Here is a 57,458-nt window from a genome sequence, read left to right as displayed (position 1 = left end):
TTCGCCCGCTGGAGCAACACCGTGCTCGGCGACAAGACGGCCCGCGTGGGCTCCGACGGCTCGACGAAGCTCGTCCAGCGCGTGCCGATCCCGGCGATGGCGGCCCTGGACCGAGGACGCATGCCCCACCAGCTGGCGCTCACCGTCGCGGGGTGGATCTGCTGCGTCTGCCCGCCCGCCGGTTTCGACCCCGGACCCGTCGCCGCGGCCATGATCGAGCCCAAGGCCGACGCTCTGCGGGCCGTCGCTCAGGGCGCGACGAACGTGGCGTCCCACGCACGCGCCATCGCCGAGGCCTCCCTGCCTGACGACCTGGTCGCCCACGGCGCCTTCGTCGAGCGCGTCGCCGACCTGGCCCAGATCATCGTCACCGGCGGCGTCCGCGCCGCAGCGGCGGACGCGCTGGCGGCCCGCCAGTGACAAACTCCTGGCGCTTCAGGCTCATCGAAGCCGGCACGAGAACCGACGAGCGTGGTCACCGCGGAGCCCGCTGCGACGGTCGACGACGCGGAGCCCGGAGCAGATGTCCTCGCAAGCCGTCGGACAGGTACCAGGCCGGCGTCCGCCCGCTCCGCGCCCCCCTTATCAACAGCTGCCGATTCAGTCTCCTACAGACCGAGCAGCTTGCGCTTGGCTGCGGCGAACTCAGCATCGTCAAGAATGCCTCGCTCATGCAGATCAGCGAGTCTGGCAATCTCATCATTCAGCCCCGTACTTGCTGAGACCGTGGGCTGCGCGGCTGCCGGTGCGGGCCCAGCAGACGCCGGCGGCGTACTGCCGTTGTAGTTGAGGTGTTGGGTGTTCTGTCGCGTCAGCATCCGCTGACGGGCCGCGTCTGCGACTTGGTTGATCACGCTGACGCCTTCGCGGAAATTGTCAATGTCCTCCAAGACGACGCGCTCCCAACCGCCGGGCCGTTGAGCCCAGAGCGCGACGGATCCCACTCCCCGGGCCTTTTGCGTCATCGTCTGCGTCGCGTCTACATCAAAGATCTCGTGAACCCGGATTTGCTGGCTCCGCGTGGAGAGCACACCCTTCTCGAAGATCAGGTAGTCCTGCGTGAGGCGGTACCGCCCGCCCCCGATCCCGCTGACGGGTTTCCCAACAGCCCACCACAGATTGTCGGGCTCCTGGGCGGGATCGCGCTTCTCGGTCAGGTTGCCCATCATCGTCCGGGCGGCGCCGCTCGCACCGGCCACACCACCTTCTTGATCTGCATAGCGATCCGTCCACTGCTCGCCATCCCACCACCGCGGACGCCCCGAGCCGTCGTCGTACCATCCCGCCACAGCACCCATAATTCCTCCTTTGCGACCCTGCTCCATGGTCGTCCTGAGATCGGCCAGCGCGATCGCCCAGCGCCCACGCCTGCCCAGCCTAGGGGTAAGCCACTGCGAGCTCTGGTGAACGCGCCATGTCACGAATGCTGAATTCCGGCTTGGGTCAACGTCGGCGTTTGCGACCCGGCACCACACGGCCGAGCGGGAACCCGAGGGGAGCGGAAGGCTGCCCTGCTCACCAGGCCCGCAGTGCGGCATCCAGCACCCCGGGTAGGAGTCGAACCTACTGCGCTGATCCTGATTCAAAGTCAGGCGGGCCCTGCCGAAAGACCAACCGGGGTTCGCCCGCGATCCCGCGGACCCGTCGAGTCTAGCGGCCCCGGGTCGGTCCATTGGCGCTGGCTTGCCTCGACGCGAGAGAATGGGGGGGTGACGAACGCTCCCCACCCCGGCAGGACGCGACGCGGCCGCGTCCGCATGACGCGGGCCGAGCGGCGTGAGCAGTTGGTGGAGGTGGCGCGCGGGCTGTTCGCGGAGAAGGGGCTCGAAGGCACCAGCGTGGAGGAGATCGCGGCGCACGCCGGGGTCAGCAAGCCGGTCGTCTACGAGCACTTCGGCGGCAAGGAAGGGTTGTACGCCGTGGTCGTCGACCGCGAGGTTCGGACGCTGCACGACTCGATCCATGACGCCATTTCACGACCGGATGTGAGCCCGCGGGGGCTGATCGAGCTGGGCACGCTCGCGTTGCTCGACTATCTGGAGGAGAACCCGGACGGGTTCCGCATCATCAGCCGCGACTCTTCGCCCTACTCGGCGGGGGGCACGTTCACGACGATCCTGTCGGGCATCGCGAGCCGGGTGGAGGGGCTGCTGGCGGCGCAGTTCGCCCGCCGCGGGTTCGACCCGAACACGGCGCCCCTGTACAGCCAGATGCTGGTGGGTCTGGTGGCGTTGGCCGGCCAGTGGTGGGTGGACGCCCGCGAGACGACGTCGCTGACGAAGCCGGAGGTCGCCGCGCACCTGGTGAACCTCACCTGGAACGGCCTGCGGGGCCTCGACTCCCGTCCGTCCCTCAAGCTCCCCGCGGACGCGTCCGAGGCCGATGTGGACGACGCGCCGCTCAGCTCAACCGCGTGACGGTGACCTCGACGGAGAGCTCGCCCTCCTCGTCGCCGAGGTAGACCCCGGTGAACGGTGCGACGTCGTCGTAGTCGCGGCCGCGCGCCACGACGATGTGGTCGACGCCGACGGCGCGCAGGTTGGTGGGGTCGATCCCGAGCCAAGCCCCGCCGAACCACTCGACCCACGCGTGGCTCTCCCCCACGATCGCCTCGCCGACGGGGGCGTCCGAGTCGGGCGTGAGGTACCCCGAGACGTAACGGGCCGGGACGCCGAGGTGGCGCAACACGCCGAGCGTGATGTGGACGAAGTCCTGGCAGACGCCCTTGTGCGCCTCCCACGCCTCGGCGGCGTTCGTGGTGGCGACGGTGACGCCGGCCTCGTAGGCGAGATGCTCGTGGATCAGGTCGACCGCGCGGGCGACGGCCGCGACGGGGTCGAGGCCCTCCACCTGCTCGGAGAACCAGGCGAGCAGGTCGTCCGGAAGCGCCGTGCGGGTGCGGACGGAGAGCCACTCCCAGCAGCGGTCGCGCGTCTCCTCGGAGCGCAGCTCCTCCCACGACGTGTCGGGCTGCGGCCGGTCGGCGTCCGAGCACTCCACGGTCGAGATGGCCTCGAGCTCGAGCGACTCGTGCAGCCCGGCCGTCTCGAGGGCCGTGACGCTGGTGCCCCAGTAGTCCTTGTAGGTATGACTCCAGGTCAGGGGCCGGATGCGCAACCGGCTCTCGAGGGTCACCTGGTGTTCCTCGGTCAGCGGCGTCATGCGAATCTCGTTGTGCGAGGCGCTGATCGGGCCGGTGTAGGCGTACGTCGAGGTGTGGACGACGCGGTAGCGCCGGGTGCTCATCGGATCTCCTCCATCCACGTCTGCTCGGCCTCGCTCGGGAAGTAGCGGTGGGCGACGGAGTCCGCGACGGCGGAGACCATCTGCTGGACGCGCACCATCTGCTGGGGCAGCTCGTTGATGACGTTCTCGGGCAGGCGGTACTCCAGCGAGGTGCGGATCCGGCCGAGCAGCCGCCGGGCATCGTTGCCGAAGCCCACGTTCAGGTGCTCGGGTTCCAGGCGGGTGAGGGCGTCCTCGGCCTGCACGAGCGCGTGGAGGACGGAGCGCGGGAACTCGCGGTTGAGGACGAGGAACGTCGCCACGGCACGGTCGGTGAACAGCCCGGACGCGCTGCGCATGAAGGCCTGGTTGCCGCCGCAGGAGCTGAGCACCGACTGCCACGACAGCGCGCCGGTCGGCAACGTTCCGGTGCTGATGATGCGCGCGGTCATGTCGGCGCGTTCGAGGTAGCGGCCCAGCACCAGGAAGTCCCAGGCGTCGTCGTGGCTCATCGTGGAGTCGGCGATGCCGGCGACCAGGATGGCACGCTCGCGCGCCCACGCGAGGTGACGGGCGGTGCCGTCGGGCGGGCCCAACCTCCCCCACCGCAGCCAGGCGGTGTTGATGGCCTCCCACAGGTCGGTCGAGACGGTCTCGCGGGCGCGGCGGGCGTTGTCGCGCGCGGCGTTCCACGAGCCGGTGATCGAGCTGAGGTTGGCGGCGTCGAACACGAGGTTCTCACGCAGGGCGTCGTAGCTGACGAAGTCGTCGCCCACCTCGCCGCCGAGCACGCCGAGGACGCTGCCGACCGACTGGCCGTGGGCACCGTAGCCGCCCTCCAGCTGGTCGAGCCGGACGACGTCGACGAGGCGGGCCGTGCCGTCGACGCGCTCGACGTAGCGGCCGATCCAGAACAGGGATTCGGCGATCCGGCTCAGCACGGCGCCACCCCCGACGCTGCGGCCCCGCTCCGCGGGTACTGCTCGGCCTGCTGTTGCTGCTTCGTCTGTTCCTTCACCGACCGGACGGGGCCCTCGGTGTAGACGGCGGGCGGCGTCATCACGATGACCTCCTTGGTCTCGAGGGAGTCCTCCTCCACCGGCTCGGCGGCGGACGCGTCCGGCTCGAGCACCCAGGTGTCCTTCGACCCGCCGCCCTGGGAGCTGTTCACGACGAGCTGGCCCTCGGGCAGCGCCACGCGGGTGAGGCCGCCGGGCAGCACAGTGATGGTCTCGCCGTCGTTGACGGCGAACGGGCGCAGATCGACGTGGCGGGGGCGCAGGTCGCCGTCGATGAGGGTCGGCACGGTCGAGAGCTGCACGATGGGCTGGGCGATCCAGCCCCGCGGATCGTGCCGCAGCCGGTCACAGAGGGCGTCCAGGGTGGCTCGGTCGGCCGTCTCGCCGATCACCAGCCCCTTGCCACCGGAGCCGTCCACGGGTTTCACGACCATCTTGTCCACGTTCGCAAGGACGTGGCTCAGCGCGGCGGGCTCGTTGCACCGGAACGTGTCGACGTTGGGGAGGATCGGATCCTCATCCAGGTAGTAGGAGATGAAATCGGGCACGTAGCTGTAGACGAGCTTGTCGTCGGCCACGCCGTTGCCGACCGCGTTGGCGATCGTGACGCGTCCGGCACGGACGGCGTTGAGCAGGCCCGGGCAGCCGAGGAGCGAGTCGGAGCGGAAGTGCACCGGGTCGAGGAAGTCGTCGTCGACGCGGCGGTAGATGACGTCGACCTGCTGGTCGCCCCGGGTCGTCCGCATGCGGACGGTGCCACCGGTGCAGATGAGGTCGCGCCCCTCGACGAGTTCGACGCCCATCATGCGGGCCAGCAGGGAGTGCTCGAAGTAGGCCGAGTTGTAGACGCCCGGGGTCATCACGACCACGGTGGGGTTGGGGTTGCCGTCGGGCGCCGCGGCGCGCAGGGCGCGCAGCAGCGTCCGCGGGTAGTCGTGCACCTGGCGGATCCGCAGGGTGCTGAACGCCTCGGGGAACGTGTTGGTCAGGGCGCGGCGGTTGCTGATGACGTAGCTGACGCCGGAGGGCACACGCACGTTGTCCTCCAACACGCGGAACGTGCCCTGCTCGTCGCGGATGAGATCGATGCCCGACACGTGGACCCGAACCCCGTTGTGGGGGCGGATGCCGGCGACCGCGCGGTGGAAGTGGTGGGAGGACACGATGATCTCGTGGGGCAGGATGCCGTCGCTGACCACACGCGGCAGGCCGCCCTCGCGGAGGTACACATCGTCGAGGAAGGACTCCAGGGCCCGGACGCGCTGCTGCACGCCGCGGTCGATGACGTCCCAGTCCTCGGCCGGGATGATCCGGGGGACGAGATCCAGCGGGAACGCCCGCTCCTCGCCCGCGTAGTCGAAGGTCACACCCTGGTCGACATAGCTGCGCGCGAGCTGGTCGGCGCGGGACGCCAGGTGCTCGGGGCCGAGCCTGCTGAGCGTGTCGAACATGACCTCGTACTGCGGGCGCGGGCCGCCTTCGCGGTCGATCATCTCGTCCCAGGCCCGCCCCTGCGGGTAGGTGTCGAACAGCGCCATGGGATCACAATAGGGATCGGCGGGTTACAAGGGCGTTACTTCCACCCGGATCGTGCCGCGGCTCGGCTCAGCCGGCCTGCAATCGGGCACCCGGAGCGGGGCCGGACGCCCGCCGCACCTCGCGGCACAGCCCCAGCCCGCCGAGGGCGACCGACAACCGAACCGCGGCGTCCTCGTGCGGGGCGAGGAAGGCGCACGTCGGCCCCGAACCGGAGACGATGCCGGCGAGGGCGCCCCGCTCCAGCCCGGCGTCCAGCAGATCCCCCAGGGCCGGCTGCAGGTCGAGCGCCGCGGGCTGCAGGTCGTTGACGAGATGCTCGGCCACGCGGGCCGGGTCACCACAGGCCAACCCCTCGAGCAACGCCTCCGGCACCGGGGGCGGGGCCGCGGGCGCGCCGGGGAAGAGGGCGTCGAAGCGGCGAAACACCGCGGGCGTCGAGAGCTCGAACTCGGGCAGGGCGAGCACCCAGTGGTAGCTGCCGCGGCTGAGGACGGGGACGAGCTCGTCGCCGCGTCCGGTGCCCAGGGCGGTGGAGCCGCGCAGGGAGAACGGCACGTCCGCCCCGAGCTGGGCGCCCAGGCCGGCCAACTCGTCGGGCGACACGTCGATGCCCCAGAGCTCGGCGCACGCGACGAGCGCCGCCGCGGCGTTCGCGGACCCACCCGCCATGCCCCCGGTGACCGGGATGGTCTTGCGGATCACGATCTCGACGCCGCGCTCCTGCGCCCCGCCGTGGTGCTCGGCCAGCAGGCGGGCGGCGCGCACGGCGAGGTTGCTGGCGTCCGTCGGCACCCGATCGGCCTGCGCGCCCGCGACGCGCACCGAGTAGTGACCGGGTGCCGCGGCCCGGACGCCCAGGTCGTCGAACAGGCTCAGCGCCTGGAAGACCGTGGCGAGCGGGTGGTAGCCGTCCTCCCGGGGAGCCCCGACGCGCAGGGCCAGGTTCACCTTGCCCGAGGCGCGCACCTTCACCCAGCCACTGCCCGGGGCGAGGGTGCTCAGCGGAGTCATGGGCCTTTCCTACCAGTCGCGCACCCCGGGTGGGAACAGGGAGGCCGAATCGGGCCCCGTCAGCGGCCGGGGGGCAGCTGCTCGGCGATGCGGGCGAAGTCGGCGACCCCCAGCACCTCGCCGCGGGCCTGGGGGTCGACGCCGGCCCGCTCCAGCGCGGCGGCGGCGTCCGCCGACGAACCGAACAGCCCGGCCAGGGCGCCGCGCAGCATCTTGCGCCGCTGGGCGAAGGCCGCGTCGATCACGGTGAACACGTCCCGGCGCGCGGCCGTGGTGTCCGGCGGCTCGCGGCGGGTCAGCGCGACGAGACCGGAGTCGACGTTCGGCACCGGCCAGAACACGGTGGGCGGCACGGTGCCGACGCGGCGGGCCTCGGCATACCAGGCGAGCTTGGCGCTGGGGACGCCGTAGGTGCGGCTGCCCGGCGGGGCGGCCAGGCGGTCGGCGACCTCGAGCTGCACCATCACCAGGCCCCGGGTCACGGAGTCGAACCGCTCCATCACGTGCAGGATGACCGGCACGCTGACGTTGTAGGGCAGGTTGGCCACCACCGCGGTGGGCTGCGGATCGGGCAGGGTGTCGACGCGCAGCGCGTCCGCCGCGACGACGGTGAGCCGCTCGGCCGCCTCGGGCATCCGCTCCGCGACCGTGCGGGGCAGGCGTTGGGCGAGGGCGTCCTCGATCTCGACGACGCTCACGTGGCGGGCCACCTCGAGCAGCCCGAGCGTGAGCGAGCCCAGGCCGGGGCCGATCTCGAGCACGACGTCGTCGGCGCCGATGCCCGAGGCGGCGACGATGCGGCGCACGGTGTTGGGGTCGTGGACGAAGTTCTGGCCACGCTGCTTGGTGGGCCGCAGGTCGAGCGAGGCAGCGAGCTCGCGGATGGTGCGCGGATCCAACAGCATCAGCCCCGCCCTCCCCCGGTTGCGCCGTCAGCAGTGCGCCCGACAGCAGTGTTCTCGACAGCAGTGTTCTCGACAGCAGTGTTCTCGGCAGCAGTGCCCCAGTCCCCGAACAGGGCGGTGGCGTTGGCGTCCAGCTGGGCGCAGAGCTCGGCGAGGTCGACGCCGCGCACATCCGCGATGAACCGCACGGTGTGCGGAAGCAGGTAGCTGGCGTTGGGACGCCCGCGCAGCGGCGCGGGCGTGAGGTAGGGGGCGTCGGTCTCGACGAGGAGGCGGTCGAGCGGGGTGAGGCGCAGCGCCTCGCGGAGGTGTTCGTTGGCCTTGAAGGTCACGGTGCCGGGGAAGGAGAGGTGGGCGCCGCCGTCCAGGCAGCGGCGGGCGAAGGCGGCGTCGCCGGAGAAGCAGTGCATCTGGACGCGGGCGGGCCAGCCCTGGGCGTCCAGCACGTCGACGAGGTCGGCATGGGCGTCGCGGTCGTGGATGACGAGCGCCAGGTCGTGGGCGTGCGCCCAACCGATCTGGGTGGCGAAGGCGTCGCGCTGGCGCGCCCGCTCGGCGGGGTCCTTCACCCAGTAATGGTCGAGGCCGGTCTCCCCCACGCCACGGATCCGGCCGCGGGCCCCGGTGGCGGTGGCATCCACGGCACCGGGGGCGCCCAGCAGCGCTTCGACCTCCCGCAGCGCCTCATCGAGCCCCTCCCCCAGCTCGACGGCGTCGTGGGGGTGGATCGCGACGGTCGCCACCACCTCGGGGTGCTCGGTGGCCAGCGCCAGGGCCGCGGCGGATGACGCCGGGTCGTACCCCACGTCGACGACCCGGTGGACGCCGACGGCCCGGGCGTGCGCCAACGCGTCGGCAGGGGCCAGGCCGGTCGCCCGCGCGGTGGTGGTGAGGTGGGTGTGCGCATCGGTGGTGGGCACCGGGAGCGCCTCGGGGGCCTGGGGAAGCGGCTTGTCGGTCACGCGTTCTCCTTCCGGGCGGCGACGGCGGCCGCGTAGAGATCGCCCTTGGCCAGGCCGGCGGCCCCCGCGACGTGGGCCACCGCGTCCTTAATCCGCTCGCCGTCGCGGACGCGGGCGAGGACGGCCTCGACGGCGTCCGCCTCGGTCATCGCGGGGCCGGACGCCCCGGCGACGACCACGGTGACCTCGCCGCGCACCGTGCCGGTGGCCCAGGCGGCCAGCTCGCCCAGCGGCAGGCGAACGACCTCCTCGTAGGTCTTGGTGAGCTCGCGGCACACGGCGGCGGGGCGTTCGTCACCGAAGGCGTCGCGGGCGGCGGCGAGGAAGTCGGCCAGCCGGTGCGGGGCCTCGAAGAACACCATCGTCCGCTCCTCGGACGCCAACCCCGCCAGCCGGCGCGCCCGCTCCCCCGCCTTGCGCGGGGCGAAGCCCTCGAAACAGAAGCGATCGGTGGGCAACCCCGACAGGGCGAGCGCGGTCAGCACGGCCGAGGGGCCAGGAACGGCCGTGACGCGCACCCCGGCTTCGATGGCGGCGGCCGTGATGCGGAACCCGGGGTCGGACACGCTGGGCATGCCGGCGTCGGTGGCCACCACCACCGTGGCACCGTCGGACAACGCGTCCAGCAGCCCACCGACGCGGGAGGCCTCGTTGCCGTCGAAGTAGGACACGACGCGGGCCGAGAACTCGACCCCCAGCCGGCGGCACAGGTCCCGGAGCCGTCGGGTATCCTCCGCCGCGATGACATCGGCCCCGGTGAGCGCGCGCACCAGCGCCGGGCTGGCGTCCGCGGCGTCCCCGATGGGGGTGGCTGCCAGCACGAGCAGCCCGTCGGGGGTCTGGGAGGAGGTCACCGGCCCAGTATGGCCCACCCCACCGACAGCGCCCGGGCCGCGGGCGTCCGCCACCCGCGGCTGGTGCCCCGTGGTTAGCATGGCCCGGTGAGCAGCACCTCGGCACCGGTCGTCCCACCGGCCGACGCACTGGCCGGCGCGACCCTGCCGGAGCGTCGGCGTCCGGCCGCGATCGAGCGACTGCGCGCCTGGCAGCCCACCGACGAGCTCGCGTCCTGGGGGGTGACGATCGGCATCGCGGCGCTGGCGTTCTTCCTCCGGCTGGTCAACGTGGCGCGGCCGGAGAACAAGCTGGTGTTCGACGAGAGCTACTACGCCAAGGAGGCGTGGTCGCTGCTGCAGTACGGGTATGAGGGCACGTGGGCGGAGGGCGCCAACGCCCAGATCCTCACCGGCGACCTCTCGGGGCTGAGCGATCGGGCCTCCTTCGTCGTCCACCCACCACTCGGCAAGTGGTTGATCGCGTTCGGTGAGTATCTGTTCGGCATGAACAGCTTCGGCTGGCGCATCATGGCGGTGGTGTTCGGTGCGCTGCTGGTCGCCGCGACCATCCGGCTGGCGCGCCGCGTCTCCCGCTCGACGTTGGTGGGCGCGACCGCGGGCGTTCTGCTCACCTTCGACGGCCTGGCGTTCACCATGAGCCGCATCGCGCTGCTCGACATCTTCCAGGCCACGTTCCTCGTCATGGCGGTGGCCGCGGTGGTGGCGGACCGGGACCACGCCCGCCACCGCCTCGCCGACGCGATGGAGCGCCGGGGGCTCACGTCGCTCGCCGGCACGTTCGGCCCGATGGTGTGGTGGCGGCCGTGGCGGTGGACGGCCGGCGTCCTGTTCGGCTGCGCCGCCGCGTGCAAGTGGAACTCGATCTTCGTGCTGGCGGTGTTCGGGATCGTCTCGGTGCTGTGGGACGTCGGGGCCCGGCGGCTCGCGGGCGCGGGGTTCCGGTCGTGGCTGGCGCTGGTGCTCGACGGCCTCCCCGCCTTCGTCGCGATGGTGGTCACGGCCGCCCTCACCTACCTGGCCACCTGGACGCGCTGGCTCCAGACCACAGGCGGCTGGGGCCGCGGCTGGGGAGCCGACCACCCCGACGACCCGTGGGTCTCGGCGTTCGGCCAGGGGCTGGCGTCCCTGCTGAACTACCACCGCGACATCTTCAACTTCCACACCGGCTCCTACATTCGCGAACAGACGCACCCCTACGACGCCCACCCCGCGGGCTGGCTGCTCATGCTGCGCCCGACGGGGATCGACGCCGTGAACGACATCGTGCCCGGCACGGACGGGTGCCTGGGCCCGGACAACTGCCTGCGCGTCATCAGCGGCATGGGCACCCCAGTGCTGTGGTGGATGGCGGCGATCGCCCTCGTCGTGGCGATCGTCTGGTGGGTCGCCGGGCGTGACTGGCGCTTCGGCGTCCCCGTGCTGGGCGCCCTGGCCACCTATCTGCCGTGGTTCGCCTCCACCGACCGGCCGACGTTCTTCTTCTACGCGATCACCATCATTCCGTTCACCTGCATCGCCCTCGCGATGGTGCTGGGGCTGGTCGTCGGCCCGGTCGACGGGCCCGGACGCCGGCGCGGTGGCATCATCGCCGGGGTCGCCGTCGGGCTGGTGGTGGCCAACTTCGCCTACCTCTACCCCGTCCTGACCGACCAGCTGCTGCCCCACCCCAGCTGGCTGGCGCGGATGTGGCTGCGCAGCTGGATCTGAGCACGCGGGCGTCCGAGCAGAGCGCGGGGGCGTCGTGCCCAAACCGCGATGAAACCGTGATCTGGCCGCGTCCGATGGCCGGGTCCCGGCCGGTAGCGTGGGGCGCCCACCCACCGTGTGATTGATCTGTTGGAGGTCCGGCCATGCCCCCGTGGCGCGTCGCAGTGGCCGGTGCCCTCCTGGCCGCCGTGTTCGCCGGCTGCTCCGGCGAACCGGACGCCCCGCCCACCCCGGAACCGACCGTCACCGCGGAGGCGCCCGCCGACATCAACGCGACGGCCCGCGAGACGCTGAGCGACGGCGGCACCCTGCGGCTGCGGCTGCGGGACATCCCGGCTCAGTGGAACCCCGACCACCCGGACGGCGCCACCGCCGATCTGCGCGCCCTCACCGAGCCGCTCACCAGCCCCACGTTCGTGCTCGACGCGGCGGGCCGGGCGACCCCCAACCCCGACGTGCTCGCCTCGGCCGAGGTGAGCCACGAGGGTCACACGCGCGTGACGCTGCACCTCAACCCGGCCGCCCGCTGGGGTGACGGCGCCCCGGTGACCGCCGAGGACTGGATCGCGACGTGGCACGCCCTGTCCGGGCGGACGCCGGGCGTCACCCCGTCCGCCACTCGACGCTGGGCGGACGTCACCGCGGTGGCCGAGGGCGGCGACTCCCACACCGTCGTCGTGGATTTCGACGGCCACGTGCCCGACTGGGCCGAGCCGCTGGCCCCGGGGGTGCTGCGGGCAGCCACGGTGACGGACGCCGAGGCGTTCGCCTGGTCATCGTTCGACCCGGCGCGCCACGCCGGGCCGTTCACGATCACCCACGTGGACGCACACCAGGGGGTCGTGACCCTGGAGCGCAACCCGCAGTGGTGGGGTGATGCGCCGCGGCTGACGCGCATCGTGTTCCGCACCCTCGGCGATGCGGTCGCCCCCGCCGCGTTCCGCAACAACGAGCTCGACCTGCTGGACGTGGGCGCCGACGAGGCGGTCGGTGAGAAGGTGCGGGGGGCGACCGATGCCACGGTGCGCCAGGCACCCGCCCCGACCGGCCGCCTGTTGCGTCTCGACCGCGACGGGCCGCTCGGGGAGGCGGCGGTGCGGCGGGCGCTGCTGCTGGGCACGGACCGTGACGCTCTGGCCCGCACCGAGGTGTCGGGGCTGGCCGCACCCGTGCGGGTGTGGTCCGACCCGCTGTTGCTGCCCAACCAGCCCGGTTACGCCGACCAGGCCCTCGCGACGGGGCTCGGGTGGGACGCCGAGCGCGCCCGCGCCGAACTGGCCGCGGCGGGCTGGACGCTGACCGGTGCGGGCGGGCTGGCGAGGGACGGTCACGTGCTGGCGCTGGCGATGGCCGTGCCGGCCGACGATCCGGGGGCGGCGACGGAATTCGAGCTGCTGGCCGAGCAGTGGGGCGCGTTGGGCGTCCGGCTGGAGGCCGTCGAGACCGCGGACGCGGCGGCGGCCGCCGCTGCCGACGTCGACATCGTGCCGGTGCAGCACACGGTGGGTGCGTTCCCGCTGGCCCACCTCCCCGCCGCGGCCGATCCGGCGCTGGCCGAGCACGTGGTGAAGGTGGCGTCCGAGACCGACGTGGTGCGTCGCGTCGACCAGGCGAACCAGCTCTCGCGGCTGCTGTGGGAGGACGTCGCGACGATCCCGCTGTACCAGGAACCCCAGGTCGTGGCGGTGCGGAACCGGTTGGCGAACGTCGGGGCGGGCGGGTTCGCCACGACGGCGTGGGAGGACGTCGGCTGGCAGTCCTGACCGGCTGACGTGGACAGGCCCTCTGGACGGGGCGGCGTCCGGCTAGATTGCCCTCGGCTCCTGGTGGGTCGACCCACACTGGGTTCGAGGTGAAGGCGAGCGCATGGCGTTGTGGAAGCTGCACGGTGACGGAAACCTCCGGCCGGGGGCGGTGGTGGCCCCGGACGAGCGCCTCGGGTGGGGCAGGACGATCGGGCTCGGCGCCCAGCACGTGGTGGCGATGTTCGGTGCCACCTTCGTGTTCCCGCTGCTCATGGGGCTCAACCCGCAGCTGGCGGTGATGATGTCGGGCATCGCGACGCTGCTGTTCCTGGCCCTGGTGCGCGGCCGCGTGCCGAGTTACCTGGGGAGCTCGGCGTCCTTCGTGGGCGTCGCGACGGCGATCTACGCGGCCGGCGGCAACCCCAGCCACGTGACGGGCGCGATGCTCTGGGTGGGCGTGACGCTGGCCGTCGTCGGCGTCGTGATCCACGTCGCCGGTTCCGGGGTCATCCACCGCTGGCTGCCGCCGGTGGTCACCGGAGCGGTCGTGATGCTGATCGGATTCAACCTCGCGCCGGTCGTGGCCAGCGCCTACTGGCCGCGCGACCAGTGGGTCGCGTTGATCACGATGCTCGTCGTGGTGGTGCTGAGCGTGGGGCTGCGCGGGTTCGCGGGCCGCATCGCGATCTTCCTGGCACTCATCACCGGCTACGTGCTGAGCTGGCTGTTCGATCTCATGTTCGGGCCGGTGACCGCCCCCAACGACGCCGGTGAGCTCGTGACGCAGCCGCGGGTCGACTGGTCGGGCGTCGCGGCGGCCGACTGGTTCGGGCTGCCGCCGGTCACCGACCTGGCCACGTGGCAGCTGGGGGCGACCACGAACGTGGTGGGCTTCCACCTGCCCACGTTCGACCTGGCGTTCGCGCTGATCGCGTTGCCCGTGACGATCGCGCTCATCGCGGAGAACACCGGCCACGTGAAGGCGGTGGCCGAGATGACGGGTGCGGATCTCGACCCGGTCATGGGCCGGGCCATCGGGGCCGACGGCGCCGCGTCCGTGCTCGCGACGGCCGTGGGCGCGGGCCCGACGACGACCTACGCCGAGAACATCGGCGTCATGGCGGCCACCCGGGTGTACTCCTCGGCGGCCTACGTCGTGGCGGCCCTGGTGGCCATCGGCTTCGGGTTCAGCCCCAAGTTCGGGGCGATCGTGTCGGCGACGCCGCCCGGGGTGCTCGGCGGCATCACCGTGGTGCTCTACGGCATGATCGGCCTGCTCGGCGCCAAGATCTGGAAGGAGAACGGCGTCGACTTCGGCAACCCGCTCAACCTGGTGCCCGTCAGTGCCGGCATCATCATCGGTGTGGGCAACGTCTCCCTCGATCTCGGCGGCGGCTTCACCCTCGGCGGCATCGCGCTGGGCACGATCGTGACCGTCGCCGTCTACCACCTGGCGCGCGCGCTGGCGCCCGCGGAGCTGAAGAACCGCCACGAGGGCGCGGTGCTCATCGTCGACCGACCCGGGGCCTACGCCGAGGACGCCGGCCCCGATTCCCCGTCACCCGGCGCTGACCAGGGGTGACAGGCGCGGCCTAATGTCTGGGCATGAAGCGACCTGCGTGGGCCGAGGCCACTGACCTCCTGCGCCACTACTACGACACCGAGTGGGGTCTCCCCGTCACCGACGCGGCGGGCGTCTACGAGCGCATCGTGCTGGAGGGGTTCCAGTCCGGCCTGAGCTGGGCGACGATCCTGCGCAAGCGGCCCGCGTTCCGGGATGCGTTCGCCGGGTTCGATCCCGACGTCGTCGCCCGGTTCGACGAGACCGACGTCGCACGGCTCCTGGGCGACGCGGGCATCGTCCGCAACCGCCGCAAGATCGAGGCGGCGATCACGAACGCCCGCGCCGCGGTGGCGCTCCGAGAGACCGGGGTCGACCTCGCCGAGCTCGTCTGGTCGTTCCGGCCCGACGACCCGACGGAGGAGTCCGACGCGGGCCCGGACCGCCCCAGCCAGTCAGCGGCGTCCCGGGCGCTGGCGTCCGCGTTGAAGAAGGCCGGCTTCGTGTTCGTGGGCCCCGTCACGGCCTACGCGCTCATGGAGGCCATCGGCATCCTCGAGCACCGGGCGTGAGCTCAGTTCGGGTTGGCGACCTCCGCCGTCGTGGCGGCGCCGGCGTCCTGCGGGGAGGCGTCGCCCACGGGCACGCTGACGTCGCTGGGCTCCTCGGCCCGGACGGCGTGGCCGCCGAACTGGTTGCGCATGGCCGCCACCATCTTCATGGTGGGGCTGTCCTCCTGCTGGCTGACGAAGCGCGCGAAGAGCGCCGCGGAGATGGTGGGCACCGGGACGCCGAGGTCGACGGCGGCGTTGACGGTCCACCGGCCCTCGCCGGAATCCGCGGCGTAGCCCTCGATGGCGGCCAGGTGCGGGTCGGCGTCCATGGCGCGCACCATGAGATCGAGCAACCACGAGCGGATGACGGTTCCCTCGCGCCAGCTCTCGAACACCTCCGGCACGTGGGTGACGATGCCGGCCTTCTCGAGCAGCTCCCAGCCCTCGGCGTAGGCCTGCATGAGGCCGTACTCGATGCCGTTGTGCACCATCTTGGCGAAGTGGCCGGCGCCAGCGTCGCCCGCGTGGACGAAGCCGAAGTCGCCCTCGGGCTTGAGCGCCTCGAAGATCGGCATGACCGTCTCGACGGCCTCCTCGGGGCCACCGCACATCAGGGCGTAGCCGTTCTCGAGGCCCCACACGCCGCCGGAGACGCCGCAATCGATGAAGTGGATGCCCTTGCTGCCCAGGTGCTCGGCGTGGCGGGCGTCGTCGGTGTAGGGGCTGTTGCCACCGTCGATGACGATGTCGCCCTCGCCGAGGTGGGTGGCGAGCTCCTCGAGCACCTTGTCGGTGATCTTCCCCGCCGGCACCATCACCCACACGACGCGGGGGCTGTCGGTGAGCTGGGCCACCATGTCGGCCTGGTCGGTGGCGTCGGAGATCTCCTGATTGGTGTCGAACCCGACGACGGTGTGGCCCGCCCGGCGGAGACGCTCCCGCATGTTGCCGCCCATCTTGCCCAACCCAATGAGTCCCAGTTGCACGATGCCCTCCTCGCTTGGTGGCCGCGGCCGCGGCGCGAACCCAGCCTAGCGACGCCGGGTGCCCGGGCGGGAGTAGACTCGGGGCTCCCCCGCCCGCGTCCGAACCCGACCGAGGAGTCGCAGGTGCCCCACACCGCAGCGCATCCCAGCCGCCGCACCCCCGCGCTGCCGAGCCCGGCGATGCTGGGCAGCGTCGCCGGTGCCGCCGTGGTGGCCTACGTCTTCGTGTGGGGGCTGGGCCTGGTGCTGGGCGACCGGCCGCCGTTGCCGGCGCGCATCCAGGCCGACCACGTCACGGGCATGGCCTCGCTGCTCGCCGATCTCACCGGACGCCTCGCGGCGCTCGTGACGCTGGGGTCGGTGCTGGCCCGGCTGGTCCACCGCCGCGACGAGCGCCTGGTGCGGGTGGCGGGCCGCGCCGCGCAGGTCTGGTTCGCCGCGGCGCTGCTCAACACGGTGACCAACCCCGCCTACGTCAACGGTGTGCCGATGGGGACGGTGCTCACGCCCGCCAGTTGGTGGACGTTCCTCGGCGCCACCCCCTCCGCCCTCGCGTGGCTCGCGAACGCGTTCGTGGCGCTGGGCATCGTGCTCGTCAGCTACACCCGGCGCGGCACCGGTGCGCTCGCGCTCGGTTTTGCCGCCGGGGTGCTGGCCCAGCTGTTCGTGGCCGTCACCGGCAACGTGACGGTGGGGCTGAACCACGACTGGGCGACGGACGCCACGGTCGTGCTGACCCTGGCGTTCGTGCCGCTGGCCACCGGCGCCTTCGCCGCGCTGGTCGCCGGCACCCCGGAGGCGGTCGCCCGCCACCACCGGTCCGTGCCCGCCCTGGTGGCCCTGACCGGCGCCGGCCTGCTCGTCGTCGCGTGGCAGCAGCTGGCCGGGCAACGCCTCACCGACCATCTCTACGGGCTCGGCATCGGCGGCCTGTTCGTGGTGCTCGGCGCCCTGCTCGTGAGCTGGCTGGTGCGCCAGCTCACCGGCGAGCTGGACGCCACGCGTCCCGCCCGGGCCCTGTGGTCGGTGACGCGTGACGTGGTGCTGGTCGTGCTCGCGCTCGGTTTCGCGGCCGCGGAGAACCACATTCCGACCCCCCGGTTCCTGGAGCCGCAGAACATCCAGATCAACTACCTCGGCTACGAGGTGGCGGTGGCCCCCACCCTCGAGCGTCTGCTGGGGCTGGGGCGTCCGAACCTCCTGTGGGTGGTGCTGGGGCTGGCGGCGGTGGGCTGGTACCTGTGGGGCATGCGCCGGGCCCGGCTGCGCGGCGTCCGCTGGCCCCTCGGACGCCTCGTGGCCTGGTGCGCGGCGTGGCTGTTGTTCGCCTATCTGGCGCTCAGCGGGCTGTGGGAGTACTCCACGGTCATGTACAGCTGGCACATGGTGGTGCACATGACCGTCAACATGCTCGTGCCGGTGCTCGCCGTGCTCGGGGCGCCGCTCAGCCTGGCGCACGCCGCCGCCGGGCCCGACCCGGCGCCGACGAGCCCCGGCGGTCTGCTGGTCGCGATCGAGCAGAACCGGGCCTGGCAGCTGGCCACCAGCCCGCCGGTTGCCTGGCTGGCGTACGTCGGCAGCCTGTTCCTGGTGTACTTCACACCGCTGTTCCCGTGGCTGATGCGCTACCACTGGGCCCACCAGCTGATGCTGCTGTTCTTCGCGACCACCGGCTATCTGTTCTTCAACCTGATCATCGGCCATGACAAGACGGCCTGGGAGGTCCCCCACCTCATCAAGCTGGCGCTCGTGATCTCGATCATGCCGTTCCACGCGATGTTCGCGGTCGGCATCCTCAGCTCCGGCGCCCTCATCGGCGCCGACTTCTACCAGACGCTGGCCATGCCCTGGCTGCCCGACCTGATGGCCGACCAGAGCACCGCCGGCCAGGCCACCTGGATCCTCGGCGAGGTGCCGCTGTTCATCGTGCTGGTGTCCTTGGCAGCGCAGTGGTTCCGCTCCGACACCGCGGACGCCGAGCGGATCGACACGGCGGCCGACGCGGGTGAGGACGACTCCTTCGACGCCTACAACGACATGCTGGCCGAACTGGCCCGTCGGGACGCCGGCGAGCGTCGCGCGGCCGCGCTGCGGCCCCCCGAGCGATGACCGGCACTCCCCCGGCCGCCCCCGCCTCCACGCACGCGGACCCGGCCGCCCCGGCCGCGCCGACGAGCGGCCTCGACCAACGCGTGGAGCTGGACGTGGCCGGCATGACGTGCGCGGCGTGTGCCGCCCGGATCGAGAAGAGGCTCGGCAAGATGCCGGGCGTGACCGCCACGGTCAACTACGCCACCGAACGCGCGGTCGTGCTGGGCCTGGCACCCGAGCGGGCCGCAGAGGCGGTCGCGGTCGTCGAGGCCGCCGGTTACGGCGCGAGCCCGGTGGGCGAGGGTGAGTCGACCGGTTACACCGACCGCGTCCGGCTGCTGCGCAACCGGCTCATCGTGGCCGCCTTCCTCACCGTCCCCCTGGGCGACGTGGCGATCGTGCTCGCGCTCGCCCCCCAGATGCGGTTCCCCGGGTGGGAGTGGGTGCTCCTGGTCGCGTCCCTGCCGGTCGTGTTCTGGTGCGCATGGCCGTTCCACAAGGCGGCCTGGCGCAACCTGCGCCACGGTGCGACGAGCATGGACACGCTGGTGTCGCTCGGGATCCTGGCCGCGTTCACCTGGTCGCTGGTGGCCGTGGTGACCGGCTCAGCGGACGCCTCGGGCTACTGGCTGGGCTACGGCATCGCCCCCGCCGGGGCGGACTCCCTGTACCTCGAGGTGGCGGCCGCGGTCACGACGTTCCTCCTGGGCGGCCGCTACATGGAGGCCCGTTCGAAACGCTCCGCGCGCAGCGTGCTCTCCGCGCTGGGGCGCCTGGCCCCGACCACGGTGCGCGTGGTGCGCGACGGTGTGGAGTCGGTGATCGGCATCGGCGAGCTGGTGGTGGGCGACCGGTTCGCGGTGCTGCCGGGCGAGCGGATCGCCACCGACGGCACGGTCGTGCTGGGTTCGAGCGCGCTGGACACCTCGATGATGACGGGCGAGCCCGTGCCCCGGGAGGTCACCGAGGGTGACGTCGTGCTGGGTGGCACCATCAACACCACCGGCGCGCTCATCGTGCGGGCCGACCGGGTGGGCGCGCACACCCAGCTCGCGCAGATGGCGGCGACGGCCGAGCAGGCCCAGGCGCGCAAGTCGCGCGTCCAGACGCACGTGGACCGGATCGTCGCGTGGTTCGTGCCCGCCGTGCTGGTGATCGCACTCGTGACGCTCGTCGCCTGGTTCGCGGTCGGTGGCGGGCCGCGCGCGGCGTTCAGCGCAGCGTTGAGCGTGCTCATCATCGCCTGCCCGTGCGCGTTGGGCCTGGCCACGCCGACGGCGCTCATGGCGGGCGTGGGGCGCGGCGGCCAGCTCGGCATCCTGATCAAGGGCCCCGACGCGCTCGAGGCGTCCGGGGTCATCGACACCGTGGTGCTCGACAAGACGGGCACGCTCACCTCCGGGGAGATGGGGGTGCGCGAGGTGGTTCCGGCCGCCGGGGGTGACGCCGCCGCCGTCCTGGCGGCCGCCGCGGCGGTGGAGGCCCGCTCCGAGCACCCGATCGCGCGCGCGATCGGCCGCCACGCCGAGCAGGTGGGGGTGGACGCGGCACCGGCCGACGGGGTGCGCGCAGTGTCAGGCCGGGGGGCGTCCGGCACGGTGGCCGGTCAGCGGGTGCTGGTGGGCAATGCCTCGCTGCTCGCCGAGCACGACGTCGCGGTTCCGGAGGCGGTGACCGCCGTGGTGGCCGCGGCCGAGGAGGAGGGGTGCACGCCGGTGTTGGTGGCCGTGGACGCGGTGGTGCTCGGCACCGTCGTGCTGACCGACCGGCTCCGGGAGTCCGCGGCCGAGGCCATCGCGCGGCTCAAGGCACTCGGCCTGCGCACCGTGCTGCTGACGGGCGACAACGCGTCCGCCGGGGAGGCAGTCGCCCACGCCGTCGGGGTCGATGAGGTCATCGCCGGCGTGCTCCCCACCGAGAAGACCGCCGTGATCGAACGGCTCCAGGCGGAGGGCCGCGTCGTCGCGATGGTCGGTGACGGCATCAACGACGCCGCGGCGCTGGCCTCGGCGAACCTGGGCCTGGCCGTCGTCTCGGGCACCGATGTGGCGATGAAGTCGGCCGACATCATCCTCGTCCGCCGCCACCTCGGCGTGATCGGGGACGCGATCGTGTTGGCCCGCCGCACGCTGCGCACCATCCGCGGCAATCTCGTCTGGGCGTTCGCCTACAACGTCGCGGCGATCCCGTTGGCCGCGCTCGGCCTGCTCAACCCCCTGATCGCCGGGTTCGCCATGAGCCTGTCGAGCGTGTTCGTGGTCTCCAACTCCACGCGCCTACGTCGCGCCGACCCCAGCCGCTGAACGTCACCGCGCCGCTGGCGTCCCCGCCGCAGGCCCCACTAGGGTGGGAGCTCGACCCGCCCGACCCCCGTCCCACCACAGGAGCGCGCGTGAGCAATGCAACGGTGATCCAGACGGTGGCCTTCGCCACCCGCGAGTTCAACCGCCTCTACGACGCCCTGGTGCGCAGCGACGAGCCGGTTCCCGACGACGCCGATCTCGCCGAGGACGGCGACCAAGTCACCGACACAGCGGGCGAGGCCGCCGATGACGCGACGACGAACGGCGACGACGCGGCGAAGAAGGGCGGCCTGCTGCGCGGAGCGGTGGGAGCGGCCGTCGGCACCGTCGTGGGCGCGGCACGGCTCGGGCTGGGCGCGGCGCGGTTCGGAGCCCGGCTGGTGACCGGACGGACGCACCCGGCGGCCCGCGGCTGGAGCAAGCTCTCGGCCGACAAGCGCATCGCCTGGTGGCGCACGCGGCTCTCGATCGCGGCGGCCAGTGCCGCGGCGGTGCCGAGCGCGACGGGTCGCATCGGTTCGGCGCTGGGGGTCGTGGACGCCATCGGTGCCGCCGGCCAGATCATCATGGCCTGCGCGGTGGGCAAGGAGCTGGGCGCCTCGGAGCGCGAACAGATCCGGGTGGCCGCGCAGGTGGCCCTCGGTGCCGAGGCGACGCCGGAGGAGATCGACGCCGTCCTGGCGGGAGACATCGACGCCGACGCGGCGGACGGTGGGGAGGGCGCGGAGCGCGAGGAGGCGGCGCGGCGCGGCGTCGTGGGCCGAATCGGCGCGACGGCCGGGCTCGTCCGCGACGTCGCCGGCCGGTTGTACCGGCTGCGTTCCTCCCTCGGCGAGCGGCAGCGCGGCGGACTGTTCGCCCGCGCCCTCAGCAACCTGCCCGTCGTGGGTGCGGCCGGGGGCTTTCTCGCCGAGCGCTCCGGCGTGCACCGGGCGGCCCGAGCCGCACGCGAGGCCTACGAGCGGGCCTGACCCGCGCGGCGTCCTGCACGCCACGGCCCCCGCGGGCGGTTCACCCGGGCGGGAGGGTCACAGGGTGGCGTCGCGGGTATCGGGCATGCGCCAGAAGACAACGGCCGAGATCAGGCACAGCGCGATCACGACGGCCTGGAACACCCAGAACGTGCCGGCGATCACCATGGCCGTCGCCAGCACCGGCGCGAGCCCGCCGAACACCGCGACCGCCACGCCGTAGGGCAGGGAGATGCCCGCGGTGCGCACCTGCGGCGGGAACTGCTCGGCCATCACCGCGGCGAGCGAACCCGCGTAGGCGGCGAGGAACACCGCGCTGAGGGACGCGGCGAGCGCCACGCTCGCCGCGGACGTGCCGATGAGGCCCGTCAGCGGCACGAACGTCGCCGCCGAGCCGAGCGCGAAGAACAGCAGCATCGGTCGGCGTCCGATGCGGTCGGACAGGGCACCGGAGAACGGCTGCAGCACCGTGAACAGCGCCAGGCCGAGGGCCGCGGCGAGCTGGGCGGCGGCGACCGGAACGCCGGTGTGCAGCGTCATGATCGAGGGCAGCGAGACGAACCAGAACTGCACCAACGCCGTGCCGGCCGCCACGAGCCCAACGACACGCAGGGCGGCGCGGGGGTGCTCGCGGAGCACCGCGGTCAGCGGGCGCCGCTCCACCTGCCCGCTCGCGCGCACTTGGGCGAACGCCTCGGTGTCCGGCACGCTGACGCGCAGCCAGAGCCCCAGCAGACCGAGCACCGCGCCGACGCCGAACGCGATGCGCCATCCCCAGGCCATCAGGAAGTTCTCCGGCAGCGTGGCGAACATCGCCGCGGCGAGGGCGGAGGCGAGCAGCGTGCCGGCCCCGACCGACACCTGCTGCCACGAGCCGGCCCAGGCGCGGCGTCCGGCCGGCGCGTTCTCGACGAGGAAGGCCGAGGACGTGCCGAACTCCCCGCCCGCGGAGAAGCCCTGGGCGCACCGGGCCAGCGTGAGCAGCACGGGCGCGGCGACGCCGAGCGTCGCCGGCGTGGGCAGCACCGCGATGAGCCCGCTCGCACCGGCCATGATGGCGATGGCCAGGGTCATCCCCGCCCGGCGGCCGTGGCGGTCGGCGTACGAGCCCAGCACGGCCGCCCCGAGCGGACGGAAGAAGAAGCCAACCGCGAACACGGCGAAGGCGGCGAGCAGGCGGGTCGCCCGATCCTCCCCCGCGAAGAACGAGTCGGCGACATAGGGTGCGAAGAAGGCGTAGACCGACCAGTCGAACCACTCCACGAGGTTGCCGACCGTTCCGGCGACCAGGGCGCGGCGCCGCGTCCGATCGGTGCGCTGCGTCGCGATGGCGTCCTCCCTCGTCACGGGCCGTCCGGCGCCCTCCGCGCCGCGGGGGCGGGGCCGCGTCTCAGGCTACGCCCGAGCACGCTCGGCCTGCTGCGCCCACGCCCGCACGGCGCGGGTGTCGACCTTGCCGGAGGGGCGCAGCGGCCAGGCGTCGGTGCGCAGCACCGCCTTGGGCCGCTCAGCCGGGGCCAGGTGTGCGGTGGCGGCCCGCGCCCGAGCGAGGTCGGCGTCGCCCGTGGTGACGGCCACCACCCGCTGACCCCACTCCGCGTCCGGGACGCCGACGACGACCCAGGCTCCCCCCGCGCGGGCCAGGGCCGTCTCGACGACGTGGGGATCCACGTTCACGCCGCCGGAGATGATGACATCGTCGGCCCGGCCCCGCACCACCAGGCGTTCGCCGTCCCAGCTCCCCCGGTCTCCCGTGACGAGCCAGCGGACGCCCTCGGCGTCCGTGCGGAACGGTGCTGCCGAGGAGGTCGATCGATCGCCCGCGTCGAGGTAACCGGTCGCGAGCACCGGACCGGCGATGTGGACGCGGCCCCCCTCGGTGCGCACCTGCACGCCCGGCAGCGGCACGCCGTCATAGACGCAGCCGCCGGAGGTCTCCGTCATGCCGTAGGTGGTGACCACGCGCACGCCGGCGCGGCGGGCGCGGTCGGCCAGGTCGGGGGCCAGCGCGGCGCCGCCGACGAGCACGGCGTCGAAACCCGCCACGAGGTCGGGCGCCTCGGCGAGCAGCCGGTGCAGCTGGGTCGGCACCAGGGAGAGGTGGTGGGGCACCCCGGGAGTCAGGCGCGCGACCGCCGCGGCCAGCGGGGCGGCCCGCAGCTCGGGGCACACGACCGGCTCATGACCGGCCAGTACGCTGCGCAGCACCACCTGGAACCCGGCGACCGCGTGCACCGGCAGCGACGTCACCCACTGCCCGCCCACCCCCCGGCCAACGCCTCCCAGCCGGTCGATCGTGGCCCGGGCGGACGCGGTGAGCGCGGCCCGCGAGAGCCCCACGAGCCGCCCGGTGCCGTCGGTGGAGCCCGAGGTGCGCAGCACGACATCCACACCGGCCAGCTCCCCGTCGATCCGGGCGGCGGACGCCTCGAACTCGGCGCGGGTCGGCGCCATGAGCAGCACGTCGCCCCGCCAGTCCTCGAGCTGACGGTACAAGCCGCGCACGGCGTCGGCGTCGACGCCGCCGCGTCCCCAGCGCAGACCCCTCATCGCGGCGTCAGAAGTGGTGCGGGAAGGCGGACCAGTCGGGCTGGCGCCGTTCCAGGAAGGCGTCGCGGCCCTCGACGGCCTCGTCGGTCATGTAGGCCAGCCGCGTCGCCTCCCCGGCGAACACCTGCTGCCCGGCCAGGCCGTCGTCGGCCAGGTTGAAGGAGAACTTCAGCATGCGCAGGGCTTGGGGCGACTTGGTGGCGATGATCCGCGCGTACTCCAGGGCGAGCTCCTCGATCTCGGCGTGGTCAGCGACCTCGTTGACGATGCCCCAGCGCTCGGCGTCCGCCGCGGAGTACTCCCGGGCCAGGAAGAAGATCTCGCGGGCGCGCTTGTCGCCGGCCTGCCGGGCCAGCAGCGTCGAGCCGTAGCCGGCGTCGAAGGAGCCGACGTTGGCGTCGGTCTGCATGAAGCGCGCGTGCTGGCGCGACGCGATCGAGAGGTCGCACACCACGTTGAGCGAGTGCCCCCCACCCGCGGCCCAGCCCGACACCACCGCGATGACGACCTTCGGCATGGTGCGGATCAGCCGCTGCACCTCCAGGATGTGGAGCCGGCCGGCGCGGGCGGGGTCGATCTGCTCGCGGCGCTGCTCGGCCGCCGCCCGGGCGTCCGCCCCGTCGGCCTCGTAGCGGTAGCCGTCGCGGCCCCGGATCCGCTGGTCCCCGCCGGAGCAGAACGCCCAGCCGCCGTCCTTGGGTGAGGGCCCGTTGCCGGTCAGCAACACCGTGCCCACGCCGTTGGTCATGCGGGCGTGGTCGAGGGCGCGGTAGAGCTCGTCGACGGTGTGCGGGCGGAACGCGTTGCGCACCTCGGGCCGGTCGAACGCAACCCGGACGCAGCCCAGATCCTCCCCCGCGGCGTCGACGGCGCGGTGGTAGGTGATGTCGGTGAAGTCGAAGCCCTCGACGGCACGCCAACGGGACGGATCGAACGGGTTCTCCATGGTGGACCACCCTAGCCGCGCCCCTGCACGGCGCCGGGTAACCTTCACCCTCGTGACCACGGGGCGAACGGGATCGACGCGGCCGGCGCGCGCCCGCCGCCGCGAGCCGTTCGCCACGTCCGTGCGGCGCGGCGTCCCGCTGGTCTGGGCCACCGGCGCGGGAGACGATCTCACGGCGCTGCTCGGCTGGGGCGAACGGTTCCGCGCCACCGCCGCCGGGCCTGATCGGTTCGCCACCCTCGCCCGGGAGTTCCGACGCTTCGCCGCTACGGCGGACGCCGACCCGCGCGAGCTCGTCGCCTTCGTCACCCTCACCTTCGCCGCCGAGTCCGCCGAGGCGTCCACCCTGGTCGTTCCGGAGGTGGTCGGCCGGTGGGCCGACGGCGTGCTGACCACCGCCGAGAACGTCCTCCCCGAACCCTCGGCGCCCGCTGAGTTCGAGGAGCTCGACGTGCGGCCGGGCCAGCTCTCGCGCGAGGGCTACCGACGGGCCGTCGCCGAGGCGGTGCGCCGCATCAGCGGCGGCGAGGTGGCCAAGGTCGTGCTCGCCCGCGACCTCGAGGCGGTCGCCCCCGACCCCGTGGACGTGCCCGCCGTCGTGGCCCGGCTGCAGGAGGCGAACCCCGAGGCCTGGACGTTTCACGTCGACGGCCTGGTCGGCGCGAGCCCGGAGCTGCTCGTCGCGCTGCACGAGGGACGCGTCCGCTCGCGGGTGCTGGCCGGGTCGGCCCCCGTCACGGGCGATCCAAACGCCGACGCCGCGGCCGCCGCGGCGCTGGCGGCCTCACCCAAGGACCTCGCCGAGCACGCCTTCGCCGCCCGCTCCGTGGTGGACCCGCTGGCGCAGGTGGCCGACGTGACCGCCGCCGGGCCGGCCGTCTTGCGCCAACCGCGCATCTGGCACCTGGCCACCGACGTGTCCGGAACCCTGCACCCGGGCAGCACGCTGGGCGTGCTCGAGCTGGCCGGGCTGGTGCATCCGACCGCGGCGGTCTGCGGGGCACCGACCGACGTGGCGGCCGCCCTGCTCGCCGAGCTGGAGGGCTTTGACCGTGGCCGCTACGCCGGCCCGGTCGGCTGGGTGGACGCCGCGGGCGACGGCGAGTTCGCGCTCGCCCTGCGCTGCGGGCAGGTCGCCCCGGACGGCCGCTCGGTGCGCCTCTTCGCCGGGGGTGGCGTGGTGGCGGCGTCCTCGCCCAGCGCCGAGCTCGCCGAAACCGCGCAGAAGTTCCTGCCGATGTACGAGGCCCTCTCCCCGGTGGCGCGGCCATGATCGCCGTCTACTCCACCGCGCTGACCCTGCCGTTCCGCGGGCTGACATCGCGCGACGGCGTCCTGCTGCGCGGCCCGGCGGGCTGGGGTGAGTTCTCGCCGTTCTGGGAGTACGACGACGCCCCCTGCGTGCCCTGGCTGCGCGCGGCGGTCGAGGCGGCGACGCAGGCCTTCCCCGACCCGCTGCGCGACCGGGTGGCCGTCAACGTCACCGTGCCGGCGGTGGACGCCGCGACGGCCCGGGGCATCGTCGCCCGCTCCGGCTGCGGCACCGCGAAGGTGAAGGTGGCCCAGGCCGGCCAGAGCCTGGCCGACGACCTCGATCGGGTGGCGGCCGTCCGAGACGCTTTGGGCCCCGCCGGCCACCTGCGGGTGGACGCCAACGCCGCCTGGTCGCTGGACGACGCCCGGCGTGCGCTCCCCGCCCTCGACCGCGCCGCGCGCGGCCTGCAGTACGCGGAGCAACCGGTCGCGGCCGTGGCCGACCTCGCGCGGCTGCGGCGCGCCGTGGGCGTCCCGTTGGCCGCCGACGAGTCCATCCGACGCGCGGCGGACCCGTACGAGGTCAAACGGCTGGACGCCGCGGACGTGGTGGTGCTCAAGGTGCAGCCGCTCGGCGGCGTCCGCGCGTGCCTGCGGCTGGCCCACGACATCGGGATTCCCGTCGTGGTCTCCTCGGCGCTGGAGAGCTCGGTCGGCATCGCTGCGGGTGTCGCGCTGGCCGCCGCGCTGCCGGGCATTGGGCTGGCCTCCGGCCTGGCCACCGTGCAGCTGTTCGCCACGCCCGTCACGTCGGAGCCGCTGCTGCCCACCGACGGGTACCTGCCCATCGTGCGCGTGACGCCCGACCGCATTCCCCCGGCCGACCCGGCCCTCACCGCCCGGTGGCACGAGCGGTTGGGGCGCGTCGCGCGGCTGGCCGGCATCGACCTCGCGGCGGTGCTGCAGTGAGCGCGACCGACCTGGCCCGGGCCCTGGTCGCCGGGCTCGTGGCCGCCGGGCTGCGCGACGTCGTGGTCTGCCCCGGCTCGCGCTCGGCCCCCCTCGCCTATGCCGTGGCGGACGCCGAGGCCGCCGGCTGGCTGCGCGCCCACGTGCGGGCCGACGAGCGGACGGCCGGGTTCTACGCCCTGGGTCTGGCGAAGGCGGCCGCCCTGCGGGGGACGCCGCGTCCGGTCGCCGTCGTGGTGACCTCCGGCACCGCGGTCGCCAACCTGCACCCGGCCGTCCTGGAGGCCGCGCACGGCGGCGTCGCTCTGCTCGTGCTCTCGGCCGACCGGCCCCACGCCTGGCGCGGCACCGGGGCCAACCAGACCACCACCCAGACCGGCCTGTTCGGTGCGGCCGCCCGGGCGGCCGTCGAGCTGCCCGCCGGCACCGATCCGGCGGCCGTTCGCGGCCTGGCCGCCCGCGCGGTGACCGCGGCGCTGGGCACGCTGACGCGCGACCCCGGCCCGGTGCACGTCAACGTGGGCTTCGCCGAGCCCCTCGTGCCGCCGGGGCCGTGGCTGCCGGGCGACCCGCCACCACCCCTGCCCGTCGTCGCGCCGGTCGCGTCCGCCCCCGAGCTGGCGCTGCCCGCCGGGCGCCGCACGCTCGCCGTGGCCGGTGACGGTGCCGGCCCGGACGCCGCCCGGCTGGCCGCCGCGGCCGGCTGGCCGCTGCTCGCCGAACCGTCGTCGGGCGCGCGGCTGCCCGGTGCGCTTACCCACCCGGTCTCGGTGCTTGCGGACGCCACCGCCGACGGCCGGGCCGCCCGCGCCGAGCGCATCGTGGTGTTCGGCCACCCCACGCTGAGCCGGCCGGTGTCGGCCCTGCTGGCGCGCCGCGACGTCGAGATCGTCGTCGTCTCCCCCACCGCCCGCTGGACCGACGTGGCCGGCACCGCCGCCGTGGTGACCCCCGCCCTCGAGGTGAGCCCGCCGACCCCGTCCGACACGGCCTGGCTGCGGGAATGGCAGGAGGCGGACGCCGCCACCGCCCGCGCCTTCGTACCCGGCCCGAGAGAGCGCGCCGCCCGCGCGCTGTGGGACGCGCCGGGTTGGCTCGTGCTGGGCTCGTCGACCACGGTGCGCGCGTTCGACCGATGCGTCCCGGGTGCGCAGCGAGCCACCCGGGTCGTTGCCAACCGCGGTTTGGCCGGCATCGACGGGCTGGTCTCCACGGCGCACGGCCTGGCGGCCGGGCTGGGCGAGCCCGTGCGGCTCGTGCTGGGTGACCTGTCGTTCCAGCACGACGTGGGCGGGCTGGTGCGGGGTGACACCGAGCCCGAGGCCGACCTGCAGGTCGTCGTGCTCAACGACCACGGCGGCAGCATCTTCGCCGGCCTGGAGCACGGGGCGGCCGAGCCTGAGCTGTTCCGGCGGTTCTTCACGACCCCGCAGGCCTTCGACGTGGTCGCCGCCGCGCGGGCGTGCGGGGCGGCGGCGTCCCGGATCACCGTGGCCGCCATGGCCGATCGGCTGGCTGAGCCCGTCCGCGGTCGCACCGTGCTCGACGTGGGTCTGGCCTGAGCGTCGCCCGGCTCATCCCTGCGTCGCAGCAGGTCGCTGCCGATGGCGGACGCGGCCGCCCCGGGGGCGGGCCTAGATTCACCGGTGTCGTGTCCGATCCACCCCCAGCGCCCAGGAGGCCACCGTGACCACCACCTCGCTCCGCCGCCCGACCGACCGGCCGATGGGGCGTCCGCAGCCCCACCCGCGGGGAATCCGCCCGGCGCAGGCGCGGGTGAGTTGGGGGTGGGTCCTGCTCGCGCTGGCCGCCCTCGCCGCCCCGGTCACCGTGGCCGTCCTGAACAGCGGCACCTGCTACCACGGCGACTGCCGGGTGGCGGTCGCGGGCGGTCCGATCGGCTGGTTCGCCGTCGGGATGCTGCTCGTGCAGGCGGTGTGGGCGCTCGTCATCGCGGTGCGGCCCGCGCCGCAGGACTGACCGCCGCCACCCCCGGGCCGGGCGGCTCAGCGGTGCCCGGCGTCGTGCTTGATGTCGTCCCAATGGGCATCGATCGCGCCCGGGCGGCCGGCCATGAACGTGTCGACCTGCTCCCGGTCGGCCCGCAGGTGCGGGTCGTTGTCGAGGTAGTACTTCGTCTCGCGGGCGATGAGCCCGGAGAGGAGCAGCAGGCCGATGAGGTTCGGGGTGGCCATCAAGCCGTTGGCGATGTCGGAGAACGTCCACACCAGGTCCAGCGACAGCGTGGCGCCGAGGAACACCGCCAGCGAGAACACGATCCGGTAGGGCATGACGAACGCCCGCCCGATGAGCTTCTCGACGTTCCGCTCGCCGTAGTAGCACCAGCCGAGGATGGTCGAGTAGGCGAACATCACCAGGGAGATCGTGACGATGTAGTGGCCCCAGCCGACGCCGAGCCCCGCGTCGAAGGCCTGGGACGTCAGGGTCGAGGCGTTGGCGCTGCCGCCCGTCCACGTGCCCGTGATGATGAGGACGAGACCGGTCATCGTGACGACGATGAGGGTGTCGATGAACGTCTGCGTCATCGAGACCAGGCCTTGGCGCGTCGGGTGGGTGGTCTGCGCGGCGGCCGCAGCGATGGCCGCCGATCCCATGCCGGACTCGTTGGAGAAGATGCCGCGCGCCACACCCATCTGGACGGCCAGCATGATCGCCGAGCCGACGAAGCCGCCGGTCGCGGCGCTGCCCGTGAACGCGTCGCCGAACACCCGCGCGAAGGCCGCCGGAATGGCCGCGACGTTCATGCCGAGAATCACCAGGGCCGCACCGACGTAGATCACGATCATGAACGGCACGAACGCGGCGGTCACCTTGCCGATGGACTTGATGCCGCCGACGAGCACGGCGAGGGTGATGACGACGAGCACGACGCCGGTGATCCACGTCGGGACGCCGAAGCTGTTCTCGACGTTCCCGGCGATCGAGTTCGCCTGGGTGCCGTTGCCGATGCCGAACGTGGCGATGATGGCGGCGATGGAGAAGAAGGTGGCCAGGAACGTCCCGAACTTTCCACCCACGGCGTCCTTGAGGTAGTACTGCGGGCCACCGGAGATCTCACCGGAGACGTCGCGGTGGCGGAACCGCACGGCGAGGAACGCCTCGGCGTACTTGCTGGCCATACCCAGCAGACCGGTCACCCACATCCAGAACAGGGCCCCCGGGCCGCCCAGGGACAGGGCGGTGGCGACGCCGACGATGTTGCCGGTGCCCACGGTGGCGGCCAGTGCGGTCGTGAGGGCCTGGTACTGGGAGATGTCGCCGTCGCGGGCATCGGTGCCCGCGTCCCGCCGGTCGATCAGGGCGAGCCGCAGGGCCGAGAACAGCTTGCGGAACTGCAGGCCGCCCAGGCGGATCGTCAGCCACAGCCCGGTGCCCAACAGCAGCGGGATCAGGAAGAACGGCCCCCAGATGAACCCGCTGACCTCGTTCAGGAACGACTGCAACGCCTCCATGGGCGATTCCTTTCACACAGGGTTCCGCACGGGGGTGGCGGAGCCGACGGAGGAACGCTGCCACAGTCGTGTTACGGCCGCGCGAAGGCGCCCGCTGCGTGGGACCGCGCTGCTCAGCGGCGCGGGGCGTGCAGTTCCTCGGGCGTCGGGTACGAGGCCTGGGCACCCTTCCGCTGCACGGCCAGCCCGGCGAAGCGCGCCCCCACCCGCGCGGCGTCCGCCAGGGAGTCACCGGCCGCGAGCCGGGCGGCCATCGCCCCAACGAAGCCGTCCCCCGCCCCCGTCGTGTCGACGGCCGTGCACGCCAGGGCGGGTACGTGCTGGGGGCGGCCGTCCCGTTCGGCCACCCACGCCCCGGCGGCACCCAGCGTCACCACGACGCTGCGCGGGCCGCGGGCCAGGAGGTCGGCGATGGCGGCGTCGAGATCCGTGGCGAGGGCGCCCGGGGTCGTGCCGAGCAGGAAGGCGGCCTCCGACTCGTTGACCACCAGCGGGTCGGCCGCCGCCAGCACCTCGGGGGCGACGTCCGCCGCCGGGGCGAGGTTCACGACCACCCGGGCGCCGGCCGCCGACGCCGCCGACGCGACGTGGGCGACGGTCTCGAGCGGAATCTCCAGTTGGAGGACGACCACCGTGGCGCCGCGCCACACGTCCGCGAGATCGGCGACCAGCGCCGGCGTGACCTGCCGGTTCGCGCCGGGCGCGACGATGATCGCGTTCTCCCCGTCGGGGGTCACCACGATGACGGCGGTGCCGGTGGGAGCGTCCACCCGGCGCAGCGCGTCGGTGCGGACGCCGGCGCCCTCCAGCGAGCCGACCAGCAGGTCGCCGGAGGCGTCCGTGCCGACACACCCCACCAGGGTCGCGTCCGCCCCGGCGCGACCCGCCGCGGCCGCCTGGTTCGCGCCCTTGCCGCCCGGGGTCGTGACGACGTCCGAGCCCAGCACGGTCTCCCCCGCGGCCGGCCGGCGCCCGACCTCGAGGACGAGGTCCGCGTTCGCCGAGCCCACGACCACCACGCTGCGTGGCATCGCACCCTCCCCTGTCAGTCCAGCAGGCCTGGTCAGTGCAGCAGACCCCGCCGCTGCAGCAGCGTGACCGTCGCGGTCACACCGTCCTCAGCACGCAGCCTGCCACCGACCTCGGCGGCCCGGGCGTCGTACGCGCCAAAGGTGAGGGCGTCCAGGAGGCGCGCCAGACGTGCGGCGGTCAGGCGGTGGATGGGGACGGGCGCGGGGCCGACGCCGAGCCGGTGCAACCGCCACGCGTGGTAGGGCTGGTCGACGCCGAAGGGGACGGCCACGCTGGGCCGCCCGGACGCAAGGCCGGCGTGGGTGGTGCCCGCCCCACCGTGGTGGACGACGCCAGCCATGCGGTTCAGGAGCCGGTCGTGGGGGACGGGGCCGGTGGCGAACACCTGGGGGGAGATGCTGCCGGCGGACACCCCCGGGATCGCCGGCGTCACCACGCGCACACCGCTGGCCTCCGCCGCGGCGACCACGAGGCCGAGGTCGCGTTCGCCGGCGAAGTCGCTGAACGACCCGTAGCCGACGAACACGGGTCGACCGGCGTCCAGGAACGCGGTGAGGTCGGCGTCCAACTCGGTGGCGGACGGCCCCGGGGCGAGCCACCCGGTCTGGTGGACGCCGCCTGGCCAGTCAGGGGCGGGTGGCACCAGCACCGGGCTGGCCGCGACGAGGGTGGGGTGGGCGTCCGCGGCCCGCGTCTCGCGGAGCACGTCGCGCCCCGGCAGGCCCAGACGCCGACGCACCGTTCGGGTGACGGCCTGACCCACGTTGGTCGAGAGCAGCCAGCTCAGCCGGACGCCCGCACGGTCATACGGCGTCCACCCGGTGAACCAGCGGTGGAAGAAGTGACTCTCCCGCTGCAGGGTCGGCGGTTGGGCCGTGAACACCACCGTGGCCATGCGGACGCCGTGGGCCTCGGTGAGCGCCTGGGCCAGGCCTCGGGTGAGCACGCCGGTCAGCACGAGATCGTCGCGTCGCACCGTGGCGAGCGTCGCCGAGGTCAGGCCCTCGGCCAGCCGCGCGACCCACTGCTGCAGCAGGCGGGCCTGCCCGGCCGGCGTCCGGGCCAGCCACTCGGCGGCGGGGGTGCGCGTGAGGGCGTCCGCGAGCCGGCCCGGCACGGGCACGAAGCCGGCCCCGTGGTCGGCGACCAGATCGGCGTACTCCGCGAGGGCCACCACGCGGGCGTCGATTCCGCGGCGTTGGAGGGCCCCGGCGAGCACCGCCATGGGCTGCACGTCGCCACGCGACCCCAGCGCCAGCAGAACGACTCCCATGCAGACAGCTCCCGGCTCAGCCGGGGATCTTGGTCGACTCGGTCCAGTCGACCAGCCAGGCTGGGAGGTCGAGGGCCGGCCGGTCCCCGACCAGCGCGAACAGTTCGTCGTGCTCGACCGACCCGCCCGACTCCTTCAGGAACCGGGCCCGCACCACGGCGTGGGCATGCACGACGTCCCCGCGGCGGAATGTCTGCTCGACGAAGATCCACCGGTCGTCGAAGCCGAGCACCCTGGTGTGCAGCTCGAACCGCTGCCCCAGCCGCAGCGAACGCCGGTAGGTGATCGTCTGCCCCGCGACCACCGGGTACCACCCCTGGGCGCGCACCGTGCCCCAGAACCCGGAGCGGAGCATGAGGTCCATGCGGCCCAGATCCATGAGCGTCAGGTACTTGCCGTTGTTCATGTGGGCCATGAGGTCCAGATCGGTCGGGACCACGCGGAACCGCGTCACCACCGCGTCCCACAACCCCACGGGCGCGCGGCGCCGCCACCGGAGGAGGAGCATCAGCAGGCGCCCGTACAGGTTCACCCGGTCAGCCTAGTTCCGGACGCCCCACGGAAGCGGAGCGGCCTCCCCCACCAGGCATGCTCGCGCGCAGTCAATCACCGTATTGCTGAAATAAAAAGTGAACGATAACGAATTCGCATCATTGCCAACCGAAGCCACTCCGCCTTCGGCCACACCCTCGCCGCCAGCCGTATTCTGCGGCTGCCGAAGCATGACGGCCAGCCCGAACCACAGAGAGAACCCCATGACCAACCAGACGCCACCGCCCCCCGACCAGCCGTACAACCAGCCGCCAGCGCAGAATTATCAGCACCCCCAGGGCGGATTCCAGCCCGGCACTTATCCCCCCGGGCCTGGCGGGGCTGCCGCAGCACCGGGGCCGGCCCGCAAGGGCACGCTCGGGCTCATCGCCTTGGTCATTGCCATCGCAGGGTTCATCTTCGCCCTCGTCCCCGGTGCCATGGTGATCGGGTGGATCCTGCTGCCCATCGCGTTCATCCTCGCGATCGTGACCTTCTTCCTGCGCGACCAGAAGAAGGTGCTCGCCATCATCGCGCTCATCGTGTCCATCGTGGGCACGATCGCCGGCGCGCTGGCGACACTCGTCGCCATCAGCAACGCGTTCACCGAGGCGAGCGGGGGCGCCGTCACTGCTGCGCCTCCGGCCGCCACCTCCGAGGCGGGCACGACCACCACGGAGGCGGCCGCCCAGTCCAGCGACGAAGGCACGCGCGAGAACCCCTACCCGCTGGGTACCGCCATCGCGAACGACGAGTGGAGCGTCGTGGTGAACTCGTTCGACGCCGCGGCGACCGACCAGGTCCTGGCCGAGAACGAGTTCAACGAGGAGCCGCCGGCGGGAGAAACGTACGCGCTGGCGAACGTGACCATCACGCGCGTCGCCGCGGAGGCACAGACCCCGATGATGGTCACGGTCGAGTACGTGACCGCCAGCGGCAACGTCATCGGTTCCTGGGACAACCCGGCTGTCGCGCCGGACGCGGTGGACAGCAATGAGCTCTACGAAGGAGCGACCGTGACCGGAAACCTGGTCTTCCTGATCCCAGAAGGCGATGCCGGTAGCTTGCGCGTGACCCCGGGCCTGTTCACCGACGAGGTGTTCGTCGCGCTGTCATGACCCGAAGCGCTCCCCCACCGGCCCCGAGATCTACCGATTTCGGGGCCGGTCGCTGTTCCCTCGACCGCGCCTCACAGACAGTGAGGCCCGGGGCAACGTCAGTGGGCCCACCGACCCAGTTCGAAGCGCTCCAGGACGCGGCAGGCGCCGGCCTCCCACCAGGTCAGCACCAGGCTGTCGGCGCGGCAGGATGCGGGCAGAGCGGCGCCCAGCAGTGCCCGCGTCGAGGCGGCGGAGACCCCCTCGCCCACGCGGTCGAGCGTCACGTGCGGGGTGGGGTCCGGGACGCGGCCCCAGTACGGCGCCACGTCGGGGAGAGCCGCGCGGCAGGCGTCCGTCAGGGCACGGAAGCCGTCCGCCGGCTCAGGTACGGCGTGGATCACGCCGTCGGGGAAGACGCCGATCCGAGCCAGGCGGTAGGAGAACGGGGGGACGCCCCGGGCTACGCGGGCCGCCACGTCCGTCCGGTCGACGGGGAAGGGAGCCAACACCGTCACGTGCGCGTGGGCGAAGGCCGGATCGTCGGACACCCAGGCGGCGTCGTACTGGGCCGTGCGCCACGCCACCCACGGCTCCAACGCGGGAACCGGCACCAACAACACCCCGTGGCCGCGCACCGCGCGCGCCCGAACCGCTCAGAGCACCCCGGCCTGGCCCGGGCGTAGGGCGTCCGGCACGAGGCGGGCGTGCAGCTCCTTGAGCCGGGAGAACTGGTCCTCGGCGTTGTGGACGCGGCGCCGGTACTCGGCGGGATCGAGCCCCAGCTCATCGGCATAGTGCTCCAGCGTCTCCCACAGCCCCTGCTTGGCGTTCACCGCGCCGCGGAGCAGTTCCAACTCCAGGAGCGGCGTCATCGGCGAGGCGAAGGGGCCGCGTCCGTTGGGCTTGAGGCGTCCGACCACCTCGGCCGCGCCGGCGAGCGCACGCATGATCCGCGGCTGGTTCAGCCCCAGCCGCCCGATGAGCTGCTGCGCGTGGTCGTGATCCTCCTGGATTTCCTCGGCGAGCTGGGTGATCTCCGCGCCGATCTCGCTGTCGCCATACGCCTTGGCCATCCGCTGGAAGCGTCCCAGGCCGGCCGTGGCGCCGGTGAGGTGATCGGAGAGGTAGCGCTGCAGGACGAAGCGGTCGATGCTGTCGGGAACGGGCACGGGTCCTCCTGGGTCGATGTCACTCCAACCTAACATCGACCCTTGTCACCCGCGGCGCGACGGTCGAGATGGGGGCCTCCCGGGCCTGCCGGCCGGCGGGGGCACGCGTACGCTGGGCCCCATGAAGCTGCCCTCCGCCGTGCACGCGCTGCTCTCCCGTTTGCCCCTGGCCGACCAGATTCCGGGCGGCCCCGGGGAACAGGTGATCCTGGAGCTCGATCTCGGCCGCGGCGTCGCGGAGGCCGCCCCGAACAACCCGATCGACGCGATCCGCGGGCTGCGGACGCCGCAGCTCCGCACGCTGGTCGAACACCTCCGCAAGGCCGAGACCGACGCCACGGTGGTCGGACTGGTCGGCGTCCTTCCCGGCGGTGGGCTCACGTTCGCGCAGTCCGACGAGTTGCGCGCGGCCGTGACGTCCTTCGCGCGCAGCGGCAAGCCGACGCTCGCGTTCAGCCCCACGTTCGGCGAGCTGGGCGAGGGCAACGTCGGCTACCACCTCGCCGCAGCGTTCGACGAGATCTGGCTGCAGCCGTCCTCCGGGCTGGGGCTGGTGGGGTTCACCGTGAGCCAGGTGTTTCTGCGCGGCGCGTTCGACAAGCTGGGCGTGCAGCCGGAGTTCGGGCAGCGGTATGAGTACAAGACCGCGGCCGACCGCTTCACCCGCACCGGCTTGACCGAGCCGAACGCCGAGATGCTCGGCCGCCTGGTCGACTCACTCACCGAGCGGCTGGTCGCCGACGTGGCGGCCGACCGGGACGTGCCCGCCGAGGAGGTGCGCCGCGCCCTGGCCGACGCGCCGCTCACCCCCGAGGACGCGGTCGCCCGCGGCCTCATCGACCACGTGGGCTACCGCGACGAGGCCTATGCGGCGCTGCGGACGCGCGTCTCGGCCGCCGAGCCGACGCTGCGTTACGTGGAGCGCCACGGCGTGAGCCGGTTCCACGCGCTGGCGGCGCAGCTGCCCACACCGTCGGTCAAGCCGGGCATCGCCGTGATCGAGGCCATCGGCGCCATCGAGATCGGCCACGCGTCCACCTCGCCCAACCAGCGGAGCATCGGCTCGGACACCCTCGGTGCCGTCCTGCGGGCGGCGGCGCAGGACGACCACGTCGCCGGTGTGGTGCTGCGCATCGACAGCCCCGGCGGCTCGGCCGTGGCGTCGGACGCGCTGCGTCGCGACATCCTGCAGCTCCGGGCCTCGGGCAAGCCGGTCGTGGCGTCCATGGCGTCGGTCGCGGCGTCCGGCGGCTACTACTTGGCCATGGGCTGCGAGCGCATCGTCGCGGCGCCGGGCACGCTCACGGGCTCGATCGGCGTGCTGGCGGGCAAGTTCGTGGTGCGCGACGCGCTCGCCAAGGTGGGTGTCAACCATGCGTTGATCGCCGGCTCGCCCCGCGCGGCGATCCTCTCCTCCGACCGGCCGTTCGACGACGACGAGTGGGCGATCCTGGACGCCTGGCTCGACCGCGTCTACGACGACTTCACCGCCAAGGCGGCCCACGACCGCGGCATGGCCGTCGAGGACCTGCGCGCCGTCGCCCGGGGCCGCGTCTGGTCGGGGGCGGACGCCGCCGAGCGCGGCCTGGTCGACCGGCTCGGCGGCCTCGGGGACGCCATCGACGAGGTGTGCAGCCTGCTCGGCCGCTCCGGCACGACCGTGCCGGTGATGACCTACCCCCGCCCGCACCCGCTGGCGGCGTTCCAGCCGCCCGAGAGCTCAGAATCCGTGGCCGCGGCCATGGCGCTCGCACCGGCCGCCGAGGGCCCCCGGCTGTGGCGCCTGTTCCTGGGCCAGCTCACCGGCACGCCGCTGGGCCGCGGTCTCGCCGTGCCGGGCGTGCTCAGCCTGCCGCCGATGAGCCTGCCCGGCGTGCTCCCCTGACCCTGCCCCGCACCCCTCGGCCCCCTCGGTACCCCTTGAGCGGCATTTGGACCCGAGGAAATGGCGCCATGGCGCCATTTCCTCGGGTCCAAACGCGACTTGGCCCGCGTCAGCTCTGCTGCTGCACGAACACGGCCACGGTGTGGGCCGGGACGTGGGCGGTGGCGGACGCCGCGTCCCACGTCGCGGTCTGCACCACCGGGTCCGCGCCGTTGGCCTGCACGTCGGAGAGCCGCAGCGACGCGCCCGCCAGCCCGGGCACAGGCTGCTCGATCGCCGCGCCGCTCGCGTTGAACACCACGACCACGTTCCGCAGCCGCGGATCGACGTCGACGCCAACCGTGTCGTCGATGCGCATCACGATCACCTGCGGGTCGCCGGCATCGGTGCCCGAGACGGGGAACGACACCTTCTGCTCGACCAGGTCCGCATCACCGAGCCGGAACAGGTCCGTCGAGAACCGCAGCCGCAGCAGGTCCTCCGCCATCGCCGCGCTGGTCTGGATGTCGGCCGGGGTCGGCTTCAGCGACGGATCGGCGAGCAGCGGACGCATGATCGCCCACTTCCCCCCATTGGCACCCTCCGGGGGCAACCCACGCCCGAACCCGTTGTCGGTCATCGTGAAGTCGAGCCGGTTGAACCAGTCGCCGCTGTTGTAGGAGTCGCGGTCGAGGCCCTTGGAGCGCAGCAGATCCGTGCCCGCGTGCCAGAAACTCACCGACTGCGAGAGCGACGTCGTCGCCAGCGCCACGTTGTTCAGCCGGACGCGCTCGGCCATCGGGGTGTCGGCCGGCAGCTTGTAGGTGAGCATGTCGAACAGCGTCTCGTTGTCGTGGGCGTCGACGTAGTTGACGATCTCGTCCGGGTCGCTCGCGTACCCGGCGGGGTCACCGTTGTACGAGATGCCCGCCCCGGTGGTCAGCTCGCCGGTCTCCTGGCTGCGCAGGCCGAACTCGCGCAGGTTGCCCGCGAGCCCGATCTGCACCAGATCGGTGTCGTTGGCGCTCGACCCACCCGAGGCGAACCCCAGGTCGGTGCGCGGGTCGTCGTCGAACGGCCCGCCGCCCCGGACGCCGTCGCGCAGCCGGTCGTTGAACGTGGCGATCGACGTGCCATCGAGCGCCCCCTGCCGGGCCTGCGGGAAGCGGGCATCATCGGCGACCTCGCCGAAGTTCCACCCCTCCCCGTAGAGCGTGACGGCGCGGCCGTCCACCCCGTCGCGGGCCGGGGTGAGGGCGTCCAGCGCCGCGCGCACCGCCGCCATGTTGGCCTGCGAGTGATGCCCCATGAGGTCGAACCGGAACCCGTCGACCTTGTAGTCGCGCGCCCACAGCACCACGGCGTCCACCATCAGCTTCTGCGCCATGGCGTGCTCGGTCGCCACGTTCTGGCAGCACGTCGAGGTCTCGACCTGCCCCATCGCGTTGAGTCGGTGGTAGTAGCCCGGCACGATGCGGTCGAAGACGCTCTTGGCCCCCTGACCCGACTCGGCGGTGTGATTGAACACCTGGTCGAGCACCACCCGGAGCCCGGAGTCGTGCAGCGCACCCACCATCGTCCGGAACTCCGCGACGCGGTTGCCGCCGTCCGCCGCGGCGGCCGTGGAGGCGTACGACCCCTCCGGCGTCATGAAGTGCCAGGGGTCGTAGCCCCAGTTGAAGGCGTCCGTGTCCGCCTGCGCGGTCACGCACCGCTGCTGCTCCGAGCTGTCGGGCGCGAACGACGCCAGGTCGCAGTCTGGCGTCGTCTGCCGCGCCGGATCCTCCTCGATGGACGCGATGTCGAACGTCGGCAGCAGGTGCACGGTGTTCAGGCCGGCGTCCGCCAACGCCTCCAGGTGACGCCGCCCATAGCCGTTCTCGGCAAACGCCAGGTAGGAGCCCCGGAGCTCGTCCGGCACGTCCGGGTCGGCCATCGAGAAGTCGCGCACGTGCAGCTCGTAGATCGTCTGGTCCACCTCGTCGCGCAGCGCCGGGGCAGACGCCGTGCGCCACTGCTCGGGCTGCCACCGCTGGTCGCGCAGATCAACGACGACCGACCGCTGGCTGTTCAGCGTGAGGCCCACGGCGTAGGGGTCGGTGACGAGGTTGGTCTCGACCGCACCGGTCGCCGGCACGAACACCGACACCTCGTAGACGTACTCCCGGCCCACCCAGTCGGCCGCGCCGCGGACGCTCCACGTGCCGTCACCCGAGCGCCACATGCGGACGCGCACCGGGTCGCCGTCACCCCCGGCCGGCCACGTCAGCAGGGTGACCTGCTGCGCGGTGGGCGCCCACACGGTCAGCCGCGGGGTGCGCCCGGTGAACGCGACACCCAGCCGGGTTCGCTGCGCGGGCGCCGCGTAGAGGGCGTCGAGCACGCCGGGGATCTGGACGCCCGAGGCGTCGCGCAGGCGTCCGAGGTCGTCGTACATGCCGACGGCGACCTGCCCGCGCAGCAGCTCCGCGGCCTGCCGAGCCGCACGCGGGTCGAGGCGCAGCGCGAGGTAACCCGCCAGGTGCGGGTGGCTCTCGAGCACCGACGCCGGCAGGCCGGCCGGGTCGAGGGTGAGGAGGGCGGAGCGTCCGCCCGTGATGTCCTCGGCGTCGATGGCGAGCCCGCCGGTGCGCGACCAGTGCATCCGCCAGCTCATGCGCGCCGGGTCGGCGATCCCGTCGGCCGGCCACGCGATGAGATCCCGCGTGAGCCAGTGCGCCTTGGCTGACGTGAGGTCGGGCGCGACGCCCGCCTCCGCGCTGGTCACGGTGAGGACGTGGGACGCGAGGTCGTAGCTGAACGTCACCAGCAGCCCGGCCGAGGGCACGGAGAAGCCGATGTTGGCCCCGCCCGGCTCGCCGCCGGCCCCGTAGTCCTCATCCCACGACAGGCCGTGCGCGACCTTCACCTCGTAGTTCCCCGCGGGCAGCGCGGTGGTGGCGAAGGTGTACGTGCCGTCGGCGTCGGGGTCGATCAGCCAGGGCAGCATGCAGCTCGGGTCCCAGTCACCCGGGCAGCCCAGCTCGCTCTGCAGGGAGCCGGGCGCGGTGATGATCGGGCCCTCGGCGTCCGAGGTGGCGTAGTGGCGGGCGTGTTCGTAATAGAAGGTCACCGGCCCGCCGTCGGCGGTGTAGGTGATGTTCGCGCCGCTGGGGACGCCGCCGGCGCCGTAGTTCTCATCCCAGCTGTTGTCGATGGCCGCCTTGTACTCGTGGTCGCCGGCCGGGAGGGTGCCGGCGTCGTAGGTGCGCTTCCACACCGAGTCCTTCGCGTCGAGGGCGAGCTGGGCCTCGGCGCACGCCGGCTCCCAGTCGCCGGCGCAGCCCATCGCGGCGTTGTGGCTGCCGGGCACCGAGACGGCGCCGGGCTGCTCGACGGGGCCGACCGGGCCGGGGCCCCCGTCGCCGCCGGGCGTGCTGGCTTCACCGACGATGCCGTAGGTCGAGGACGCCGACACGTTGCCCGCGTGGTCGCGCAGCACGGCGCGGTACTCCACGAGCGTGCCCTGCGGGAGGGTGCTCACGTCGTGGAAGACGCGGTAGGGCGCGTTGTCGTCGGTGCCCAGCACCGTCCAGTCGGTGGTGCCGACGGGCCGCTGGGCGAAGGTGACCTGGACGAACGCGTTCTCGGGCACGGACGCCGCGACCTCGGCCCGGCCGCCCACGACAGCCCCGGCGGACGGGGTGGTGAGGGCCACGGCCGGTGCCTCCTGGCGCGGGGCCAGGGCGCGTGCGGCGCGATAGACCACGGCGGACAGTGGGGGGACGGTGACGTGGACGCGGGCGTCCGCGTCGCTGAAGAGCCGACCGTTGGTGCCGTAGATGCCGCGGAACATCATGCGCGGGGAGTAGGTGGCCAGGGTCACGTCCTGCGCCGTGGGGGCGTTGTTGGCGACGACCAGGTACTCGACGTTCTCGGTCGCATCGATGCGGCTGACCGCGAACACGCCGGCGTCGTTGGAGGCGTACCGGTGGATCTGCGCGCCGTCGGCCAGCGCCGGGTGGCGCTCGGTGAGGTCACCGAGCGCGGCGATCTGGCGGTAGAGCGGGTGGGTGGTGTCGTAGCGGTCGCGCGCCCCGGACGGCCCGCCGACGACCGGCTCGGCGGCGTACTGGGCGACCTGGGTGGCGAACATGTCCTGGCGGGCGTCCTTGTCGCCGCCGGAGCCGATGAAGCCCTGCTCGTCGCCGTAGTAGACCACCGGCTGACCGCGGGTGAGGAACATCAGCTCGTTGGAGAGCTCGACGCGCTGCAGGAGGTCGTCGCCGGTGTGGCCAGCGCCGGCGAGCATCATCGCGGCGCGTCCCATGTCGTGGTTCCCGGTGAACGTGGGCAGTTGGTAGGCGTTGCTGTCGGGGTCGGTGTAGTAGTCGTCGGCGGCGTAGAACGAACGCAGCTCGGTGGTGGCGTTGCCGCGCGCGAACCCGATCGAGCGGGCCTGGAAGCCGAAGTCGATGACTGCCTGCAGCTGGCCGGCGGTGGTGAACTCCGAGAGGTAGGACGGCGTCGAGTCGTACACCTCGCCGAACATGAAGAAGTCCTCGTTGTTCTCGCGGGCGGCCGCCAGGACGCGCGGGCTGAACTCCTGCCAGAACTCGAGGTTCACGTGCTTGACGGTGTCGATGCGGAACCCGTCGATGCCGAAGTCGGCCCATGTGGAGTAGATGTCGATCATGCCGTCGACCACCTCGGGCCGCTCGGTGAACAGGTCGTCCAGGCCCACGAAGTCGCCGTAGGTGTTGGACTCCCCCGACCACGTGCTGTCGCCGCGGTTGTGGTACAGGGTGCGGTCGTTCAGCCAGGCGGGAACCTTGACGCCGGCGTCCGCCTCGGTGCGGAAGACCGGGGTGTACGGGAACGAGGTGGCCGGATCCAGGGCGGGGAACGGCTGGTTGATGTAGTCGCGGTCGTCGAAGACGGTGCCGGCGGCGTCGGTGTACGGCGCGGCCTCCTTGGTGAGGTAGCTGTACTGGCCCTCGGCGTAGTCGATGACGTCGGCGGTGTGGTTGGTGATGATGTCGAAGTAGACCTTCATGCCGCGCGCGTGGGCGGCGTCGATGAGCTGCTTCATCTCCTCGTTGGTGCCGAGGTGGGGGTCGATCTGGGTGAAGTCGGTGATCCAGTAGCCGTGGTAGCCGGCGCTCGCGTCCGCGCCGCTGCCCTGCACCGGGCGGTTCTTGAAGCTCGGCGTGAGCCAGATGGCCGTGGTGCCGAGACCCTCGATGTAGTCGAGCCGCTCGCTGATGCCGGCGAGGTCGCCGCCATGGTAGAAACCCTTGTCGGTGGGGTCGAACCCGGTGGCGAGCCGGTCGCCGGTCAGGCCGCCGGTGTCGTTGCTGGGGTCGCCGTTGGCGAACCGGTCGGCCATCACGAAGTAGAACTGCTCGCGCGTCACGGGCTCGCGCAGCGAGGTGAGCGCGAGCGCCGCGTCGGCGTCCGTGGCCGGGCCCGAGAGCTCGGCGGGCCGGACGCCCACGGCGTGGGTCTCGTCGTCGTAGCTGAACGTCAGGGACGCCGGCCCCTGCAGCACGAGCGGCAGGTTGGTGCTCGGGTGGGACTCATCCCACGCCCCGTCGAGCGCCACCTTGTACTCCCACGTGCCGGCCGGGACGGCGAAGTCCGCGGCGTAGGTGGTGGTGGTGTCGGGCTTCAGGGTGAGCGCGGTGGCCGCGCAGGTGGGCTGCCAGTCCTCACTGCAGCCGAGTTCGTCCTGCAGGTTGCCTACCAGCGTGACGGTTCGGGGGGCTGCGGGCGCCGGGCTGGCGGGCGCCGCGGAGGCGAACGTCGGGAGGGCCGCGGACGCGGTGGCGACGGCCAGCGCGACGGCCAACGACGTAGCGAGCACACGGTGGGGACGTGACATTGCGAACTCCTGGGAGAGGGATCCGGTGAAACCTGCGGAGGCCCAACCTAGGCCCGTGCCGCCCCGGAGCACAACACCCGCAGGACGATCCCCCACGGCGACCCCGGACCGGCATTTGGACCCGAGGAAATGGCGCCATGGCGCCATGTGCTCGGGTCCAAAGGCGGGTGCGCACGGGTGCGCACCGGTGCGCACCGGCACGGAGAGGCTGGGCGCCGGGACGGTACGCCGTGGGGGAAGGCGCCGTGGGAGGATGCGCGCATGCCGATCCACGACGACGTCCTGGCCACGCTGCGCACCTGGGAGCCGCCCACGTGGGAGCAGGCGGCGTTGCGCGAGGCCTACGTCGGGTTGCTCCTGGCCCGCCCGGACGCCTGCGCCCGCACCTGCACGCCGGGTCACATCACGGCGTCCACCCTCGTGCTGGACGCGACCGGTGGCCGCATGCTGTTGACGCTGCACCCCCGCATCGGTCTGTGGGTGCAGCTTGGCGGTCACCTCGAGCCGGAGGACGGTTCGCTGCTCGCGGCGGCGCTGCGCGAGGCGACCGAGGAATCCGGCATCGAGGGGTTGGTGATCGACCCCGAGCCGGTGCAGTTGTCGGTGCATCCCATCACCTGCAAGAACTCCCCGCCGACCCGCCACTTCGACGTGCGCTTCGTCGCCTGGGCGCCGGCGGACGCCGTGGCCGTCCGCAGCGAAGAATCCCGAGATCTGCGCTGGTTCTACCTCGACGCCCCGCCCGAGGATTTCCGGCCCGACACAAGGGAGCTCGCCCACTGGGCGGCCCGGCGACCGCGGCCGTGACCAGGTAGCTGGGGTCTGGCCGGTTGAGGGGCCGAATGAGCGCGGCGGGCTGAGGGCGGCAGCGCGTAGGGAGCCGGGGTGCGGCGTGGGCTGCGGCGGCGGGCGCGGCGTCGGCTGAGGGGCCCTGCCGGTAAGGCCGCCTCCCCTGGCGGACGCCTCGCCACCCTGCCCGTAAGTCCGCCTCCCTGCCCCTAACGCCGCTTCCCTGGCAGACGCCTCGCCACCCTGCCCGTGAGTCCGTCTCCCTGCCCCCAACGTCGCCGCCCTGCCGTCCGTCCACCACCCCAGCGCTGCAACGCTAGGGTCGTGCGTTCTCGTCAGGGTCGCGGTGCCAGCGGCAGGGTCGCGGCGCCAACAGCAGGGACGCAGCGCCAGCGGCAGGGTCGCGGCCGGCAAGTCAGGCCTCACCTCCGGCCGGCGGGTCGACGCCGACGTCCTTGAGGGCCCCGTCGCCGAGCTCCAGGTGACGTGCCACCCCCAGCCGGGTGAGGAAATCGTCGTCGTGGCTCACCACCAACAGCCCCCCGCGATAGGACGCCAGCGCCTCGACCAGCACGTCGACGGTACGGCGGTCGAGATTGTTGGTCGGCTCGTCGAGCACCAGCAGCTGCGCCGGGGGCTCGGCGAGCAGCAGGGCGGCCAGCTCGACGCGGAACCGCTCGCCACCAGACAGGGTGTTCAGCGGCCGGAACACGTCATCGCGCCGCAGCCGAAACCGCGCCAGCCGGTTGCGCAGCTCCCCCGCGGGGACGGTGGGCGCCAAGGCCGCCACCCGCTCCAGGGCGGTCGTGCCGGCGTCCGCGGCCAGACGCTGGGGCAGGTAGCCGACGCGGTCGGTCAGCAGCCGGGGCACCACCGGCCCGGACGGCGCCTTTCGACCGAGCAGGCTCTCGAGCAGCAGCGTCTTTCCGGCCCCGTTGCGGCCCACGAGCGCGACCCGTTCGGGGCCTACCAGCGCGTGCACCACATCACCCACGATGAATTCGGCCAGCCGCCGCCCCGCCCCGACCCCCGGGTCGGGCAGGTCGATGCGGACGCCCTCGTCGTCGCGCAACCGGTCCTCCGCGGCGTCCACGGCGGCCCGGGCGGCCTCCACCTTGTCGGACGCCTCGGCGCGTAGGCGTCCGGACTTCTTCTCCGCGCGGTTGCGGTAGAAGTCGGCCGCGGCCTTGCCCTGACCCTCGGCCCGGCGGGATCGACCGATGCGCTCGTTGCGGGCGATGCGCTGCTCGGCCAGCGCCACCTGACGCCGCTCGACACGCAGCGCGCCCTGCGCGGTCTGGACGGCGCGCTGCGCCGCAGCCTGCTCGGTGGCCACCTGCTCGGTGTACTCGTCGAACGTGCCGCCGTACACGGTGACGGCCCCGTCGCGGACCTCCGCGATGGCGTCCATGTGGTTGAGCAGCTCGGCGTCGTGGGAGATGACGAGCAGGGTGCCCGACCAGCGTCCCACCAGGGAGTACAGGGCGCGCCTGGTGGGGCGGTCGAGGTTGTTAGTGGGTTCGTCGAGCACCACGACGGGCGTCCGCGCGAGCCGCAGGCCGACGAGGGCGGCGAGGACTACTTCCCCTCCCGACATCGCTGCCACGGGTCGGTCGAGCTCGATGGCGAGGCCCACCGCGTCCAGCTCGGCGCGGGTGCGTTCGGGCAGATCCCAGTCGGAGCCGACCGTGTCGTAGTGCGCCTCGTGGACCGATCCGCCCTCGATCGCGGCCAACGCGTCGAGCGTGGCGCGGACGCCGAGCAGGTCCGCCAGCGTCGCACCCGGGGTGGTGGTGACGGTCTGCGGCAGGTGGGCGACGTCGCCCACGACGTCGACGTCCCCCGACGTCGGGGTGAGGTCACGCGTCACCAGGCGCGCGAGCGTGGTCTTCCCCGAGCCGTTGTCTCCGACGATGCCGGTGCGGCCGTCGGAGAAGCTCGTGGTGAGATCGTCGAATTGAACGGTGCCGTCCGGCCAAGCCAGCCGGACGTGATGAAAGGTGATGGGGTGAGGCATGCGGGTCTCCGATCGTCAGCGGGGCGCTGACGCGGGCCCGCGGGCAGCAGGCGACGCTCAGGGTCAGCGCGGTGTCAGCGGCTGCTGCGATCGGTCACAGGAGATCCTCACCTCGGGGATGCGACCCCGCCAGTCTGGCAGCGTCGTCGGTGCCAGAGCAATCCCGGGCGGTCGGGACGCCGCCTCGGGCGGCACGGTCGGGGTGCGCCCGCGCTCAGCACCGATCGGCCACGGGGACGCCGACCGGGTCGCGCCGCCGCGCGAGCATGCGCCGCTGGGCGTCCGCCAGGCGAAGGTCGCGCGTGTCAGCGTCGCCCGGGTCGTCGTTGCCATCACGACCGATCAGCCAGACCAGACCTCGGCCATGCTCCGGGTCGTGCCGGGCGAGCTCGGCGTCGTCCACGACCAACGCGATGGCATACGTGAGCCGCCCGGCCGCCTCGCGCTGCGCCCAGTCGAGGGCCTGCAGCAGGTCGCAGTCGGTGAGGTCGTGGGTGGAGGTCTAGCCGTGGGTGGCGTCCGGACCGCTGCCATGCAGGTAGACCCGGAAGCGCGGGCAGTCGTTCTCCCACGAGCTGTCCCGCTCGTCGACCTCGATGATCTCCACACGCCCAGTGAATCACCAGGGTGCCCACCGTGGTGCCTCCAGGTGCGGCCGGACGTGGTCGTCGTTCCCGGCGCTCAGGCGGGCCGGGCACCTCGACGCCGCCCCGGAGGGCTCAGCCCGGTGGCAGCAACCCGATGGCCAAGGCCATCGCCATGATCGTCACGAACTCGTTGAGCAGCGTGTAGGGCGTCACTCGGAGGCCACGGGGCTCGAACACGTCGTGCACGAAGAAGCGCGAGGCGGTGAGCCCCACCCACAGAATCAGAGCCGTGACGAGGGCGTTCACGAGAAACGAGCCACCGTAGAACTCCTGGGCCAGCCAGGCCGCGCCGGCCAGCACCCACGCGGTGACGAAACTGGCCACCATGATCGAGGGGTACACCCACGGCTTGGGTCCGGCGCTCACCGATGCGTCGGTGTGGCCCACCGCCGCCATCCAACGGGTGCCCATGACCTTGGGGTGGTAGAAGACGAAGCCCACCACCATCGACGCGATCACGGCGGCGAGGACGGCCCAGTAGTTGATCTCGGGAATGCTCACCGGCGCATCATAGGGCCGAGGAGCACCACGAGGCCGTTGAGCCCGGCCACGAGACCTTCGGCCTCGACAGACCCCGGACGACCCCGACCGGCAGCACCCTTGACGCGCCCCACGCCTGCCCTCCACACTCAGCACTGACACGTGCCACCCACGGTGGCGGTCATTCATCACCGAGCCCGCGCAAAGGAGCGTCGTGAAGTTCAAGCCTGTTGCCTCCCTGGTCACCCTCAGTGCGCTCCTCGGCACCGTGCTGGGCTGCGTCCACCCCGTTCCGGACGCCGACGCCAGCACCGCCGCGGGCGGCAGGGTCGCGGTCACCTACACCTCGTACAACGAGGACGAGGGCCTGTACCGGCTCAGCCCGCAGCCCGACAAGACGCTCGGCCCGATGACGGACGCCGCCACGACCACGCTCATCGTCGACCCGTCGATCACCCACCAGTCGTGGGAGGGCTTCGGCTCCACCCTGGAGGACACGACGATCTACCACCTGATGCGGCTGAGCCCGGCCAACCGGGAGGCGGCGCTCCAGGCCCTGTTCTCGGAGGCGAACGGCAACAACTTCAATCTGATGCGCACCACCATCGGATGCGCCGACTTCTGCCGCACGGCCAAGACCACGGGGTTTTGGACGTACGCCGACAACGGCGGCGTCCCGGACCCCACCCTCGCCAGCTTCTCGATATAACGCGACATCGACGACGGCAAGATCGCGGTGATCCAGGACATCCTGCGCATCAACCCGGAGGTGCGCCTGTTCGCCTCGATGTGGTCACCGCCGGCCTGGATGAAGACCAGCAACAGCATCGTGGCCCCCGACAACGCCCACTGCCACGCGATGCCGGCCAACTGGCACACCGTGCACCACGGCGCCGCCACGGGTTCCGGCGTCGACTACTACCCCGTGCTCGCCCAGTACTACGTCAAGTACATCGAGGCCTACCGCGCCCTCGGCATCCCCATCTCGGTCGTGTCCCTGCAGAACGAGCCGGACATCGCGCGCACCTATCCCACGAACTGCTGGACGCCCGAGCAGGGGTCCGAATTCGCCGCCGTCCTCAAGGACGCCTTCCGGGCGGCAGGCATCACGACGCAGATCTGGGGCATCGACGACAACCAACACACCGCCTTCGGCGTGGTCGACGAGCTGCTCACGACCCCGGGGGGGCGTGACGACGTGGACGGCGTCGGCTACCACAACTACGACGGCCAGCCCTTGTGGACGGCCGAGGCGGTCCACGCGCAGTGGCCCACCGAATCGGGCCACCTGACCGAGATCACCCAGGGCGCGAACAAGCTGATCGAGTACCTCCGGGCCGGGCTGAGCTCCTACAACGGCTGGGGCATGATGTTCGAGTTCTCGACCCGTGACGGCGTGTTGTACAACGCCGGGCCCGGCTGGTGGCAGGACATGCCCGTCAACCGGTCCGACCCGGACGCCGACACGCCCCCGGTCATCTGGCCCAAACCGGGCGACCCGAGCAACTTCGAGCTGAACACGTACTACTACATCCACGGCGCGTTCTCGCGGCACCTGCAGCTCGGGGCCCAGCGGATCGACAGCCCGGGTCGCATCGGGAATCTCACCAACGTGGCCTTCCGCAACCCCGATGGCACGGTGGTGGTGATCGTCGTGAACCGCCCCGACACCCGCTACATCACCACCGTGGAGAACACGCCCCCGGCCACCGTGCGGGTCGCCACGCCTGATGGCGCCTTCACCGACACCCTCCCCGGCGACACGATCGCCACCTATGTCCTCTCCCCCACGGTGGGTGACGCAGTGCCCCGGACGGGGTGGGCCGCCACGGCGTCCCACACCCATGACGCCTACACCGCGCGGCAGGCGATCGACGGCCAGTCGGCCACCCGCTGGATGTCCGGGGTCGACCAGGCGCCCGGCCAGTCGTTCGTCGTCGACCTCGGCGCGGTCCGGACCTTCGACCAGGTGACGCTGAACCAGATGGAGTACCCCTCCGACTTCCCTGCTGGGTACGCGGTGCAGACGTCGGTGGACGGGACGACCTGGGGGCCCGTCGTCGCCCGGGGCGCCGGCACGCCGGCGCTGACCACCATCACCCTTCCACCGCAGTCGGCGCGCCACGTGCGCATCAGCCTCACGGCGAGTGCCCCCCGGTGGTGGTCCATCGGCGAGGTGTCGGTGTTCAACGCCGGACGCGGCGTCCTCCCGCTCGCCGGTGGCCTCACCACCACCGCGTCGGCCTCGCACACGGCGGCCGGCCACGCGCCGGGCCAGGCCCTCGACGGCTCGGCGTCCACCGCGTGGACGACCGGTGTCGCGCAAGCACCCGGGCAGTGGTTCCAGGTCGACCTGGGCAGGCCGCGCACCTTCAACGCGATCCACCTGAACTCCCACGTGAACAGCGGAGACTTCGCACGGGCCTACATCGTCCAGACCTCCGACGACGGCACCACGTGGAGCGATGTCGTCGCGCGCGGCAACGGGCAGACGGGCGATTCCCACGTCTGGCTCGGGACGCGGACGGCGCGTCACCTCCGCATCACCCTGCAGGTGGCGTGGGAGGTCAACCCATGGACCATCCACGAGTTCCGGCTGCTCCGGCTCGCCGAACCACCGCTGACGCGTCAGGGGTGGACGGCCGCGGCGTCCCACAGCGGCGACGCCACGAGCCCGAACGCGGCGCTCGACGGCGATCCGGCCACCCGCTGGACGAGTGGCGCCGCCCAGGCCGACGGCCACTGGTTCCAGGTGGATCTGGGGGCGAACCGATGGGTGAACGGGCTGCGGCTCGACAGCGGCCCGTACGCCGGCGACCGGGGACGGGCCACCAAGGTGCAGTTGTCGCACGACGGCGTCCGGTGGCGCACGGTCGCCGACGTCGAGGGCCTGGCCGCCGCCAACCTCGTGCTGTTCCCTGTGTCCGAAGCACGCTTCATCCGGGCCGTCCAGACGCTGCCGGCCGCGTCCAACTTCTGGTCGATCGCCGAGGTGGACGTCTTCGGACCGCGGGAGACGACATCCCGCCTGACGCGGTTGCCGCAGCACGGGTGGACGGCCACCACCCAACCGGTCGGCGACGGCGACCCGGCAAACGGGATCGACGACCGGCTCACGACCCGCTGGGCGTCCGGGACTGCCACTGCGGGTGGCGAGTGGTTCCAGATCGACCTGGGCGCCACCCGCACGGCCCGCGCCGTGCAGGTCATCACCTCCGGCCCGATGGAAGCCGGACGGGACCACGCGCGCGGTTACGACATCTATGTGTCGAACGGCGACGGGTGGGCCAAGGTGGCGACCGGCCAGGGGTACGGGCCGGTGCTGCTGGCCGAGTTCGACCCCCAGCAGGTGCGCTACGTCCAGGTGCGGCAGACCGGTTCGAGCGACACCGCGTGGTGGAGCGTCGGCGAGGTGCACGTCCTCGCCTGAACGGGAGCGGCCCGGGCCTGGCACATTTTCTTTCGACACGGGCCGCCTTTTCCAGGCTCACCTCTGGCCTGTTGGTGACACGTGCCAGTATACTGATCGGCAGCTGCGTCCAGCGAATCAGAGGAGAGGACGGGATGGTGCAGGAACAAAGGCAATCAATCACTCCGGGGCAGGTGTGGTTGGACACCAAGGGAGAACGCATTCACACCCATGGTGGATCCATCATCACCGTCGACGGGGTGTACTACTGGTACGGGGAGAACAAGGAGAAGACGACACCGGGGGGCAGCATCTGGCACTGGGGCGTCCGGTGCTACCGTTCCACCGATTTGTACAACTGGGAGGATCTCGGCACGATCATTCCCCCGGACGAGGACGACCCCACCTCCCCGCTGCATCCGGAGCAGTACCTCGACCGCCCCCACATCCTCTACAACGCCACCACCCGGAAGTTCGTGTGCTGGGTGAAGGTGATGACACCCGGGGAGCCCACGCAGCGCTCGACGGTGCTGGTGGCAGACGCCATCACGGGGCCCTACACGATGGTGCGCAGTTGGCTGAAGCCGCTCGGCATGAACGCCGGCGACTTCGACCTCGTGACGCACCCCGCCGACGGCAAGGGCTACTACTACTTCGGGCGCGTGCACTCGGAGCTGATCTGCGCCGACCTGACCGACGACTACACCGATGTGACGGGGTACTACTCGACCCACTTCCCGCGCCTGCAGCCCCCGTTCGTGCGGGAGGCGCCGTCCTACTTCACCCGCAACGGCCTGCACTACCTGCTCACCTCGGGCACGACCGGCTACTACCCCAACCCGTCGGAGGTGGCCGTCGCGCCCACCTACCACGGGCCCTTCACCGTGCTCGGCGACCCCCACCGGGGCGACGCGTCGCGCACGTCCTACCACGCCCAGATCTCATCGGTCTTCAAGCATCCGGGCAAGAAGGACCTGTACATCGCGTTGGGCGACCGCTGGCTGCCGCACTACCTCGACGACAGCAGCGCGGCGCTGGCCGCCTTCGAGGAGCACTTCGGACGCCCCGAGGGCGGCGACGCGACGCCCATGGCCGAGCTCGCGGCCATCGACACCGCCCAGGCCGACTACGTGTGGCTGCCCCTCACCTTCGAGGGTGACCAGGTGTTCATCGACTGGCGCGACGAATGGCGCATCGAGGATTACGACTGAGCTGTCGGTCTGCACGCAGAAACAACGCGGCGCCCCCGATTCCGGATCGGGGGCGCCGCGTCCTTTCTCAGCCCTTGAGCGCCCCGTCGGTGAGGCCCTTCATCACCTGCTGGTTGAGCAGCAGGAAGATGAGCAACGTGGGGACCACCGAGATGCAGATGGACGCGAACGTCGGCCCCCATTCGGTCTGCCCATAGGTACCCACAAAGTTGAGCAGGCCGGCCTGGATCGTGCGGGAGTCGTTGGTGGTCGTGAAGGTGATCGCGAACAGCAGGTCATTCCAGAAGAACAGGAACTGCACGACCGCGATGGTCAAGATGGCATTGCGCAACATGGGCAGGGAGATGCTCCAGAACACCCGGTAGATGCTCGCCCCGTCGATCACGGCGGCCTCGATGATCTCCCTCGGCAGCGACCGGTAGTAGCCGGCCATGATGAAGACCGTCATGGGCAGGCCCGTGGCGGTGTAGGTCACGATGAGGGCGAGCGGGGTGTTCAGGATGCCGCTGCGCACGTAGATCGCGAACAGCGGGAGCAGGATCATCTGCAGCGGCACCATGAGGCCGGCGAGGAAGAGCAGCAACACCCCGTCGCGTCCGCGCCAGCGCATGACCTCCAGGCCGAAGCCGGCCATCACGCCGAGCAGGAGCAACAAGACGATCGACGGGAACGTGGCCACGGCGCTGTTGGTGATGTAGCGCGCCATGTTGCCCCGCGTCCAGGCGTCGGCGTAGTTCTGCCAGTACAGACCCTCCGGCAGCGCCCACATGGGGTTCCCGGAGAACTCCGTGGGCGCCTTGACCGAGGAGAGGAACAGCCAGACGAGGGGGACGACCTCGATGGCGATGAGCAGCGCGAGCCCGGCCAGGCCGAGCAGGCGCCCCACCGTCACGCGGGGGCGTCCGTGCGCCGAGGTCAGCGCGGTCATGAGGTCAGGTCCCGTCGTGCGCCGCGGAAGATCGCCACGGTGATCGCCAGGCAGAACAGCGTGAGTGCCATCGCGATCGTGCTGCCCTCGCCGTACTCGCCGTAGGCGAAGGACGTGCGGAACATCAGCAGGGTGAGCGGGGTGGTCGCCCCGTTGGGGCCGCCGCCGGTGAGGGCGTACACGGAGTCGAACACCTTGATCGTGCCGTTGATGCTGAAGATCAGGCTGGAGATGACGACCGGCAGGACGGCCGGGAGCACGATGTACCGGACGAGCGACAGGCGGTGGGCGCCGTCGAGCCGCGCCGCCTCGATCACGTCGTCGGGGATGGCGACGAGGCCGGCGTACAACAGCACCGCGTAGAAACCCATGGAGCGCCAGACGTCCATGATGACGATGATCCAGAAGGCGGGGCCGGGTTGGCCCAGCCAGTGCACCATGTCGAAGCCGAAGGCGTCCATCGCGAGGTTGACCGGCCCGGGTTGCGGCACGATCTCAAACAGCTTGACGAACAACTGCCCGACGGCTGCGGTGGGCAGCACCATCGGGAAGAACACCAGCGTGCGGATCAGCGCCGAGGACCGGCGCAGCACGAAGACGTACAGCAGGGCCAGCGCGAAGCCGGCACCGACCTGGAGCACCGTAGCGACGAGCGCGTACTGCACGCTGAACCAGGTGGCCTGCCAGAACAGCGGGTCGGACGCCACGGTCGTGTAGTTCTCGAACCCCACCCACGAGAACCCGCGGATCGGGTTGCCGCCGAAGAAGGTGTAGCCGATCGACCAGAGGATCGGCACCACCATGATCACCGTGTAGAGCGCGAGCGCCGGCGCGACGAAGAACCAGATGGCGCGCCGATCGCCGAGAACCTTCTCCATGCCACCTCCTTGGCTGCGGTGTGTGCCCGGTGCGAACGGCGGGCCGTCGTGGGCCCGGGGTGCTCCCCCGGCCCCACGACGAGCCCGCCGTCTGGCCCTACTGGGCCGCCTGCACCTGCTCCATGAACTGCTCGGCGGTCAGACCGCCCGACACCAGCGCGGTACCACCCTCCTGCGAGGCGGCCGTGCCCTCGGGCGACTGCAGCGCCTCGAACCACGGCACGAACTCGGTGAGCCCCGAGATGGTCTCCGCCGACTCGGCCACGAGGGGCGAATCGGAGACCGCGTCGGTCTGGAACCCGGTGATGATGTCCAGATCCTCCATCGCGACCGTGCCGTAATTCTCCACGAGGTACTTCAGGAACTCCTTCACCTCGGGGGTGAGCGTCTTGGCGTTGACCGCCATCGGCAGGCCCACGTTGGCCGGGGTCTGGGTGACCTCACCGGCGCCGCCCTCGACCGCCGGGATCGGGAACCAGCCGATGTTCTCCTCGCCGATCTGGTTGACCTCGGGGTTCGTGAAGTCCGACAGCACCCACGTGCCGTTGTAGTAGATCGCCGCCTCACCCTGCAGGAACATGTCCTGCGCCGGGCCGTACTCCAGGGCGCCCGGCGCCGGGCCGAAGTAGCCGGCGTCGGCCCAGTTGCGGACGACCTGGGCGGCCGCCACGTACTCCGGGTCGGTGAACGAGGCCTCGCCGTCGGCGACCGCACGCAGGGCGTCCGGGCCGAGGTCGCGGTGCAGGTAGCCCGCGATGAGGCGGGTCACCGGCCACCCGGCGTTGCCGGCCGTCGCGAAGGGCTGGACGCCCGCGGCCTGCAGCGTGGCGGCCGCCGCCTCGAGGTCGGCGAACGTCTCGGGGGGCTCGATGCCGTGCTCGGCGAACAGCTCCGTGTTGTACCAGAACCCCTCGGCGCCGACCTCCAGCGGTAGGCCGAGCAGCTTGCCGCCGTACAGCCCCTTGATCACCGAGACCGAGAACGGCGTCAGGTTGTCGAGCACGCCCAGCTCCTCCAGCACCGGCTCCAGGTCGGCGACGAAGCCGGCCTCGTGGAGCTCGATCAGCTGGGAGGGCGTCCCGATCTGGAAGAACGTCGGCAGCTGGTCCTGCGACGCGAGCAACTGGATGCGCTGATCCATCGACGCGTCGAGCTGCTCCATCTCGAGGGTCGCTCCGTTGCCGTAGGAGTCGACGAGCGCTTGCATGGTGTGGTTGCTGCCCGCACCCTCGGCCGATCCCGTCATGAACGAGATCGCGAGGGGCTCTTCGGCCGATGGCGTGGTGGTCGTCGTCCCGGTGCCGGACGCACAACCGGCGAAGACGAGGGCGAGAGCTGTGCCGGCGGCAGCGGCGGCGATTCTGAGCCGCATGATGGCCTCCTGATGAACCTGTCGAGACACCCGTCGTCTCGAACACGAGGATCGTAGGAGCATCTACTTGCACGTGTCAATGGCTTTACTGGCACGTGTCATGCCGAGCCGCCGGCACGGCCCACGCGTGCGCTACGGTGTCGCCATGTCCAGCCCAGGGGCAGACCCCGCACGGCGTCGCGTCACCAGCACCGACGTCGCACGGGAGGCCGGCGTGTCCCGTGCCACGGTGAGTTACGTCCTCAACCGCGACTCCCGCCAATCGATCCCTGAGACGACCCGCCAGAAGGTGTTGGACGCCAGCGCACGGCTCGGCTACCGGCCCTACGGGCCCGCCCGGCTGCTGCGCGGCGCCCGGAGCAGCGTGGTGCTGATGCTCACCCAAGGGCTCGAGCACGCCTCGGACTTCGTGGCGACCGGCATCATCACCAGCCTAGGCGCGGCCCTGCGCCAGCACGGCCTGCACCTCGTCTGGCAACTCGGGGCCGAGGAGTGCGACACGGCGATCGATCTCGCCCCCGCGGTGGTGCTGACGTCGGTTCCGGACGGCGATCCGTTGATCGACGAGCTCTCGGAGCAGTTCTCCGTCCCGGTCCGCTCCGCCTTCCCCCACCTGGACGCCTTCCTCGCCGCCTCCGCGGCGGCGCAGGTCGAACACCTGGTGGCCCGCGGACGCCAGCGGCTCGCGTACGCGGCGCCCTCCCGTCCGGAGCTCGGAGCGACCGCGGCGATCCGGCACCGCGCGGCCGACGCCGCTGCGGCCGCAGCGGGAATCCCCCTCCCCCACCGGTTCGAGGTCCCGGACGATCGCGCTGCGGCTGGCGCGGCCCTGCGCGCCGAGCTCGCGGCGCACCCGGAACTCGACGGCATCTGCGCGTTCAATGACGAGGTCGCGTTCACCGTGCTCGCGGCGGCGGCCGATTGCGGCATCGTGGTGCCGTCCCAGATCGCCGTGATCGGCGTGGACAACCATCCGCTCGGGCCCCTGACGATTCCCGCCCTGTCCACGGTCGAATCGGACGTGACCGAATTCGTCACCCAGTTCGCCGCCCACGTCGCTCAGCTCGCGGCAGGCGAGGCCGCGGAGCCGCCGCTGCTTCCCGATCAGGCACACGCCGTACCACGGGCCTCCACCTGAGCGGGCCTTAAGCCGGCGGATGTCCGGCGGGCCGACCCAGTCGATGTGCCGCTCACGTCAGGCTCTCCGGCAAGTTTCGCGGCAGCATAGGCGAATCCGGTGCCCCGCCCGTAGCGGTACCAGGCCTCACGTGCCGCCGCCGCCTGACGCGCATCAAGCGCGACCGCCTCGACACTCGCAGCACGCAGCAGCTCGTCAATGTCGTCCTGACGCGTACGTCCGACGACGATGCCGGTCTCGATCAGCGCGCCGGCCGAGATCCAAGTGTGGCTCGACTCCTGCAGGGCGCGAGCGATCGAGGGCGCGTCGGACTCCGCCTTCAAGATGGCGACGAGCGCGGAGGAATCGACGATCATCGAGGCATCCCCTCCTCGTCGTACAGATCGGCATCGGTGAGGAACGCCTCACTCCGCGCCGCAGAACGGCGCCCGATCTCCATGAGGCGGTCCGCCATTCCTGCACGTTGGGCGTCCACGCGCTCCAGCGCCTCGACCAGCGCCCGTCGGACGGCTCTAGTCGCGGTGATCCCCTGTCGCGCAGCCAGACGGAGCGCCATCTCGTGCACCTCGGGATCCTTGATGTTCATCGCTGGCACAGCCAAAATCCTACCTTTTCCAGGTAGAAAAGGAGCCTCGTCGCCGGTGGGGCGGGTGGCCAAGACAGCGCTCCATAAAGCAAGAGACCCCCTACCTAAGTGGGAGAGGGTTGCCGTTTGGTGGACCCCCGTAGAGAGTTCGAGAGCCCCTGCGCGGCCTGAAGAACTGTGGCTTCTCGCAGGTCGCGGGGCGTCTACCGACGCCACCGGAGACCGTCAGAACCGTTCGTAGTGGACTCGCGAGGGCGGATAGGGCGCAGTTGGGATGATTCAAACCGGCTCATCACAATCGAGGGTGTAAGTGCGGTCTGAAGCCGCCGGTCGCCAGGAGTGATCTGGCGATGTAGTTGGTGAGGTTGCGCCAAGCCGAGGGCGCCGCCACGGAGGTGATTGAGGCGGCCATTCAGGGCCTCGGTGGGGCCGTTCGAGGTGCCGGGTCGGTGGAAGTAGGCGAGGATGTCGGCGGCCCGCTTAATCAAGGTGCGGCCCAGGGTGATGACCTCGCGTAGGGCGCCGGGCACGCCGCTGCCGATA

47 protein-coding genes, 1 tRNA gene and 1 pseudogene (1 of these 49 running past the window's edge) are annotated in these 57,458 nt (G+C 72.2%); 20 read left to right on the top strand and 29 right to left on the bottom strand.

Translation table 11 applies throughout. From position 1 onward, the window contains the following. A protein-coding gene (locus IFY26_RS13810; protein ID WP_232549585.1) for a mannitol dehydrogenase family protein crosses the window boundary here: on the top strand, window positions 1-420 show its 3' end. Its footprint begins 1,053 nt before the window's first position; only the last 420 of its 1,473 coding nucleotides appear in the window; its start codon lies off the left edge, out of view; it ends in the stop codon at window positions 418-420. Between the two features lie 188 nt (window positions 421-608). On the opposite strand, the gene IFY26_RS13805 is transcribed toward IFY26_RS13810, so the two are convergent. Together IFY26_RS13805 and IFY26_RS13800 are read right to left on the bottom strand one after the other, a co-directional pair. Then, entirely contained in the window at window positions 609-1,298 is a 690-nt protein-coding gene (locus tag IFY26_RS13805) for an SHOCT domain-containing protein (protein WP_232549584.1), read from the bottom strand. 244 nt (window positions 1,299-1,542) lie between these two features. Continuing rightward, window positions 1,543-1,621 (bottom strand) — tRNA-Gln (locus IFY26_RS13800). 136 nt (window positions 1,622-1,757) lie between these two features. Between IFY26_RS13800 and IFY26_RS13795 the strand changes: the two genes are divergently transcribed. Beyond that, a complete protein-coding gene (locus tag IFY26_RS13795) occupies window positions 1,758-2,417 on the top strand; it encodes a TetR/AcrR family transcriptional regulator (protein ID WP_232549658.1) in 660 nt (219 codons plus the stop codon). Here IFY26_RS13795 and IFY26_RS13790 read toward each other — a convergent pair. From IFY26_RS13790 to rsmI, 7 genes are all read right to left on the bottom strand, one after another. Further along, window positions 2,401-3,246, bottom strand: coding sequence for a transglutaminase family protein (locus IFY26_RS13790; RefSeq protein ID WP_232549583.1), 846 nt, complete (start codon window positions 3,244-3,246; stop codon window positions 2,401-2,403). The genes IFY26_RS13795 and IFY26_RS13790 overlap by 17 nt on opposite strands. Further along, window positions 3,243-4,166 carry an alpha-E domain-containing protein gene (locus tag IFY26_RS13785; protein ID WP_232549582.1) on the bottom strand — a complete coding sequence of 308 codons (924 nt, stop codon included), beginning with the start codon at window positions 4,164-4,166 and terminating at the stop codon, window positions 3,243-3,245. Before IFY26_RS13785 ends, IFY26_RS13790 begins: the two co-directional genes overlap by 4 nt. After that, the gene (locus IFY26_RS13780) at window positions 4,160-5,782 is read right to left on the bottom strand and encodes a circularly permuted type 2 ATP-grasp protein (protein ID WP_232549581.1); all 1,623 of its coding nucleotides are present in this window, start codon (window positions 5,780-5,782) and stop codon (window positions 4,160-4,162) included. The genes IFY26_RS13785 and IFY26_RS13780 overlap by 7 nt, the downstream gene beginning before the upstream one ends. Before the next feature lie 67 nt (window positions 5,783-5,849). After that, window positions 5,850-6,794, bottom strand: a complete 945-nt coding sequence (locus tag IFY26_RS13775; RefSeq protein WP_232549580.1) for a 4-(cytidine 5'-diphospho)-2-C-methyl-D-erythritol kinase — start codon at window positions 6,792-6,794, stop codon at window positions 5,850-5,852. Window positions 6,795-6,853: 59 nt separating this feature from the next. Then, a complete protein-coding gene (gene rsmA / locus IFY26_RS13770; RefSeq protein ID WP_232549579.1) occupies window positions 6,854-7,699 on the bottom strand; it encodes a 16S rRNA (adenine(1518)-N(6)/adenine(1519)-N(6))-dimethyltransferase RsmA in 846 nt (281 codons plus the stop codon). Continuing rightward, on the bottom strand, window positions 7,699-8,661 hold the full coding sequence (locus IFY26_RS13765) for a TatD family hydrolase (protein WP_232549578.1): 963 nt from the start codon (window positions 8,659-8,661) through the stop codon (window positions 7,699-7,701). The genes rsmA and IFY26_RS13765 overlap by 1 nt, the downstream gene beginning before the upstream one ends. After that, a complete protein-coding gene (gene rsmI, locus IFY26_RS13760; protein ID WP_232549577.1) occupies window positions 8,658-9,515 on the bottom strand; it encodes a 16S rRNA (cytidine(1402)-2'-O)-methyltransferase in 858 nt (285 codons plus the stop codon). The genes IFY26_RS13765 and rsmI overlap by 4 nt, the downstream gene beginning before the upstream one ends. Before the next feature lie 144 nt (window positions 9,516-9,659). Between rsmI and IFY26_RS13755 the strand changes: the two genes are divergently transcribed. From IFY26_RS13755 to IFY26_RS13740, 4 genes are all read left to right on the top strand, one after another. Then, entirely contained in the window at window positions 9,660-11,225 is a 1,566-nt protein-coding gene (locus IFY26_RS13755; protein WP_232549657.1) for a dolichyl-phosphate-mannose--protein mannosyltransferase, read from the top strand. Between the two features lie 143 nt (window positions 11,226-11,368). After that, window positions 11,369-12,988 carry an ABC transporter substrate-binding protein gene (locus IFY26_RS13750; RefSeq protein WP_232549576.1) on the top strand — a complete coding sequence of 540 codons (1,620 nt, stop codon included), beginning with the start codon at window positions 11,369-11,371 and terminating at the stop codon, window positions 12,986-12,988. Between the two features lie 103 nt (window positions 12,989-13,091). Further along, window positions 13,092-14,552 carry a uracil-xanthine permease family protein gene (locus IFY26_RS13745; RefSeq protein WP_232549575.1) on the top strand — a complete coding sequence of 487 codons (1,461 nt, stop codon included), beginning with the start codon at window positions 13,092-13,094 and terminating at the stop codon, window positions 14,550-14,552. Between the two features lie 23 nt (window positions 14,553-14,575). Next, on the top strand, window positions 14,576-15,103 hold the full coding sequence (locus IFY26_RS13740; RefSeq protein ID WP_232549574.1) for a DNA-3-methyladenine glycosylase I: 528 nt from the start codon (window positions 14,576-14,578) through the stop codon (window positions 15,101-15,103). 2 nt (window positions 15,104-15,105) lie between these two features. On the opposite strand, the gene gnd is transcribed toward IFY26_RS13740, so the two are convergent. Further along, on the bottom strand, window positions 15,106-16,071 hold the full coding sequence (gnd, locus tag IFY26_RS13735) for a phosphogluconate dehydrogenase (NAD(+)-dependent, decarboxylating) (RefSeq protein WP_232549573.1): 966 nt from the start codon (window positions 16,069-16,071) through the stop codon (window positions 15,106-15,108). Window positions 16,072-16,194: 123 nt separating this feature from the next. On the opposite strand from gnd, the gene IFY26_RS13730 reads away from it, so the two are divergent. The 3 genes from IFY26_RS13730 (at window position 16,195) to IFY26_RS13720 (ending at window position 21,436) form a co-directional block, all read left to right on the top strand. Further along, a complete protein-coding gene (locus IFY26_RS13730) occupies window positions 16,195-18,180 on the top strand; it encodes a cytochrome c oxidase assembly protein (RefSeq protein WP_232549572.1) in 1,986 nt (661 codons plus the stop codon). Between the two features lie 104 nt (window positions 18,181-18,284). After that, entirely contained in the window at window positions 18,285-20,465 is a 2,181-nt protein-coding gene (locus tag IFY26_RS13725) for a heavy metal translocating P-type ATPase (protein ID WP_232549656.1), read from the top strand. An 89-nt stretch (window positions 20,466-20,554) separates the two neighbouring features. After that, the gene (locus IFY26_RS13720; protein ID WP_232549571.1) at window positions 20,555-21,436 is read left to right on the top strand and encodes a hypothetical protein; all 882 of its coding nucleotides are present in this window, start codon (window positions 20,555-20,557) and stop codon (window positions 21,434-21,436) included. Window positions 21,437-21,493: 57 nt separating this feature from the next. On the opposite strand, the gene IFY26_RS13715 is transcribed toward IFY26_RS13720, so the two are convergent. The 3 genes from IFY26_RS13715 to IFY26_RS13705 are packed head-to-tail and all read right to left on the bottom strand — an operon-like array spanning window position 21,494 to window position 24,932. Further along, window positions 21,494-22,783, bottom strand: a complete 1,290-nt coding sequence (locus IFY26_RS13715; RefSeq protein ID WP_232549570.1) for an MFS transporter — start codon at window positions 22,781-22,783, stop codon at window positions 21,494-21,496. 48 nt (window positions 22,784-22,831) lie between these two features. Next, window positions 22,832-23,986: an AMP-binding protein gene (locus tag IFY26_RS13710; RefSeq protein WP_232549569.1), complete on the bottom strand. Its 1,155-nt coding sequence runs from the start codon at window positions 23,984-23,986 to the stop codon at window positions 22,832-22,834. 7 nt (window positions 23,987-23,993) lie between these two features. After that, on the bottom strand, window positions 23,994-24,932 hold the full coding sequence (locus tag IFY26_RS13705; RefSeq protein WP_232549568.1) for a 1,4-dihydroxy-2-naphthoyl-CoA synthase: 939 nt from the start codon (window positions 24,930-24,932) through the stop codon (window positions 23,994-23,996). Between the two features lie 52 nt (window positions 24,933-24,984). Between IFY26_RS13705 and IFY26_RS13700 the strand changes: the two genes are divergently transcribed. From IFY26_RS13700 to IFY26_RS13685, 4 genes are all read left to right on the top strand, one after another. Then, window positions 24,985-26,205 (top strand): isochorismate synthase, encoded by a 1,221-nt coding sequence (locus IFY26_RS13700; protein WP_232549567.1) that lies wholly within the window; start codon window positions 24,985-24,987, stop codon window positions 26,203-26,205. After that, the gene (locus IFY26_RS13695; protein WP_232549566.1) at window positions 26,202-27,155 is read left to right on the top strand and encodes an o-succinylbenzoate synthase; all 954 of its coding nucleotides are present in this window, start codon (window positions 26,202-26,204) and stop codon (window positions 27,153-27,155) included. Before IFY26_RS13700 ends, IFY26_RS13695 begins: the two co-directional genes overlap by 4 nt. Next, complete coding sequence (gene menD, locus IFY26_RS13690) at window positions 27,152-28,717, top strand: 2-succinyl-5-enolpyruvyl-6-hydroxy-3-cyclohexene-1-carboxylic-acid synthase (RefSeq protein ID WP_232549565.1); 1,566 nt, start codon at window positions 27,152-27,154, stop codon at window positions 28,715-28,717. Before IFY26_RS13695 ends, menD begins: the two co-directional genes overlap by 4 nt. Before the next feature lie 124 nt (window positions 28,718-28,841). Beyond that, window positions 28,842-29,135 carry a hypothetical protein gene (locus IFY26_RS13685; RefSeq protein ID WP_232549564.1) on the top strand — a complete coding sequence of 98 codons (294 nt, stop codon included), beginning with the start codon at window positions 28,842-28,844 and terminating at the stop codon, window positions 29,133-29,135. Window positions 29,136-29,161: 26 nt separating this feature from the next. On the opposite strand, the gene IFY26_RS13680 is transcribed toward IFY26_RS13685, so the two are convergent. The 4 genes from IFY26_RS13680 to IFY26_RS13665 all read right to left on the bottom strand — a co-directional run bounded on the left by IFY26_RS13680 (window position 29,162) and on the right by IFY26_RS13665 (window position 33,465). Then, window positions 29,162-30,628: an alanine/glycine:cation symporter family protein gene (locus tag IFY26_RS13680; RefSeq protein WP_232549563.1), complete on the bottom strand. Its 1,467-nt coding sequence runs from the start codon at window positions 30,626-30,628 to the stop codon at window positions 29,162-29,164. A 113-nt stretch (window positions 30,629-30,741) separates the two neighbouring features. Next, complete coding sequence (locus tag IFY26_RS13675; protein WP_232549562.1) at window positions 30,742-31,659, bottom strand: ribokinase; 918 nt, start codon at window positions 31,657-31,659, stop codon at window positions 30,742-30,744. Between the two features lie 32 nt (window positions 31,660-31,691). Next, complete coding sequence (locus tag IFY26_RS13670; RefSeq protein WP_232549561.1) at window positions 31,692-32,933, bottom strand: glycosyltransferase; 1,242 nt, start codon at window positions 32,931-32,933, stop codon at window positions 31,692-31,694. A gap of 16 nt (window positions 32,934-32,949) precedes the next feature. Then, window positions 32,950-33,465, bottom strand: coding sequence for an acyl-CoA thioesterase (locus tag IFY26_RS13665; protein WP_232549560.1), 516 nt, complete (start codon window positions 33,463-33,465; stop codon window positions 32,950-32,952). A 223-nt stretch (window positions 33,466-33,688) separates the two neighbouring features. Here IFY26_RS13665 and IFY26_RS13660 point away from each other — a divergent pair, with 223 nt between their 5' ends. Beyond that, the gene (locus IFY26_RS13660; RefSeq protein WP_232549559.1) at window positions 33,689-34,582 is read left to right on the top strand and encodes a hypothetical protein; all 894 of its coding nucleotides are present in this window, start codon (window positions 33,689-33,691) and stop codon (window positions 34,580-34,582) included. Between the two features lie 98 nt (window positions 34,583-34,680). Here IFY26_RS13660 and IFY26_RS13655 read toward each other — a convergent pair whose 3' ends face one another. Together IFY26_RS13655 and IFY26_RS13650 are read right to left on the bottom strand one after the other, a co-directional pair. Beyond that, on the bottom strand, window positions 34,681-35,175 hold the full coding sequence (locus IFY26_RS13655; protein ID WP_332836198.1) for a 2'-5' RNA ligase family protein: 495 nt from the start codon (window positions 35,173-35,175) through the stop codon (window positions 34,681-34,683). A 42-nt stretch (window positions 35,176-35,217) separates the two neighbouring features. Then, entirely contained in the window at window positions 35,218-35,733 is a 516-nt protein-coding gene (locus IFY26_RS13650; protein WP_232549557.1) for a hypothetical protein, read from the bottom strand. 121 nt (window positions 35,734-35,854) lie between these two features. Here IFY26_RS13650 and sppA point away from each other — a divergent pair, with 121 nt between their 5' ends. Next, the gene (sppA, locus tag IFY26_RS13645) at window positions 35,855-37,618 is read left to right on the top strand and encodes a signal peptide peptidase SppA (RefSeq protein WP_232549556.1); all 1,764 of its coding nucleotides are present in this window, start codon (window positions 35,855-35,857) and stop codon (window positions 37,616-37,618) included. Between the two features lie 109 nt (window positions 37,619-37,727). Here the strand turns inward: sppA and pulA are convergent, their stop codons facing one another. Further along, window positions 37,728-43,460: a pullulanase-type alpha-1,6-glucosidase gene (gene pulA, locus IFY26_RS13640; RefSeq protein ID WP_232549555.1), complete on the bottom strand. Its 5,733-nt coding sequence runs from the start codon at window positions 43,458-43,460 to the stop codon at window positions 37,728-37,730. Window positions 43,461-43,721: 261 nt separating this feature from the next. Between pulA and IFY26_RS13635 the strand changes: the two genes are divergently transcribed. Next, entirely contained in the window at window positions 43,722-44,267 is a 546-nt protein-coding gene (locus IFY26_RS13635; RefSeq protein WP_232549554.1) for an NUDIX hydrolase, read from the top strand. A 397-nt stretch (window positions 44,268-44,664) separates the two neighbouring features. On the opposite strand, the gene IFY26_RS13630 is transcribed toward IFY26_RS13635, so the two are convergent. The 3 genes from IFY26_RS13630 to IFY26_RS13620 all read right to left on the bottom strand — a co-directional run bounded on the left by IFY26_RS13630 (window position 44,665) and on the right by IFY26_RS13620 (window position 47,414). Beyond that, the gene (locus IFY26_RS13630; RefSeq protein WP_232549553.1) at window positions 44,665-46,266 is read right to left on the bottom strand and encodes an ATP-binding cassette domain-containing protein; all 1,602 of its coding nucleotides are present in this window, start codon (window positions 46,264-46,266) and stop codon (window positions 44,665-44,667) included. Window positions 46,267-46,480: 214 nt separating this feature from the next. Next, a complete protein-coding gene (locus IFY26_RS13625) occupies window positions 46,481-46,669 on the bottom strand; it encodes a hypothetical protein (protein WP_232549552.1) in 189 nt (62 codons plus the stop codon). Window positions 46,670-46,985: 316 nt separating this feature from the next. After that, a complete protein-coding gene (locus IFY26_RS13620) occupies window positions 46,986-47,414 on the bottom strand; it encodes a DUF1761 domain-containing protein (RefSeq protein WP_232549551.1) in 429 nt (142 codons plus the stop codon). Between the two features lie 193 nt (window positions 47,415-47,607). Between IFY26_RS13620 and IFY26_RS13615 the strand changes: the two genes are divergently transcribed. The 3 genes from IFY26_RS13615 (at window position 47,608) to IFY26_RS13605 (ending at window position 52,013) form a co-directional block, all read left to right on the top strand. Beyond that, window positions 47,608-48,102: a glycoside hydrolase gene (locus tag IFY26_RS13615; protein ID WP_232549550.1), complete on the top strand. Its 495-nt coding sequence runs from the start codon at window positions 47,608-47,610 to the stop codon at window positions 48,100-48,102. A 27-nt stretch (window positions 48,103-48,129) separates the two neighbouring features. Further along, complete coding sequence (locus tag IFY26_RS13610; protein ID WP_232549549.1) at window positions 48,130-50,823, top strand: discoidin domain-containing protein; 2,694 nt, start codon at window positions 48,130-48,132, stop codon at window positions 50,821-50,823. A gap of 173 nt (window positions 50,824-50,996) precedes the next feature. Further along, window positions 50,997-52,013, top strand: a complete 1,017-nt coding sequence (locus IFY26_RS13605) for a family 43 glycosylhydrolase (RefSeq protein WP_232549548.1) — start codon at window positions 50,997-50,999, stop codon at window positions 52,011-52,013. A 67-nt stretch (window positions 52,014-52,080) separates the two neighbouring features. Here the strand turns inward: IFY26_RS13605 and IFY26_RS13600 are convergent, their stop codons facing one another. The 3 genes from IFY26_RS13600 to IFY26_RS13590 form a co-directional block, all read right to left on the bottom strand. After that, complete coding sequence (locus tag IFY26_RS13600; RefSeq protein ID WP_232549547.1) at window positions 52,081-52,941, bottom strand: carbohydrate ABC transporter permease; 861 nt, start codon at window positions 52,939-52,941, stop codon at window positions 52,081-52,083. Continuing rightward, window positions 52,938-53,819 (bottom strand): carbohydrate ABC transporter permease, encoded by an 882-nt coding sequence (locus tag IFY26_RS13595; protein WP_232549546.1) that lies wholly within the window; start codon window positions 53,817-53,819, stop codon window positions 52,938-52,940. Before IFY26_RS13595 ends, IFY26_RS13600 begins: the two co-directional genes overlap by 4 nt. Window positions 53,820-53,916: 97 nt before the next feature. Beyond that, window positions 53,917-55,191, bottom strand: a complete 1,275-nt coding sequence (locus IFY26_RS13590; protein WP_232549545.1) for an ABC transporter substrate-binding protein — start codon at window positions 55,189-55,191, stop codon at window positions 53,917-53,919. 145 nt (window positions 55,192-55,336) lie between these two features. On the opposite strand from IFY26_RS13590, the gene IFY26_RS13585 reads away from it, so the two are divergent. After that, a complete protein-coding gene (locus IFY26_RS13585) occupies window positions 55,337-56,329 on the top strand; it encodes a LacI family DNA-binding transcriptional regulator (protein WP_232549544.1) in 993 nt (330 codons plus the stop codon). On the opposite strand, the gene IFY26_RS13580 is transcribed toward IFY26_RS13585, so the two are convergent. The 3 genes and pseudogenes from IFY26_RS13580 to IFY26_RS13570 all read right to left on the bottom strand — a co-directional run. Then, window positions 56,296-56,685 (bottom strand): type II toxin-antitoxin system VapC family toxin, encoded by a 390-nt coding sequence (locus IFY26_RS13580; RefSeq protein ID WP_232549543.1) that lies wholly within the window; start codon window positions 56,683-56,685, stop codon window positions 56,296-56,298. The two genes, IFY26_RS13585 and IFY26_RS13580, sit on opposite strands and share 34 nt — an antisense overlap. After that, the gene (locus IFY26_RS13575) at window positions 56,682-56,915 is read right to left on the bottom strand and encodes a type II toxin-antitoxin system VapB family antitoxin (protein WP_232549655.1); all 234 of its coding nucleotides are present in this window, start codon (window positions 56,913-56,915) and stop codon (window positions 56,682-56,684) included. The genes IFY26_RS13580 and IFY26_RS13575 overlap by 4 nt, the downstream gene beginning before the upstream one ends. A 292-nt stretch (window positions 56,916-57,207) precedes the next feature. Continuing rightward, window positions 57,208-57,458: pseudogene (locus tag IFY26_RS13570) on the bottom strand (transposase); the annotation flags it as partial.

The sequence above is a fragment of the Propioniciclava soli genome (assembly GCF_014858005.1).
Lineage (GTDB): Bacteria > Actinomycetota > Actinomycetes > Propionibacteriales > Propionibacteriaceae > Propioniciclava > Propioniciclava soli.
This window is presented reverse-complemented; position numbering and strand designations above follow the sequence as displayed.

What these genes read in the sequence shown, in the direction of transcription:
- rsmA (WP_232549579.1), bottom strand. Translation starts at nt 7,699, where the DNA reads ATGCTGTTGGATCCGCGCACCATCCGCGAGCTCGCTGCCTCGCTCGAC.
- IFY26_RS13725 (WP_232549656.1), top strand. Translation starts at nt 18,285, where the DNA reads ATGACGTGCGCGGCGTGTGCCGCCCGGATCGAGAAGAGGCTCGGCAAG.
- IFY26_RS13805 (WP_232549584.1), bottom strand. Translation starts at nt 1,298, where the DNA reads ATGGGTGCTGTGGCGGGATGGTACGACGACGGCTCGGGGCGTCCGCGG.
- IFY26_RS13670 (WP_232549561.1), bottom strand. Translation starts at nt 32,933, where the DNA reads ATGGGAGTCGTTCTGCTGGCGCTGGGGTCGCGTGGCGACGTGCAGCCC.
- IFY26_RS13580 (WP_232549543.1), bottom strand. Translation starts at nt 56,685, where the DNA reads ATGATCGTCGATTCCTCCGCGCTCGTCGCCATCTTGAAGGCGGAGTCC.
- IFY26_RS13710 (WP_232549569.1), bottom strand. Translation starts at nt 23,986, where the DNA reads ATGAGGGGTCTGCGCTGGGGACGCGGCGGCGTCGACGCCGACGCCGTG.
- IFY26_RS13630 (WP_232549553.1), bottom strand. Translation starts at nt 46,266, where the DNA reads ATGCCTCACCCCATCACCTTTCATCACGTCCGGCTGGCTTGGCCGGAC.
- IFY26_RS13790 (WP_232549583.1), bottom strand. Translation starts at nt 3,246, where the DNA reads ATGAGCACCCGGCGCTACCGCGTCGTCCACACCTCGACGTACGCCTAC.
- IFY26_RS13600 (WP_232549547.1), bottom strand. Translation starts at nt 52,941, where the DNA reads ATGACCGCGCTGACCTCGGCGCACGGACGCCCCCGCGTGACGGTGGGG.
- IFY26_RS13750 (WP_232549576.1), top strand. Translation starts at nt 11,369, where the DNA reads ATGCCCCCGTGGCGCGTCGCAGTGGCCGGTGCCCTCCTGGCCGCCGTG.
- IFY26_RS13705 (WP_232549568.1), bottom strand. Translation starts at nt 24,932, where the DNA reads ATGGAGAACCCGTTCGATCCGTCCCGTTGGCGTGCCGTCGAGGGCTTC.
- IFY26_RS13795 (WP_232549658.1), top strand. Translation starts at nt 1,758, where the DNA reads ATGACGCGGGCCGAGCGGCGTGAGCAGTTGGTGGAGGTGGCGCGCGGG.
- IFY26_RS13660 (WP_232549559.1), top strand. Translation starts at nt 33,689, where the DNA reads ATGACCAACCAGACGCCACCGCCCCCCGACCAGCCGTACAACCAGCCG.
- sppA (WP_232549556.1), top strand. Translation starts at nt 35,855, where the DNA reads ATGAAGCTGCCCTCCGCCGTGCACGCGCTGCTCTCCCGTTTGCCCCTG.
- IFY26_RS13675 (WP_232549562.1), bottom strand. Translation starts at nt 31,659, where the DNA reads ATGCCACGCAGCGTGGTGGTCGTGGGCTCGGCGAACGCGGACCTCGTC.
- IFY26_RS13695 (WP_232549566.1), top strand. Translation starts at nt 26,202, where the DNA reads ATGATCGCCGTCTACTCCACCGCGCTGACCCTGCCGTTCCGCGGGCTG.
- IFY26_RS13780 (WP_232549581.1), bottom strand. Translation starts at nt 5,782, where the DNA reads ATGGCGCTGTTCGACACCTACCCGCAGGGGCGGGCCTGGGACGAGATG.
- IFY26_RS13745 (WP_232549575.1), top strand. Translation starts at nt 13,092, where the DNA reads ATGGCGTTGTGGAAGCTGCACGGTGACGGAAACCTCCGGCCGGGGGCG.
- IFY26_RS13575 (WP_232549655.1), bottom strand. Translation starts at nt 56,915, where the DNA reads ATGAACATCAAGGATCCCGAGGTGCACGAGATGGCGCTCCGTCTGGCT.
- IFY26_RS13775 (WP_232549580.1), bottom strand. Translation starts at nt 6,794, where the DNA reads ATGACTCCGCTGAGCACCCTCGCCCCGGGCAGTGGCTGGGTGAAGGTG.
- IFY26_RS13740 (WP_232549574.1), top strand. Translation starts at nt 14,576, where the DNA reads ATGAAGCGACCTGCGTGGGCCGAGGCCACTGACCTCCTGCGCCACTAC.
- IFY26_RS13680 (WP_232549563.1), bottom strand. Translation starts at nt 30,628, where the DNA reads ATGGAGGCGTTGCAGTCGTTCCTGAACGAGGTCAGCGGGTTCATCTGG.
- IFY26_RS13595 (WP_232549546.1), bottom strand. Translation starts at nt 53,819, where the DNA reads ATGGAGAAGGTTCTCGGCGATCGGCGCGCCATCTGGTTCTTCGTCGCG.
- pulA (WP_232549555.1), bottom strand. Translation starts at nt 43,460, where the DNA reads ATGTCACGTCCCCACCGTGTGCTCGCTACGTCGTTGGCCGTCGCGCTG.
- IFY26_RS13585 (WP_232549544.1), top strand. Translation starts at nt 55,337, where the DNA reads ATGTCCAGCCCAGGGGCAGACCCCGCACGGCGTCGCGTCACCAGCACC.
- IFY26_RS13635 (WP_232549554.1), top strand. Translation starts at nt 43,722, where the DNA reads ATGCCGATCCACGACGACGTCCTGGCCACGCTGCGCACCTGGGAGCCG.
- IFY26_RS13590 (WP_232549545.1), bottom strand. Translation starts at nt 55,191, where the DNA reads ATGCGGCTCAGAATCGCCGCCGCTGCCGCCGGCACAGCTCTCGCCCTC.